Source organism: Pseudomonas zeae (genome assembly GCF_014268485.2).
GTDB lineage: Bacteria > Pseudomonadota > Gammaproteobacteria > Pseudomonadales > Pseudomonadaceae > Aquipseudomonas > Aquipseudomonas neuropathica.
The window spans coordinates 2672220-2726618 of the sequence record NZ_CP077090.1; the positions used below are offsets into that span (position 1 = coordinate 2672220).

61 protein-coding genes and 1 pseudogene (2 of these 62 running past the window's edge) are annotated in these 54399 nt (G+C 60.2%); 32 read left to right on the plus strand and 30 right to left on the minus strand.

The genetic code is table 11. The annotated features are described in order from the left end of the window. Positions 1 to 560, minus strand: the 5' portion of a protein-coding gene (locus HU754_RS11740) for a DMT family transporter (protein WP_186625254.1). 334 nt of this gene lie to the left of the window's left edge; 560 of the gene's 894 nt are visible here — the first part of the coding sequence; it begins with the start codon at positions 558 to 560; its stop codon lies off the left edge, out of view. 89 nt (positions 561 to 649) lie between these two features. Between HU754_RS11740 and HU754_RS11745 the strand changes: the two genes are divergently transcribed. The 3 genes from HU754_RS11745 (at position 650) to HU754_RS11755 (ending at position 2794) form a co-directional block, all read left to right on the plus strand. After that, positions 650 to 1981 carry an aminotransferase-like domain-containing protein gene (locus HU754_RS11745; RefSeq protein WP_186625325.1) on the plus strand — a complete coding sequence of 444 codons (1332 nt, stop codon included), beginning with the start codon at positions 650 to 652 and terminating at the stop codon, positions 1979 to 1981. Positions 1982 to 2033: 52 nt separating this feature from the next. Next, positions 2034 to 2420 carry a c-type cytochrome gene (locus HU754_RS11750; RefSeq protein ID WP_186625256.1) on the plus strand — a complete coding sequence of 129 codons (387 nt, stop codon included), beginning with the start codon at positions 2034 to 2036 and terminating at the stop codon, positions 2418 to 2420. A 146-nt stretch (positions 2421 to 2566) separates the two neighbouring features. Next, a complete protein-coding gene (locus HU754_RS11755) occupies positions 2567 to 2794 on the plus strand; it encodes a hypothetical protein (RefSeq protein ID WP_225919975.1) in 228 nt (75 codons plus the stop codon). Here the strand turns inward: HU754_RS11755 and HU754_RS11760 are convergent, their stop codons facing one another. The 3 genes from HU754_RS11760 to HU754_RS11770 all read right to left on the minus strand — a co-directional run bounded on the left by HU754_RS11760 (position 2795) and on the right by HU754_RS11770 (position 5751). Beyond that, the gene (locus HU754_RS11760) at positions 2795 to 4435 is read right to left on the minus strand and encodes a sensor domain-containing diguanylate cyclase (protein ID WP_186625264.1); all 1641 of its coding nucleotides are present in this window, start codon (positions 4433 to 4435) and stop codon (positions 2795 to 2797) included. It abuts the gene before it with no gap. 146 nt (positions 4436 to 4581) lie between these two features. Next, positions 4582 to 5022 (minus strand): phage infection protein, encoded by a 441-nt coding sequence (locus HU754_RS11765; protein ID WP_186625266.1) that lies wholly within the window; start codon positions 5020 to 5022, stop codon positions 4582 to 4584. Between the two features lie 165 nt (positions 5023 to 5187). Continuing rightward, a complete protein-coding gene (locus tag HU754_RS11770) occupies positions 5188 to 5751 on the minus strand; it encodes a chorismate mutase (protein ID WP_186625268.1) in 564 nt (187 codons plus the stop codon). Positions 5752 to 5950: 199 nt separating this feature from the next. On the opposite strand from HU754_RS11770, the gene HU754_RS11775 reads away from it, so the two are divergent. Together HU754_RS11775 and HU754_RS11780 are read left to right on the plus strand one after the other, a co-directional pair. Next, a complete protein-coding gene (locus tag HU754_RS11775; protein WP_099756614.1) occupies positions 5951 to 7306 on the plus strand; it encodes an MATE family efflux transporter in 1356 nt (451 codons plus the stop codon). 74 nt (positions 7307 to 7380) lie between these two features. Then, the gene (locus tag HU754_RS11780) at positions 7381 to 7938 is read left to right on the plus strand and encodes a YceI family protein (RefSeq protein ID WP_186625270.1); all 558 of its coding nucleotides are present in this window, start codon (positions 7381 to 7383) and stop codon (positions 7936 to 7938) included. Positions 7939 to 7953: 15 nt separating this feature from the next. Here HU754_RS11780 and HU754_RS11785 read toward each other — a convergent pair whose 3' ends face one another. The 3 genes from HU754_RS11785 to HU754_RS11795 form a co-directional block, all read right to left on the minus strand. Then, positions 7954 to 8166 carry a YXWGXW repeat-containing protein gene (locus HU754_RS11785; RefSeq protein ID WP_186625272.1) on the minus strand — a complete coding sequence of 71 codons (213 nt, stop codon included), beginning with the start codon at positions 8164 to 8166 and terminating at the stop codon, positions 7954 to 7956. A gap of 42 nt (positions 8167 to 8208) precedes the next feature. Continuing rightward, positions 8209 to 8532, minus strand: a complete 324-nt coding sequence (locus HU754_RS11790; protein ID WP_116254993.1) for a YXWGXW repeat-containing protein — start codon at positions 8530 to 8532, stop codon at positions 8209 to 8211. Between the two features lie 181 nt (positions 8533 to 8713). Then, a complete protein-coding gene (locus HU754_RS11795) occupies positions 8714 to 9199 on the minus strand; it encodes a DUF3592 domain-containing protein (RefSeq protein ID WP_186625274.1) in 486 nt (161 codons plus the stop codon). Positions 9200 to 9350: 151 nt separating this feature from the next. On the opposite strand from HU754_RS11795, the gene HU754_RS11800 reads away from it, so the two are divergent. After that, positions 9351 to 10037, plus strand: a complete 687-nt coding sequence (locus HU754_RS11800; RefSeq protein WP_186625276.1) for a GNAT family N-acetyltransferase — start codon at positions 9351 to 9353, stop codon at positions 10035 to 10037. A gap of 64 nt (positions 10038 to 10101) precedes the next feature. Here the strand turns inward: HU754_RS11800 and HU754_RS11805 are convergent, their stop codons facing one another. Next, complete coding sequence (locus HU754_RS11805; protein ID WP_099756611.1) at positions 10102 to 10542, minus strand: hotdog fold domain-containing protein; 441 nt, start codon at positions 10540 to 10542, stop codon at positions 10102 to 10104. A 163-nt stretch (positions 10543 to 10705) separates the two neighbouring features. On the opposite strand from HU754_RS11805, the gene HU754_RS11810 reads away from it, so the two are divergent. Next, on the plus strand, positions 10706 to 11338 hold the full coding sequence (locus HU754_RS11810) for a TetR/AcrR family transcriptional regulator (protein ID WP_099756610.1): 633 nt from the start codon (positions 10706 to 10708) through the stop codon (positions 11336 to 11338). 346 nt (positions 11339 to 11684) lie between these two features. Here the strand turns inward: HU754_RS11810 and HU754_RS11815 are convergent, their stop codons facing one another. Together HU754_RS11815 and HU754_RS11820 are read right to left on the minus strand one after the other, a co-directional pair. Beyond that, on the minus strand, positions 11685 to 12803 hold the full coding sequence (locus HU754_RS11815) for a DmpA family aminopeptidase (RefSeq protein ID WP_186625277.1): 1119 nt from the start codon (positions 12801 to 12803) through the stop codon (positions 11685 to 11687). Between the two features lie 160 nt (positions 12804 to 12963). Beyond that, positions 12964 to 14079 (minus strand): extracellular solute-binding protein, encoded by a 1116-nt coding sequence (locus HU754_RS11820; protein ID WP_186625279.1) that lies wholly within the window; start codon positions 14077 to 14079, stop codon positions 12964 to 12966. Positions 14080 to 14189: 110 nt separating this feature from the next. On the opposite strand from HU754_RS11820, the gene HU754_RS11825 reads away from it, so the two are divergent. Next, on the plus strand, positions 14190 to 14969 hold the full coding sequence (locus HU754_RS11825) for a helix-turn-helix transcriptional regulator (protein WP_186625281.1): 780 nt from the start codon (positions 14190 to 14192) through the stop codon (positions 14967 to 14969). A 139-nt stretch (positions 14970 to 15108) separates the two neighbouring features. Here the strand turns inward: HU754_RS11825 and HU754_RS11830 are convergent, their stop codons facing one another. Beyond that, positions 15109 to 16050 carry a class I SAM-dependent methyltransferase gene (locus tag HU754_RS11830; RefSeq protein WP_186625283.1) on the minus strand — a complete coding sequence of 314 codons (942 nt, stop codon included), beginning with the start codon at positions 16048 to 16050 and terminating at the stop codon, positions 15109 to 15111. Positions 16051 to 16249: 199 nt separating this feature from the next. On the opposite strand from HU754_RS11830, the gene HU754_RS11835 reads away from it, so the two are divergent. Together HU754_RS11835 and HU754_RS11840 are read left to right on the plus strand one after the other, a co-directional pair. Then, on the plus strand, positions 16250 to 16663 hold the full coding sequence (locus HU754_RS11835) for a response regulator (protein WP_093441112.1): 414 nt from the start codon (positions 16250 to 16252) through the stop codon (positions 16661 to 16663). A 78-nt stretch (positions 16664 to 16741) separates the two neighbouring features. After that, a complete protein-coding gene (locus HU754_RS11840) occupies positions 16742 to 17407 on the plus strand; it encodes an HAD family hydrolase (RefSeq protein ID WP_186625285.1) in 666 nt (221 codons plus the stop codon). Between the two features lie 121 nt (positions 17408 to 17528). Here the strand turns inward: HU754_RS11840 and HU754_RS11845 are convergent, their stop codons facing one another. Both HU754_RS11845 and HU754_RS11850 read right to left on the minus strand, forming a co-directional pair. Beyond that, complete coding sequence (locus tag HU754_RS11845) at positions 17529 to 18188, minus strand: methyltransferase family protein (protein ID WP_186625287.1); 660 nt, start codon at positions 18186 to 18188, stop codon at positions 17529 to 17531. A 218-nt stretch (positions 18189 to 18406) separates the two neighbouring features. Then, positions 18407 to 19303 (minus strand): LysR substrate-binding domain-containing protein, encoded by an 897-nt coding sequence (locus tag HU754_RS11850; protein WP_186625289.1) that lies wholly within the window; start codon positions 19301 to 19303, stop codon positions 18407 to 18409. A gap of 112 nt (positions 19304 to 19415) precedes the next feature. On the opposite strand from HU754_RS11850, the gene HU754_RS11855 reads away from it, so the two are divergent. The 3 genes from HU754_RS11855 to HU754_RS11865 are packed head-to-tail and all read left to right on the plus strand — an operon-like array spanning position 19416 to position 21664. Continuing rightward, the gene (locus HU754_RS11855) at positions 19416 to 20438 is read left to right on the plus strand and encodes an aldo/keto reductase (protein ID WP_186625291.1); all 1023 of its coding nucleotides are present in this window, start codon (positions 19416 to 19418) and stop codon (positions 20436 to 20438) included. Further along, entirely contained in the window at positions 20435 to 21232 is a 798-nt protein-coding gene (locus HU754_RS11860; protein ID WP_186625293.1) for an SDR family NAD(P)-dependent oxidoreductase, read from the plus strand. Before HU754_RS11855 ends, HU754_RS11860 begins: the two co-directional genes overlap by 4 nt. Positions 21233 to 21253: 21 nt before the next feature. Continuing rightward, positions 21254 to 21664, plus strand: a complete 411-nt coding sequence (locus HU754_RS11865) for an SRPBCC family protein (protein ID WP_116254985.1) — start codon at positions 21254 to 21256, stop codon at positions 21662 to 21664. A gap of 131 nt (positions 21665 to 21795) precedes the next feature. On the opposite strand, the gene HU754_RS11870 is transcribed toward HU754_RS11865, so the two are convergent. Together HU754_RS11870 and HU754_RS11875 are read right to left on the minus strand one after the other, a co-directional pair. Continuing rightward, the gene (locus HU754_RS11870) at positions 21796 to 23190 is read right to left on the minus strand and encodes a sensor histidine kinase (RefSeq protein ID WP_186625295.1); all 1395 of its coding nucleotides are present in this window, start codon (positions 23188 to 23190) and stop codon (positions 21796 to 21798) included. Beyond that, positions 23168 to 23851 (minus strand): response regulator transcription factor, encoded by a 684-nt coding sequence (locus tag HU754_RS11875; protein ID WP_007914996.1) that lies wholly within the window; start codon positions 23849 to 23851, stop codon positions 23168 to 23170. Before HU754_RS11875 ends, HU754_RS11870 begins: the two co-directional genes overlap by 23 nt. A 307-nt stretch (positions 23852 to 24158) precedes the next feature. Here HU754_RS11875 and HU754_RS11880 point away from each other — a divergent pair, with 307 nt between their 5' ends. The 5 genes from HU754_RS11880 (at position 24159) to hcnC (ending at position 29071) form a co-directional block, all read left to right on the plus strand. Beyond that, the gene (locus HU754_RS11880; protein WP_093441079.1) at positions 24159 to 25088 is read left to right on the plus strand and encodes a hypothetical protein; all 930 of its coding nucleotides are present in this window, start codon (positions 24159 to 24161) and stop codon (positions 25086 to 25088) included. A gap of 226 nt (positions 25089 to 25314) precedes the next feature. Next, positions 25315 to 25854 carry a hypothetical protein gene (locus HU754_RS11885; protein WP_186625297.1) on the plus strand — a complete coding sequence of 180 codons (540 nt, stop codon included), beginning with the start codon at positions 25315 to 25317 and terminating at the stop codon, positions 25852 to 25854. Between the two features lie 241 nt (positions 25855 to 26095). Beyond that, positions 26096 to 26413 (plus strand): cyanide-forming glycine dehydrogenase subunit HcnA, encoded by a 318-nt coding sequence (gene hcnA / locus HU754_RS11890; protein WP_116254981.1) that lies wholly within the window; start codon positions 26096 to 26098, stop codon positions 26411 to 26413. Next, positions 26410 to 27819 (plus strand): cyanide-forming glycine dehydrogenase subunit HcnB, encoded by a 1410-nt coding sequence (hcnB, locus tag HU754_RS11895; RefSeq protein WP_186625299.1) that lies wholly within the window; start codon positions 26410 to 26412, stop codon positions 27817 to 27819. Before hcnA ends, hcnB begins: the two co-directional genes overlap by 4 nt. After that, the gene (gene hcnC / locus HU754_RS11900; RefSeq protein WP_186625308.1) at positions 27812 to 29071 is read left to right on the plus strand and encodes a cyanide-forming glycine dehydrogenase subunit HcnC; all 1260 of its coding nucleotides are present in this window, start codon (positions 27812 to 27814) and stop codon (positions 29069 to 29071) included. Before hcnB ends, hcnC begins: the two co-directional genes overlap by 8 nt. 118 nt (positions 29072 to 29189) lie before the next feature. Here the strand turns inward: hcnC and HU754_RS11905 are convergent, their stop codons facing one another. After that, positions 29190 to 30998: a monovalent cation:proton antiporter-2 (CPA2) family protein gene (locus tag HU754_RS11905; RefSeq protein WP_186625316.1), complete on the minus strand. Its 1809-nt coding sequence runs from the start codon at positions 30996 to 30998 to the stop codon at positions 29190 to 29192. Between the two features lie 251 nt (positions 30999 to 31249). Here HU754_RS11905 and HU754_RS11910 point away from each other — a divergent pair, with 251 nt between their 5' ends. Next, positions 31250 to 32164: a LysR family transcriptional regulator gene (locus tag HU754_RS11910; RefSeq protein ID WP_150693967.1), complete on the plus strand. Its 915-nt coding sequence runs from the start codon at positions 31250 to 31252 to the stop codon at positions 32162 to 32164. Here HU754_RS11910 and HU754_RS11915 read toward each other — a convergent pair. Both HU754_RS11915 and HU754_RS11920 read right to left on the minus strand, forming a co-directional pair. Next, a complete protein-coding gene (locus tag HU754_RS11915) occupies positions 32154 to 32924 on the minus strand; it encodes a substrate-binding domain-containing protein (RefSeq protein WP_099756596.1) in 771 nt (256 codons plus the stop codon). The genes HU754_RS11910 and HU754_RS11915 overlap by 11 nt on opposite strands. A 12-nt stretch (positions 32925 to 32936) precedes the next feature. Beyond that, a complete protein-coding gene (locus tag HU754_RS11920) occupies positions 32937 to 34229 on the minus strand; it encodes an MFS transporter (protein ID WP_095048013.1) in 1293 nt (430 codons plus the stop codon). 648 nt (positions 34230 to 34877) lie between these two features. Between HU754_RS11920 and HU754_RS11925 the strand changes: the two genes are divergently transcribed. Then, positions 34878 to 35183: an RcnB family protein gene (locus HU754_RS11925; protein ID WP_186624558.1), complete on the plus strand. Its 306-nt coding sequence runs from the start codon at positions 34878 to 34880 to the stop codon at positions 35181 to 35183. A gap of 101 nt (positions 35184 to 35284) precedes the next feature. Continuing rightward, on the plus strand, positions 35285 to 35749 hold the full coding sequence (locus HU754_RS11930) for a hypothetical protein (RefSeq protein WP_093441034.1): 465 nt from the start codon (positions 35285 to 35287) through the stop codon (positions 35747 to 35749). Between the two features lie 5 nt (positions 35750 to 35754). On the opposite strand, the gene HU754_RS11935 is transcribed toward HU754_RS11930, so the two are convergent. After that, positions 35755 to 36831 (minus strand): sensor domain-containing diguanylate cyclase, encoded by a 1077-nt coding sequence (locus tag HU754_RS11935; protein WP_186624559.1) that lies wholly within the window; start codon positions 36829 to 36831, stop codon positions 35755 to 35757. A 163-nt stretch (positions 36832 to 36994) separates the two neighbouring features. Between HU754_RS11935 and HU754_RS11940 the strand changes: the two genes are divergently transcribed. Further along, positions 36995 to 37333 (plus strand): FKBP-type peptidyl-prolyl cis-trans isomerase, encoded by a 339-nt coding sequence (locus HU754_RS11940; RefSeq protein WP_053121462.1) that lies wholly within the window; start codon positions 36995 to 36997, stop codon positions 37331 to 37333. A 57-nt stretch (positions 37334 to 37390) separates the two neighbouring features. Here the strand turns inward: HU754_RS11940 and HU754_RS11945 are convergent, their stop codons facing one another. The 8 genes and pseudogenes from HU754_RS11945 to ftrA all read right to left on the minus strand — a co-directional run bounded on the left by HU754_RS11945 (position 37391) and on the right by ftrA (position 42589). Then, entirely contained in the window at positions 37391 to 37642 is a 252-nt protein-coding gene (locus HU754_RS11945) for a bacteriocin immunity protein (protein ID WP_186624560.1), read from the minus strand. Positions 37643 to 37775: 133 nt separating this feature from the next. Then, complete coding sequence (locus tag HU754_RS11950; protein WP_123450654.1) at positions 37776 to 38024, minus strand: bacteriocin immunity protein; 249 nt, start codon at positions 38022 to 38024, stop codon at positions 37776 to 37778. Next, a pseudogene (locus HU754_RS11955) lies at positions 38021 to 39363 on the minus strand (pyocin-S2/colicin E7-DNase domain-containing protein). Before HU754_RS11955 ends, HU754_RS11950 begins: the two are co-directional and overlap by 4 nt. A 233-nt stretch (positions 39364 to 39596) precedes the next feature. Further along, positions 39597 to 39932: a hypothetical protein gene (locus HU754_RS11960; protein WP_186624561.1), complete on the minus strand. Its 336-nt coding sequence runs from the start codon at positions 39930 to 39932 to the stop codon at positions 39597 to 39599. A gap of 8 nt (positions 39933 to 39940) precedes the next feature. Then, complete coding sequence (locus HU754_RS29690; protein ID WP_367617451.1) at positions 39941 to 40357, minus strand: pyocin S6 family toxin immunity protein; 417 nt, start codon at positions 40355 to 40357, stop codon at positions 39941 to 39943. Positions 40358 to 40523: 166 nt separating this feature from the next. Next, positions 40524 to 40793, minus strand: coding sequence for a hypothetical protein (locus HU754_RS11975; protein WP_186624562.1), 270 nt, complete (start codon positions 40791 to 40793; stop codon positions 40524 to 40526). Positions 40794 to 40795: 2 nt separating this feature from the next. Next, positions 40796 to 41176 (minus strand): DUF6124 family protein, encoded by a 381-nt coding sequence (locus HU754_RS11980; protein ID WP_186624563.1) that lies wholly within the window; start codon positions 41174 to 41176, stop codon positions 40796 to 40798. Between the two features lie 438 nt (positions 41177 to 41614). Further along, complete coding sequence (ftrA, locus tag HU754_RS11985) at positions 41615 to 42589, minus strand: transcriptional regulator FtrA (RefSeq protein WP_186624564.1); 975 nt, start codon at positions 42587 to 42589, stop codon at positions 41615 to 41617. A 101-nt stretch (positions 42590 to 42690) separates the two neighbouring features. On the opposite strand from ftrA, the gene HU754_RS11990 reads away from it, so the two are divergent. The 4 genes from HU754_RS11990 to HU754_RS12005 all read left to right on the plus strand — a co-directional run bounded on the left by HU754_RS11990 (position 42691) and on the right by HU754_RS12005 (position 46357). After that, positions 42691 to 43119 carry a rhodanese-like domain-containing protein gene (locus tag HU754_RS11990; protein ID WP_116030086.1) on the plus strand — a complete coding sequence of 143 codons (429 nt, stop codon included), beginning with the start codon at positions 42691 to 42693 and terminating at the stop codon, positions 43117 to 43119. A gap of 247 nt (positions 43120 to 43366) precedes the next feature. After that, positions 43367 to 44146 carry an ABC transporter substrate-binding protein gene (locus tag HU754_RS11995; RefSeq protein WP_016984244.1) on the plus strand — a complete coding sequence of 260 codons (780 nt, stop codon included), beginning with the start codon at positions 43367 to 43369 and terminating at the stop codon, positions 44144 to 44146. Positions 44147 to 44346: 200 nt separating this feature from the next. Next, positions 44347 to 45459: a M14 family metallopeptidase gene (locus tag HU754_RS12000; protein WP_099756589.1), complete on the plus strand. Its 1113-nt coding sequence runs from the start codon at positions 44347 to 44349 to the stop codon at positions 45457 to 45459. A gap of 181 nt (positions 45460 to 45640) precedes the next feature. Further along, on the plus strand, positions 45641 to 46357 hold the full coding sequence (locus HU754_RS12005) for an alpha/beta hydrolase (protein WP_186624565.1): 717 nt from the start codon (positions 45641 to 45643) through the stop codon (positions 46355 to 46357). Here HU754_RS12005 and HU754_RS12010 read toward each other — a convergent pair. Beyond that, a complete protein-coding gene (locus tag HU754_RS12010) occupies positions 46347 to 46904 on the minus strand; it encodes a DcrB/PsbP domain-containing protein (protein ID WP_186624566.1) in 558 nt (185 codons plus the stop codon). The two genes, HU754_RS12005 and HU754_RS12010, sit on opposite strands and share 11 nt — an antisense overlap. Before the next feature lie 84 nt (positions 46905 to 46988). Further along, entirely contained in the window at positions 46989 to 47762 is a 774-nt protein-coding gene (locus HU754_RS12015; protein ID WP_186624567.1) for a hypothetical protein, read from the minus strand. Positions 47763 to 47909: 147 nt separating this feature from the next. On the opposite strand from HU754_RS12015, the gene HU754_RS12020 reads away from it, so the two are divergent. From HU754_RS12020 to dmeF, 4 genes are all read left to right on the plus strand, one after another. Then, positions 47910 to 48446, plus strand: coding sequence for a chalcone isomerase family protein (locus HU754_RS12020; RefSeq protein WP_099756586.1), 537 nt, complete (start codon positions 47910 to 47912; stop codon positions 48444 to 48446). Between the two features lie 72 nt (positions 48447 to 48518). After that, the gene (locus tag HU754_RS12025; RefSeq protein ID WP_093441251.1) at positions 48519 to 49838 is read left to right on the plus strand and encodes an Nramp family divalent metal transporter; all 1320 of its coding nucleotides are present in this window, start codon (positions 48519 to 48521) and stop codon (positions 49836 to 49838) included. Positions 49839 to 49994: 156 nt separating this feature from the next. Next, positions 49995 to 50270 carry a metal/formaldehyde-sensitive transcriptional repressor gene (locus tag HU754_RS12030; RefSeq protein WP_186624568.1) on the plus strand — a complete coding sequence of 92 codons (276 nt, stop codon included), beginning with the start codon at positions 49995 to 49997 and terminating at the stop codon, positions 50268 to 50270. An 11-nt stretch (positions 50271 to 50281) separates the two neighbouring features. Continuing rightward, positions 50282 to 51211 carry a CDF family Co(II)/Ni(II) efflux transporter DmeF gene (gene dmeF / locus HU754_RS12035; RefSeq protein ID WP_186624569.1) on the plus strand — a complete coding sequence of 310 codons (930 nt, stop codon included), beginning with the start codon at positions 50282 to 50284 and terminating at the stop codon, positions 51209 to 51211. On the opposite strand, the gene HU754_RS12040 is transcribed toward dmeF, so the two are convergent. Further along, complete coding sequence (locus HU754_RS12040; RefSeq protein ID WP_186624570.1) at positions 51208 to 52311, minus strand: cytochrome P450; 1104 nt, start codon at positions 52309 to 52311, stop codon at positions 51208 to 51210. The genes dmeF and HU754_RS12040 overlap by 4 nt on opposite strands. Before the next feature lie 79 nt (positions 52312 to 52390). On the opposite strand from HU754_RS12040, the gene HU754_RS12045 reads away from it, so the two are divergent. Both HU754_RS12045 and HU754_RS12050 read left to right on the plus strand, forming a co-directional pair. Then, a complete protein-coding gene (locus HU754_RS12045) occupies positions 52391 to 53188 on the plus strand; it encodes an ArsR/SmtB family transcription factor (RefSeq protein ID WP_225919976.1) in 798 nt (265 codons plus the stop codon). Positions 53189 to 53282: 94 nt separating this feature from the next. Continuing rightward, on the plus strand, positions 53283 to 54399 hold the 5' portion of the coding sequence (locus tag HU754_RS12050) for a putative DNA modification/repair radical SAM protein (protein ID WP_160040869.1). It continues 104 nt past the right edge of the window; 1117 of the gene's 1221 nt are visible here — the first part of the coding sequence; it begins with the start codon at positions 53283 to 53285; its stop codon lies beyond the right edge, outside the window.

The following is a 54399-nucleotide window of genomic DNA, read 5'->3' on the forward strand; positions in this document are numbered from 1 at the left end:
CAGCCGCCGAGAGTGCGCGACAACTTCGCGCCTTCGGCATAACCGAGACCACAGGCCAGAATCGCCGCGAGCATCAGCAGATCGCCAGTGGGCGAGGCGGTCAGACCTTGTGCCAGCGCGAAGCCGACCACCAGCGCGCTGCCGAGCATCGAGAAAATCCAGAACACCGGTCGCGGCCGCTCACCGCCGCGCAGCACAGCAAAAATCGCTGTGGCCAGTGGCAGCAAGCCGACAAACACAATCGAATGCGCCGACGTCACGTGTTGCAACGCCAGTGCGGTCAACAGTGGAAAGCCAAGCACCACGCCCAGCGCGACAATCAACAGCGACAACCACTGATTGCGCGCCGGGCGCCGCTCGCGAAACAGCCACAACAGCGCCACCGCCAACACCCCGGCGATGGCGGCGCGAACCACCGTGAGAAACACCGGATCGAACTCCAGCACCGCCAGACGCGTGGCCGGCAGCGAACCGCTGAAGATCACCACGCCGATAAAACCGTTGATCCAGCCACTGGTTTTTTCCAGTGCCGGGGTCGTCAGATTCGAAGTCCTTTCCATCACCGTTCACGCTCGGAAGTGGGTTGCATTGCGATCATGCTAGAGCTGAGAATCAGCACAATCAAAGAATTGTCATGGATACATCCGGCATGCCACGTTCGCGCTACAAGACACTGGTTGACGCCTACGCGGCGGACATTCGCTCGGGGATGTTGCCGCCAGGTACACGGTTGCCGACCCATCGGCAATTGGCGGCTCAGGAAGGGTTGGCGCTGGTCACGGCTTCGCGGGTGTACGCGGAGCTGGAGGCCATGGGCCTGATCAGCGGCGAGACCGGGCGCGGCACGTTTGTCCGCGAAACGTCGTTGTCGCCGGGGCAGGGCATCGATCAGAAAGACGTGGCGGTCGGCATGATCGACCTCAATTTCAATTACCCGTCATTGCCCGGTCAGGCGGATTTGTTGCGCACAGCGCTGCGCCAATTGGCGTTGTCCGGCGATCTGGAGGCGTTGCTGCGTTATCAACCGCATGCCGGGCGCGGCCACGAGCGTGCATCGGTCGCGCGGCACCTGCTGACGCGCGGGGTGAAGGTCGAGGCCGAGCAAGTGCTGATCGTCAACGGTGCCCAGCAAGGCCTGGCCGTCACGCTGATGGCGCTGCTCAAACCCGGCGATGTGATCGCCGCCGACGCGCTGACCTATTCCGGGTTCAAGGTGCTGGCCGAAGCGCTGCATTTGGAAGTCGTAGCCATTCCGCTCGGTGATCAAGGGCCGGATCTCGACGCGCTGGAGAAACTCTGTCGCAGCCGCTCGGTGCGCGCCGTGTACAGCATGCCGACGTTGCACAACCCGTTGGGTTGGGTGATGCCGCTGGCGCAGCGCGAGCAGTTGGTGGCGATTGCCCGGCGTCATGATCTGACAATAATCGAAGACGCGGCCTACGCCTTTTTGGTTGAAAACCCGCCGCGTACGCTGATCGATCTGGCGCCGGAGCGCACGGTTTACGTCTCGGGCCTGTCGAAAAACATCGCCACAGGCCTGCGTGTCGGTTTCATCGCCGCCCCGACCGACGTGGTGCCAGCACTGGAACGCATCATCCGCGCCACGACTTGGAACACCCCGGGCGTCATGACTGCCATCGCCTGTGGCTGGCTCGACGACGGCACGGTGGCGGTGCTTGAGGAACAGAAGCGCAACGACGCCAAGGCGCGGCAGGCACTGGCGACCGAAGTGTTGAAAGGCCTGCCGAGCATTGGTCATCCGGCGTCGTATTTCCTGTGGCTACCGCTGCCGGAAGACGTGCGCGCCGATCAGATTGTCGTCGAGCTGATGCACGAGCAGATTTCCGTCACCACGGCTGAACCGTTTTCGGTGGCGGGTCATGTGCCACATGCGATTCGCTTGGCGTTGGGCTCGGTAGAGATGGACGTGTTGCGTCAGGCGTTGAGCAAAGTCAGAAAGATCATTGGCGCTTACCTGTAAAAACATAATGCTACCCTTGCGTCGCCTGATGCAGACCGATCCGGAACTCTCGATGAAAAACACCGCTGCACTGTCACTCGCCCTGATGCTCGCCACTGGCCTGTCCAGTACGTTCACCCTCGCCGCAGGCGACCCCGAAGCCGGCGCGAAAATTTTTCCGCGTCTGTGCGGCGGCTGCCATCAGGTCGGCGAATCGGCCCGCCCCGGATTCGGTCCGCAACTCAATGGCATCATCGGTCGGCCCGCCGGTACGTCAGCGAATTACGTGTATTCCGATGCGATGAAGAACTCGGGGGTGACTTGGGATCGTGAAACGCTGATCGCCTATCTGAAGGATCCGAAAGGTGTGGTGCCTGGTACGCGGATGATTTTCTGGGGGCTGAGTGACGAAGAAAAACTCGATAATCTGTTGGCTTATCTTCAGACCTTCTCGCAATAACGGCAGGAGCTGCCGAAGTCCCTGATTAAAAATGACATGAAAAAGCTCTTCGGCGTTGTTGCTGCTTTCAAGGAACCCACCATGAAATTTTTGCTATTGGTAACACCGCTGTGCTTGCCACAGGACTGGCCCACGCGGGCATCCCCATGCTCAACGCGACGTGCCCGGGCAAGATCGAAGTGCACGCCGATGAAGGCGGGCCGATCTACATCAATGGCAAGGAAGGCCAGTTGAAGAAATTCAATGAGAACTACTTCGAAACCAAAGGCGCGGGCGTGACCATTTCCCTGAGCATCAATCCCGACGGTTCGCCTGCGGTGTCGTACACCGGGAAGAACCGGGCCAACGGGATTTGCGAAGTGAAGAAGGGCTGATCACGCCACCTGATTACGACCTGCCGCCTTGGCCTGATACAACTGCTGATCGGCGCGTTTGATCAGTGCGTTGTGGTTGTTATCGGCCGGGTCCGCCAGGCCGATGCCGATGCTGACCGTCACTTGCCCGATCACCGGGAAGTGAGCTTCGGCGACCGCCACGCGGATCTTCTCGGCGACGACTTCCGGAGTGTCGGGTTTGGCGATTTCCGGCAACAGCACAGCGAACTCTTCGCCGCCGTAACGGGCGACGAAGTCCGTGGTGCGCAAACTGCTCTGAATCAACTGCGCCAATTGTTGCAGCACATCATCACCCACTGCGTGGCCGTGGGAATCATTGATGCGCTTGAAGTGATCGGCATCGATCAGCAGCAGGGAGAACGGACGTCCGGTGCGGCGGAACAGCAGTGTGTATTCGGTGAGTTTCTCGTCGAAACGGCGACGGTTGTAAACGCCGGTCAAACTGTCGTGGGTCGCCAGGCTGAGCAATTCGGCATTGGCCTGCGTCAGCGCAGCGGTGCGTTGCGCGACGGTTGCTTCCAGCGAGGCATTGGCCTCTTGCAACTCGCGCTCTTTGCCGAGCAGCGATTGCGTCATGGCATCAATGGACTGGCCGAGCTGGGCAATTTCCAGCACCGGGTGCTGCAGCGGGAATTGCGCACCGGGCAGTTGGTTTTGCACCTGCCGCGCCGAGCGCGCGAGCTGTTCGATCGGTCGGCTCAGGTACAGCGCCAGGTAGTAAGCCACCAAGCCGAACAGCACCGCCGCGACCACACCCAGAATCAGCAATTTGTACATCAGCAGGCGCGCCGGTTGCAGTGCGGTTTCCAATGGCTGGCGCACGGCAATCGACCATGACAGCATCGTACTCGATGGCGTCGGTACGGTGACCACGCTGGTGAGGAATCCGTTGCCCGCCGTCCAGCCTTGCCTTTTGGTGTCAATTGCCAGTTGCTGACCCATCAGCGCTTCCGGGTAGAGCACTTTGCCATCGTGATCGATGATCAACGCTTCGATATCCGGCGTTGAGTTTTTATGCGAAAGCGCCGCCGACTCAACAATGCGCGTCACCCAGCTCCAGTGTGCGTGGGCGCCAAGAACACCAATCACCTGGCCGTCTGCGTTGCGGATCGGTGCGGCGAAATCGATGAAGCGCAGCGGTTCACCGTTCGGCAGGGCCGGCAGCATTTTCGCCAGCAACACCGCCTCATGAGGATCGCCGGTGTACTCGCCGCGCAACCCGGCCTGGAACCAGGGCCGTTGCTGCACCGATTGGCCGACCAGCAAGTCGTTCACCGCCTGATGCACCTTGCCCTCGGCATCGGTGACGCCCATCCACGCATACTCGGTGCGGGCCTGGGTGCGCAGTTGCATCGATTTCAGAATCGCCGGGTTATCCAGATCACCACGCTCCAGATGCGGCGCACGGCTGAGCAGATACACCTCCAACTGGCGTTCGCCCAGTCGTTCACCCAACAACGATGCAGCCGAGCGCGCGGTGTTGAGCAACGCATTGCCGCTGGCCTGCTTCATTTGTTCCGTGGCGATATGGCCGACATAGAAGCCCACGCTCAGCAGCGTCAGCAGGGATAAACCGGCAAACCAAAGGGTGAGGTGGCTACGCAGACTGGCTTTGAGCATGGGCAGTCGAGGTCTTTTTGGAGTTGTGGCCGCATGGTATGCGCAATGGGCGGTGGGTGGCCAGTCGGGGAATGGATGGCGCCGGACGTGAAAAAGCCCGGCTGATCAGGCCGGGCTTTCATTGTGATTGCGATGAAGCCGCAGAGTTATGCGACGCGGCGTTCGATCAGGCGATCCGAGCCACCTTCGGCAACACGGCGTTCGATCAGACGATCCGAGCCACCTTCGGCAACACGGCGTTCGATCAGGCGATCCGAGCCACCTTCAGCAACACGGCGTTCGATCAGACGATCCGAGTCACCTTCAGCAACACGGCGTTCGATCAGGCGATCCGAGCCACCTTCAGCAACACGACGTTCGATCAGGCGATCCGAGCCACCTTCAGCAACACGGCGTTCGATCAGACGATCGGAGCCACCTTCAGCAACGCGGCGTTCGATCAGACGATCAGAACCGCCCTCAGCAACACGGCTTTCAATCAACTTGTCCGAGCCGCCTTCTGCGACTTGGGTGTGTGCCGGGGTGGCGGCAAAAGCGTTAATGGCGAAAACCGAGAAAGCGATGCTGAGAAGGGTCTGGCGTTTCATGATCGTGTGCTCCAAGGGGTAGTTGTTTGTCTGGAGCCGATGTTACGCCGTGGATTTTTTATGAGAACTTCATTGCCGTGATGGTGAACATCGACCGCAATGATGGTTCACCAATCCCCCTTGTAGGAGCTACCGCAGGCTGCGATCTTTTGATCTGGCCGTTTCTCAGCGCGAGTTCGCCGCCCGCACACACAACTCACCGGTCGCCCGTGTCAGGGCCAGTTCATGCAGCGCGTCGTGGGTCAGGCCGCTGCGCGCCTTGGCCAGCCACGCCGGGCAATTGGCATCATGGCGATACGGCGCGAAATCGGCGTATTGCTGCAGCAGGCGGGTTTGCAGCTCATCCAGACGCGGGCGAATCTGTTTAGCCAGGTCGGGGCGCGGGGTGTCCGGCGCAGCGCCGGACGCTTGCCATTGTGCGAGCAAGCCGTACTGCACCAGTTTATTCGCCTCCATTTGCGCGGCGATCAGTTGCGCCACGTCTTCCGCGTCGAGCTGGCGCTCGGTGGCCAGGTTGCGGGCATTGGCGATAACCTGCGCTTCACGCGGGCTGTCCTGAATCGGCTTGCCGCTGTCCCATTTGGTCAGCGCGACGAGGTCGCCGATGTTCAGGCGTTCGTTGAGTGTTTCCAGCAACGGCTTCAACGTTTCGCCAGGCGCGGCGGCGTGAGCGCTGGTGGTGAGCACGGCGAGGAGGGTGGCGGTCAGCAGATGGGCAAAGCGCGGCATGAACAGAGCCTCAATGAGAGAAGTGAAAGTGGGCAGTTGTTTACCACAGCTCTGAACTTGCACCTACAGAAGCGTGTCCGTTACACAGGCGCGGCCACCGGTCATAAACACCGATTTGAAATGTTAATTGCGCCCCGCGTGCAACTCACCGAAGCTATCCTCCATCAGCCCTCCCGCCGTCGAGATGGACCTCTATTCAATGCAAGCCGTCGCCCAACGCCCACTCTGGCACACCTACCTGCTGTTCCTTGCGCCGATGGTGCTGTCGAACTTTCTGCAATCGATGTCGGGCACGGTAAACAGCATCTACATCGGCCAGATGCTCGGCACCCAGGCGTTGGCGGCGGTATCGGGGATGTTTCCCATCGTGTTCTTCTTTATCGCACTGGTGATCGGCCTCGGCGCAGGCGCCGGAGTGTTGATCGGTCAGGCGTGGGGCGCGCGTGAGCCGCACATGGTCAAGGCGATTGCCGGGGCAACGCTGTTGCTCGGGGTGTTGATCGGTCTGGTGGCGGCGGTGTTGGGCAGCGTGTTCGCGCGGCAGGCGCTGGCGGGGCTGGGGACGCCGGCGGATGTGCTTGACGATGCGGTGGCGTATGCCCATGTGATGATGTGGATCTTGCCGTCGCTGCTGGTGTTTGTGTTGTTCACCCAGCTGTTGCGCGGGGTCAGCGATACGCTGTCGCCATTGCTGGCGCTGATGGTCTCGACCTGCGTCGGGCTGGCCCTGACCCCGGCGCTGATTCGCGGCTGGTTCGGCTTGCCGCAATTGGGTATTCAAAGTGCGGCGTACGCCGGGCTGGCCGGTAACCTGGCGGCGATGGCATGGCTGGCGTGGCGCCTGATTCGCAAAGGGCACCCGTTGGCGCCGGATCGGGAGTTCTTCGCCGCGCTGCGCCTTGACGGGGCGATTCTCGGCAAGGTCTTGCGCATCGGCCTGCCGACCGGCGTGCAGATGATTGTGCTGTCGCTGTCGGAGCTGGTGATCCTGGCGCTGGTCAACCAGCACGGCTCGCAAGCGACCGCCGCGTATGGCGCGGTGACGCAGATCGTCAACTATGTGCAGTTCCCGGCGTTGTCGATTGCGATCACCGCGTCGATTCTCGGTGCGCAGGCCATCGGCGCCGGGCGGCTGGAGCGCATGGGGCCGATTCTGCGCACCGGGCTGTTGATCAACGTGTGCCTGACCGGCGGTTTGATTGTGCTCGGCTACCTGTTGTCGCACTGGCTGCTGGGGCTGTTCCTGACCGAGGACTCGACCCGGGCGATGGCTGAGCATCTGCTGCACATCATGTTGTGGAGCCTGTTGGTGTTCGGCTTCCAGGCAATCATCGGCGGGATCATGCGCGCGAGCGGCACGGTGTTGGTGCCGGTGGCGATTGCGATCATTTGCGTGGTTGGCGTGCAACTGCCAGCGGCGTACTGGCTGGACGGGCAGTACGGTTTGCAGGGTGTGTGGATGGCGTTTCCGGTGGCCTATCTGGGCATGCTGGTGTTGCAGACCTTGTATTACAAACTGGTCTGGCAGCATCAGAAAATCGAGCGTCTGGTGTAGGCGCTGGCGTAACAGTCGGATGTTTGCTTAATTCAATCGAGGCCCTCAACGGCTAGCCCCGCCCGGAGAATCCCATGTCGATCCGATTGCTGCTGGTTGCCGCGTGTTCGCTGTGCGTCATCTGTACCGCGCAGGCTGTCGAATACACGCGGGTCAACACCACCGCCAGCCAGATCAGTTTTACCTACAACCAGATGGGCTCGCCGATGTACGGCACCTTTGGAAAGTTTGAGGCGACGCTGGACTTCGATACCAACAACCTCGCCAACGCCCGTACCACCTTGCACATCGACCTCAACAGCATCGATGCCGGCAGCGAAGACGCCAACACCGAACTGGTGAAACCGGCGTGGTTCGACACTGAAAAATTCCCGGTCGCGGTTTTCGAGTCCAGCCACTTCACCCAAGTGGCCGAGCACCACTACCTGGTTGCCGGCCAGCTCACCCTAAAAGGCATTACCCGTGAAGTGCAGGTGCCGGTGGAATTGAAACCGGACAGTGCCATCGGCATTTTCGACGGTGAACTGGTGCTCAAGCGTGACGAGTTCGGCCTCGGCGCGGGCGAGTGGGCGGACACCGTGGTGTCCAAGGACATCGCCATCAAATTCAAAGTGGTGGCGCCACAGCAGTGACGCCCGCCTTTGCAATCAATAGGCCCGCCAGTGCCCCGGCACCCAGCGCCATTGGTTGCCGCCCCAGCGATAGTGCCCGGCAACCCAGTGATAACCCGGCGCCGGCATCACCGGAACGACCTCGACCAGCGGCGGAGGCCGATGCGGACGGGCCGGTTCGACGACGCAACCGGACAACGTAACGGCCACCAGCGTGGCGGCCAGCAGTGCTTTAAAGGTCTTCGACATGGTGGTGTTCTCGCAAGAAGTGATGGTCAGGCTGTCGCGTATTCATCGCACCCAATGCCCCTCGACCCAGAACCAGTTTGGTCCGCGTGCCTGCCAGTGCCCGGGTTTCCAGCGCGCGCCGTACCTCACCGGTTGCCAATGGCCGGGTATCCACACGTAACCACGTCCTTGCCAGCGCCAATGACCTTGATCCCAGACATAACCGGGACGTGCGCCGGGCATCACTTCCATGCGCATCGGCGGTGGAGCTTGCTGAACGATCACCACCGGTTGCGCAAACACCGGGGCGCTGCTCAGCGCCGCCAGCGTCAACGGCACCAGCAGCAGGGATTTTCGCCATTTGGACAGGGAACGCAAAACGCTCATGACAACTCCTCAAGGCCTGCGTTGAAAAGTGAACGCAGCTGCAGAATTGGATGCCTGATTTGCGAAAGATCCCGTCTGAGGCGGATGAAATTTTTTTCAGGGAGGGCGGTGCGAGAACGTCAGGATGGCGCCGCAGCAAGACGCCCGGCGCGCGTGAAGGTTGCTGCCTGTGAGGCTGGACTCAATAAAACCGGTCTTGTTCTTTCATTGCCTGAATCTGCCAGAACGTCCTGCCCGAGATCAGCAGAAACAGCAGTGCGAGCAACACACCGCCGGTCATGATGTAGAAGCTCGTACGGTAACTCTGCAACTGGCTGGCGATACAGCTTTTATCCGGCATCCACGGCGACACCAGCAGGGTGATGGGGCCGTCGACTTCATATTGGGTATGCTCGACGTAGCGTTCGTCGGCGTGTTGCCCTTCATGGGGCTGGCCTTGGGCATCGGTGTATTGATAGTGAATGACCTTGCCATTGGCGTTCATTGGAATCTTTTCCAGTGCCGTGACGCTGCCGCGGGTTTCCACACCGTTGAAACTCAGCGCCCCATAAAGCATGCCCGACTTGTGCGCCATTGCAGCGAGCAGCAAAACCACGCAGCAAGCAACGGTCAGCATGACGATACGGTTGTAAAGGTGATCCTTGGCAGCTTCGCGCGGGTAGTACATGGCCGATCCCTGGTGGTGACATTTGTAGGAGACCGTTACATCGGCGCTCGAAACAGGAACTTTAGACGTCGAGCGCGTGCGTCACGGTATGATGTCGCGGCTCGTCGACCGCTGCGGCGGTCGGCAACGCTTTTTACCGTCGGAGTTCGTCATGCCACGCATCACCCACTACAAATCCCCATGCCCCGAGGCCGTCAACAGCCAGATCCTGCAGATGGTCGTCGACTACCTGACCGACATCAGCGCGGTCGGCCTCGGCCCGAGCAACCTGCTGTACAACGTCTATCAGTACGCGGTCGGTTATGAGGTGCATCTGTATCTGGAAGCGTTGAATGGCGAGAAGGGTATCGACGTGGAGTTGCTGGTGGCCACCGACGAGGATGATCCGGAGCAAGTGATCGGTTTTCTGTTGTACCTGCCGGTGCAGGGCGACTGGGAAGCCTGCAGCGTGGCCTACATGGCGGTGCGCGAAGGGCATCGGCGCCAGGGCGTGGCGCGGGCGATGATCGGTGAGATGGTCGGGCGTTATCCCCATGCGGAGCTGGCCTGCACGATCGGCAAAGTCCCGTACTTCGAAGCGTTGGGCTTTGAGGTGATTGGCCAGCGTGAAACCCAGGTGTTGATGAGCACCCGGCATTACCGCAGCAACGGCCTGCGCGGATTTATCGACACCACACCGATCTACCGGTCGCTGGAAGTGCAGCAGATTCACACCTACCTGCTGCAGAAAAATGGCAAACGGGCGATGCTCGACGCCGAGAAACAACGCGACCGACACCTCGATCAGACCACTCGCCATGTCGAGGAGTTTGTCCGCCAGCGCCTGACCGTGCACTGACCTCACATCGCTGAAAAAGCCCTTGCTGTGAATGCCGCAGCAAGGGCTTTTTTGTGCGCGTCATTCAGCCGAGTTTGACGTTCATGGTGATCCGCGCCGTGAACACTTTTTTGCCCTCGGTATCGTGAATGTCCACGGTGACGATCTTGTCGCCTTCGCTCTGCCAATCCACGCCTTCACCACTGGCCACCGCCGTCACATCGGTTTTTGCCTTGGTCAGATATTCCACGGTCATGCCTTTGGGGATCCAGCGTGCGCCGGCCGGGATCGACACATCGGTCATCATCCCGGCGGCGAGTTCTGCGGCGTTGCACATGGCAATCGCATGCACGGTGCCGAGGTGGTTGGTGATCTCACGGCGAAACGGCACTTGTACCGTCGCCGAGTTCGCACGCAACTCGGTCACCAGCGGGTTGATGCTGCTGAAGTACGGCGCGACCTGGCAGGCCATCTGGCTGAACGCTTGCGGGCCTGCGCTGTTGAACATGTTGAGAAACTGACTCATGGAAACGCCTCGCGGAAAGTGATTTTGCAGAATAATGTTCCGTTACAGAATAATATTCTGTAACGGAACGGTATTCGGTCTGCGGGAAATCTGTCAACCTGTGCGTGTTTTTTCATGGGCACGACGTGTGCCTTTCAATCCCGATTTTCAGGCAGTGAGCCGCATGGACACCGCAGATCTACTGGAACGCAGCTACCCCGGCCGCCGCGCCGAACTCAAGCGCGATATCTTTCGCAAGGCGCTAAGCCTGTTCAACGAGCAGGGGATCGAGGCCACCACCATCGACATGATTCGCGCCGAGTGCGATACCAGCGTCGGGGCGATCTATCACCATTTCGGCAACAAGGAGGGCTTGGTCGCCGCGTTGTTCTTCACCGCGCTGGAGGATCAGGCGCGTCTGCGCGATGCCTATCTGGATGCAGCGCAAACCACCGAGGAAGGTGTGCAGGCGCTGGTGTTCAGCTACGTCGATTGGGTCGAACGTCAACCGGAGTGGGCGCGCTTCCAGTACCACGCGCGGTTTGCCGTGACCAAAGGGCCGTTCAAAGACGAACTGGCCGAGCGCAACAAAACCCGCAATCTGCGTCTGCGCGACTGGCTGGCCGAATCGGGGCGCGCTGCCGAACTCAAGGCCTTGCCCGCCGAGCTGTTGCCGTCGTTGATCATTGGTCAGGCCGACAGTTACTGCCGTGCCTGGCTGGCGGGGCGGGTGAAGGGCAGTCCGGCGGGTTATCGCGAGTTGCTGGCGCAGGCGGCCTGGCGCTCGATTCGCGTCGATGCGCTGCCGGACTGCTGATTTACGCAGACAAAAAAAGAGCCTCAAAGCTCTTTGATGGGGAGGAAGTAGAGCCCTCGAGGCTCAAGATGCGCATGAAGCAAGGCACGGGCTTGATTGGGGTTCAGAGCACCCGTGCCTACGCAGTGCTCGAAGAACGGAGCTACTGCGTGATTCCATCGTAGGAGTGTGCAAGTGGCGGCTCAAGTACCGCCAGTCGCCCGGGCAACTAGACGCTGGCCTCTTTCATGAATGCTCACAGACTCCCTGTAGGAGCTGCCGAAGGCTGCGATCTTTTGATCTTGTCTTTTAAAAGCAAAATCAAAAGATCGCAGCCTCCGGCAGCTCCTACAGTGTTTTTGCGCTGTCAGCGGGCGCCAGGCCAGCCTGATTTTTCGAGGGCAGCGAGCAGGGTTTCGGCATCCAGTCCCGGCACCGAGTGACCGTTGCCTTCGCTGCTGTCACTGGCCAGCAAGGCATTGATGATCGCTTCTTCAACCGCCTCGGTCGCGGCCAGAAACAGCTCGCTGATATGGTCATTGTTGACCATGCGCAAGGCGTCGCAGGTCGGCGCGCCTTTGCCTTCGTAGGCAGCGGGCGGCACGTGAGCGTTGCCGGTGGCGAAGGCGATGAAGATGTCGCCGCTATGATCCTCGTTGCCGCCGCCGGTGCGCGCCAGGCCGAGGCTCGCGCGTTGCGCCAGACGTGTGCATTGATGCGGCAACAGCGGCGCATCGGTCGCCAGGCAGACGACGATAGAACCCATGCCCGGATGCGGCAATGAGGCGCGCAGGAACGGCGAATCTTTTTGTTCCATATAGCGCCCGACCGGGTAGCCATCGACCCGTAACTCACTGCGAATGCCGTGGTTGGCCTGCACGATCGCACCAACGGTCCAGCCACCCTGAGCACTGCTCAATCGCCGAGACGAAGTGCCGATGCCACCCTTGAATTCATGGCAGATCATGCCGCTGCCACCGCCGACCGCGCCTTCCACCACCGGGCCGTCGACCGCGTTTTTCAGGGCTTCAGCCACATGCGCGGGCTGCACGTGAAAACCGTTGATATCGTTGAGCAGGCCGTCAAAGGTCTCCAGCACCACTGGCATGTTCCAGTAAAGACGGCCGTCGTCGGGTTGCTGCTGGCGATCCAGTGCAACCAAGGCATCGCGCACCACACCGAGGCTGTGGGTGTTGGTGAAGGCAATCGGGCTGGTCAGCAGACCCGCCTCGCGAATCCATTCAAGCCCGGTGGCGTCACCATTGCCGTTGAGCACATGCACGCCGGCGAAATACGGTTGCTGATTGGTCGAACCCGGACGCGGTTCGATCATCGTCACGCCGGTGCAGATGTCCCGTCCGGCGCTGCTGCGGCCGCGCACATTGCTGTGGCCGACGCGTACGCCGGGTACATCAGTGATGGCGTTGAGCGGGCCAGGATGCAGTTGACCGATGCGGATGTTGAGGTCGCGGGCACGAGGTTTCATTGATTTCTGTCTCTCTAAAAAATGCGGGGTTGTTCGCCGGCCCCTGTGGGAGCGAGCTTGCTCGCGAAGGCAATCCGACACTCAACATTGATGTCGACTGACCCACCGCATTCGCGAGCAAGCTCGCTCCCACAGGGTTTGGTGAAATGTTCAAAAGGGGTTACTGGCCGTTCTTGACCTTGCTCCACACCCGCGTGCGCACCCGTTCGGTGGCTTTGGGCAGGGGTTCAAGGGTGTACAGCGTGGCCATCGCCGTGGCCGATGGATAAACCGCCGGGTTGTCCCGCGTGGCGGCGGCCACCAGCGCTGTCGCCGCTCGGTTGCCATTGGGATACGACAGATGATCACTGACCGGCGCAATCACTTCGGGGCGCAGCAGATAGTCGATAAACGCCAGCCCTTGGGGCCGATTCGGCGCGTCCTTGAGCAGCACCAACGTGTCGAACCACACCGGCGCGCCTTCCTTGGGCAGGCTATAGGCGATCTTCACGCCGTTGTTGGCCTGCTCGGCATTGGTCTTGGCTTCCAGCATCGCCCCCGACCAACCGACTGCCACGCAAATGTTGCCGTTGGACAGGTCGCTGATGAATTTCGACGAGTTGAAATAGGCGATGTGCGGGCGCAGTTTCAGCAGTAGCGCTTCGGCTTTTTTATAGTCTTCGGGATCGGTGCTGTTGGGTGGCAAGCCGAGATAGTGCAGGGCGACCGGCAGCATCTCCGACGGCGAATCGAGCATCGCCACGCCGCACTGGCCGAGTTTGGCGAGGTTGGCTTCGTTGAACACCAGATCCCACGAATCCACCGGCGCCTTGTCGCCTAGCGCTGCGCGCACTTTGTCGACGTTGTAGCCGATGCCGTTGGTGCCCCACAGATACGGCATGGCGTATTGATTGCCGGGATCGTTGTTGGCCAGTTTTGCCAACAAATCGGCATCAAGATTCTTCCAGCCCGGCAGTTGCTCGCGTGGCAGCGGGGCCAGGGCGCCGGCCTTGATCAGCGTCGGCAGGCTGAAGTTGCTTGCCACCACCACGTCGTAGCCGCTGCGACTGGTCATCAATTTGCCTTCGAGGACTTCGGCACTGTCGAAGGTGTCGTAGACCGGCTGGATACCGCTGTCGCGCTGGAAGTCGTGGAGGGTGTTCGGGCCGATGTAGTCGTACCAGTTGTAGACGTGCACGCTCGGCGCGTCAGCGGCCAGGGCGATCGAGCTGGCGCCAATACCGGCCAGCAGGCCCAGTTGAATGCTGAGGTTGATACAGCCACGGTGACCACGCATGATGCGGCACTCCTGGCCTGTGCAGGCCGGTGATGAACAGGAGTGGTCAGCCTATCGGGCCGGTCACGCCTGACCCATTCCCATCATGGGTTACTCAAAAGGGGTAGTGCTTGGACGCGTTGCTGCAGGAACTGCCAGTGCATCAGAGCCTGGCGCGGGTATTTGCCAGTGTCGGTCAGGACGGTTTCTGGCGTGCGCTGGTGGACACGTTGCGGCTGCTGGTGCCGCTGGACAACGCGCTGGTGGCGCTGATGAAAGCCGGGCAGGCGCCGCAATTGCTGATCGACTTCGACAGCAAGGGCCGCCCCGACGAGCAGGAAGAACTGGCCGGTTACAGTGCCGGGATGTACCTGCTCGATCCGTTTTACCAGAGCGCCTCGACCGGCATTGCTGATGGTTTGCACAGCCTCGCCTCGGTGGCGCCGGACCAGTTTCTGCACAGCGAGTACTACCAGAGTTACTTTCGTTCGGTGGTGGGCGAGGACGAGTTGCAGTTCATGATCAACGTCGAGGGCGGCGTGCTCGGTTTGTCATTGGGCCGTTCGACGCCGTTCGACATGGCCGAGCAGGGCCGGTTGTTGTGCGTGCGCGATTGGGTGTTGGCGGCAATGCGTCGGCATGTGCAGTTGCTGCCGCCGCAGGGCGCGGTGGCGGAAACGGTGGTTGGGGATCTGGCGACGTTGCTCGACCGCTTCGACGCGCGGCTGACGGTGCGCGAGGTCGATACGGCGCGGCTGATTTTGCAGGGCTTTTCCAGCAAGGCGATGGCCCAGCAGATGGGCATTTCGCCGGAGACGGTCAAAGTGCATCGACGCAATCTGTATCACAAGCTCAATGTCACCGGGCATGGAGAGTTGTTTGCGCTGGTGCTGCGCCCACCGGTTACCTGAAGCACACCGATAACCTTGTGGGAGCGAGCCTGCTCGCGAATGCGGTAGATCAGTCAACATTACGGGTGACTGGCAAACCGCTTTCGCGAGCAGGCTCGCTCCCACAGGGGATAGGGGCGTTCAGGGGATCTTCGGGGTGTCAGGAGGTGCGCTGGAAGACTAAAGCCTTGAGGCCGCTCTGCGGGTCGATGTCCGGAAACTCCGGCGGATTCTCCAGCCGCTCTACAAAACGCAGACTCGGCGCTTCCTGCGTCACGCCCTCAATCAGAAAATCCGAACCAAACGCCGGATCATTCATGCACGCCAGCACGGTGCCGTTGGCGGTGAGCAATTCCGGCAAGCGGCGCAGCACGCGCTGGTAATCCTTGGTCAGCAGGAAACTGCCTTTCTGGAACGACGGCGGATCGATGATCACCAGATCATACGGGCCGCTGTTGATCACCTTGCCCCATGACTTGAACAGGTCGTGGCCGAGGAAACTGACTTTGCTCAGGTCATGGCCGTTCAAGCGATGGTTGTCGCGGCCCCGGCTCAGCGCCGCGCGGGACATGTCCAGATTGACCACATGACTGGCGCCGCCCTCGATGGCGGCCACGGAAAAACCGCAGGTGTAGGCAAACAGATTCAATACGCGTTTACCGTTGGCCTGTTCGCGCACCCAATTGCGCCCGTAGCGCATGTCGAGAAACAGCCCGGCGTTCTGCTTGCGGCCCAGATCGACGCGGTACTGCAAGCCGCCCTCGACGATGCTCATTTCGTCGATCTCTTCACCCAGCAGCCATTCGGCGGTGCTCTGCGGCAAATAGCGATGCTGGATCAGCAACGTGTGGGCGCCGGACTGTTTCCATTCGGCGGAACCGGTGAGTTTCATCAGCAACGCCTTGAGATCGTCCAGTTGCTCAGGTGCCGGCTCCTTGAACAGCGACACCAGCACCACGCCTTGCAGCCAGTCCACCGTCAACTGTTCCAGCCCGGCCCAGCAGCGTCCGCGCCCGTGGAACAGGCGACGGGTTTCGCTAGGTGCAGCCGCGAGGGCCGGCAGCAGATGGGCATGGAGGGTAGCGAGGGCTTCAGGGTTCATCGGTCAGGATCGGCAAGCAAAAGGGCCGGCATTTTAACCACAAATACGCCGTCACGAACGATTGCCGGCGACGGGCAAAAACGGCCTTTCGCAAAAGACCTGTATCAAAAATGAATTTCTGCAGAGCCCGCTGCTCATACCAGTTAAGCAGCGGATTCAAGCCGCTAAATCGTTAATGCAATTCAGGGAGTGCAGTTCCATGTGCCCAACACCTACGGCGAGCGCGCACCTTCCTGACGGATTGATTCTGGTGGTTGAGGATGATCCGTTGATTCTGGAGTTTCTCTGCGAAATTCTTCAGGAGGAAGGTTTCAAAGTCGAGCCACGTACCAGCGCGGACGACGCCAAGCTGTATCTGGAAGAGCACGCGCCGGAAGTGGCCTTGCTGCTGACCGACATCACCATGCCCGGCGAAATCAATGGCGCCGGGTTGGCCAATCTGGTCGGCGAACGCTGGCCGGACAAGCCGGTCATGGTCATGTCCGGCTATGAAACCCCGGAGACATCGGGGGTCAAGCACCCGGTGGCGTTCATCAAGAAGCCGTGGGCCATCGGCCAGTTACTCGACTGCGTGGATAGCGCGTTCAAGTCCAAGGCTCCGCGCCTGCACTGAGATGCCGGGACGAATCGCCGGGCAAAAATGCTACATTGCCCGGCCAATCCGCCCAGTCTTGTCAAAGGATGCGATCTTTTGTCTGCTCACGATAACGTCTTCGATCGCGCGTTCGGCGCGTTTCTGTTCGACATGGACGGCACCGTCCTCAACTCCATTGCCGCCGCCGAGCGGATCTGGGCAGCCTGGGCCGTGCGCCATGGCGTCGATGTGGAAACGTTTTTGCCGACCATTCATGGTGTGCGCGCGATCGACACCATCACTCGGCTCAACCTGCCGGGGGTGGATGCCGAGGCGCAAGCGGCGTTCATCACCGAGGCGGAAATCGAAGACGTTGAAGGCATTGTCGAGATACCCGGCGCGGCGAAATTTCTCAATAGCCTGCCCAAAGATCGCTGGGCGATGGTGACGTCGGCGCCACGGGATCTGGCGTTGCGGCGCATGGCGGCGGCGGGAATACCAGAGCCTGCGGTGATGATCACCGCGGAAGATGTGAAGGCTGGCAAACCTGATCCGGCCGGTTATTTACTGGCGGCCCAACGTCTTGGCTTGGACGCGCGTGATTGCCTGATTTTCGAAGACGCCACGGTCGGTATTCAGGCTGCTGAAGCCGCCGGTGCGCCGCTGATGATCATCACCACGACGCATCAGCATCCGCTGGAAACCACCCATGCGACGTTGGCCAGTTATGCTGACATCCGCGTCGCAGCCGACAGCAATGGCCTGCACCTGCAACGCAACTGACACCCCCCAATCCCTTGTAGGAGTGAGCCTGCTCGCGATAGCGGTGTGTCAGATAACACTTATTTGACTGGAAGACCGCTATCGCGAGCAGGCTCACTCCTACAGGGACGGTGTTTGGAGGTCAATAAACCCCCGGCACCAACCGCCAACTCCGCGCACAGTAAGCGTCATACTCCGCCCCAAACTGCGCCCGCAGCAGGGCTTCTTCCGAGTGAATCCGGGCAATCAGCGGAATCAGCGTCAGCGCCGCCAGCATCAACCCGACCACCGAACGAAACGCCAATGCCCAGCCCACGGCATTGATCACCAACCCCAGATAACTCGGATTGCGCAGCCGTTGGTAAATGCCATCGGTCACCAATCGGTGCCCCGGTTGAATCGCCACCAATCCACTGAACCGCCGTCCCAGCACAAACACCGGCCACAACCGCAGCACGCCGCCGACGATAAACAGCAATGCGCCGAGCCAACGCACGCCTTCACCGCCCAGCGTCCAGAAATTCACCCGGTCGCAATAGGCCGGCAGAAAACCACTGACCAGACCAATTACGCCAAACGCCGGAATCACCCAGCGATTGGCGCGGTCTTCACGCTCGCCGGAACTGAGGTTGACCTCGCTGAATAGCGAAGCAATCACCATGGCCACCGTCGCCAGTGCGACGATCACCAGCGAACCGTGGGAAAAGAACATCGCCACGCCGCCAATGCCCCACACCGCCAGGCCGAGGTAGGCGAGGGTGGCGAGTACTGCGACGACGGTCATTTGTGCGGACATTCTCATGGCGATCTCACGGCTGGATGCTGATCTGATGAGTGTAGATCCACCGCAAAACCTGTGGGAGCGAGCCTGCTCGCGAAAGCGTTGGGTCAGTCACATTCGATGTTGGATGTGCCGGCCCCTTCGCGAGCAGGCTCGCTCCCACAGGTTATGGGGTAGATTTCAATTCTGTGAACGACACGAATTCCTGTGGGAGCGAGCTTGCTCGTGAAGAGGCCCTGTCAGTCAGCGGCTATCTCACCGTCAGTCAGGACTTTGCGGAAGGTCTCGACCAATGGCCGCAAATTGATCCGGTGCCACGCCGCCCACAACGGCGTGGTCAACGTCAGCCACGGCAGCTCCCGCAGCACTACGCCCGGCGGTGCGTTATGGCTCAGGCCTTTCTGGATCATCGCAATCCCCAGCCCCGACGCCACCAGACCCAGCGCAGTAAACGGTTCGGTCGCCTGCATGCGCACATCCGGGGTGAATCCCGCGCGGATGCAGGCACTGACGAACTCATCGTTGGCGTCCTGACGTGGCTGCACGCCGATCCATTCCTGATTGGCCAGATCCTCCGGGTTCAACGCAGCTCGCTGCGCCAGCGGATGCTGTTCCGGCAACGCCAGCAGCATCGGGTCATCGAGCACCTGGAAACCCAGCAGATCCGGATCGTCATCGGTCGGCGGCTCACTCACCAACGCGATATCGAGACTACGCTGTCGCAAGCCCTCCAATTGCTCGGCGGAGCTGAGGTTGTACAACGCGACATGCACATTCGGCCGGTCCACGCGTAACACGCGCAAGGCATTGGGCAAGACGCCGGCGTGCATGGCATTTTCGATATAGCCGATGCACAAACCGCCTTCTTCGCCACGGCCAAGGCGTTTGCCGAGGGATTCCAGGCGATTGGCGTGGGTGAGCAGGGCGCGGGTTTCAGCGAGGAAGGTCTGGCCATCACGGGTCAGGCGAATGCGTTGCTGGCTGCGCTCGAACAGCGTCAGGCCCAGGCGTTCTTCGAGCTGGGCGATCTGCCGGCTCAGCGGCGACTGGGAAATATGCAGCCGTTCGGCGGCGCGGCCGACGTGTTCTTCCTCGGCGACTACAACGAAGTAGCGCAATTGGCGGATGTCGATCATGTCAGACCTATAGGGACTCAAGTACTGCAGATTATGTCTTGGACGGTCTCGGTGTCGCAATCTAGGATCTGCTCAACGGTCACTCCGACCAAGAATGTATGAGGACAATCCGATGAGCTTGAAAGACAAACTGCCCGGGCAACTGGGCTTCGGCACCGCGCCGCTGGGCAACATGTTTCGCGCCATCCCCGAAGAAGAAGCGCAGGCCACCGTGCATGCTGCCTGGGATGCCGGTGTGCGCTACTTCGACACTGCGCCGTTTTACGGCTCCGGTCTGTCGGAGATCCGCCTCGGTGAAGCACTGAAGCAATACAAACGCGACGATTACGTGCTGAGCAGCAAGGTCGGCCGGGTGATTCTCGATGAAATCGAAGACGCCGCCGCCCGCGATCTCGGCGAGAAGAGCGGGGTGTTCGAACACGGTCGGCCGAACAAGATCGTCAACGACTACAGCGCCGACGCGACTATGCGTTCGATCGAAGACAGCCTCAAACGCCTGCAAACCGATCGCCTCGACATCGTCTGGGTGCACGACATCGCTCAAGACTTCTACGGCGATCAATGGCTGGAGTACTTCAACCAGGCCCGCACCGGCTCGTTCAGAGTCCTCACCCGCTTGCGCGAAGAAGGCGTGATCAAGGCCTGGGGCCTGGGCGTGAACAAAGTCGAGCCGTGCGAACTGACCCTCGACCTCAGCGAAGCGCAGCCGGATGGTTTCCTGTTGGCTGGCCGCTACACGCTGCTCGACCACGAACGTCCGTTGCAACGCCTGATGGATTCGGCCCTAGCGCAAAACGTTGAAATCGTCGTCGGTGGCCCTTATAGCTCAGGAATTCTCGCCGGCGGCTCGCACTTCGAATACCAGCAGGCCAGCCCTGAAGTCATCGCCAAGGTCGAGCAGATCAAACGCATCGCCGCCGCTTACAACGTTGATATCAAAGCCGCTGCGCTACAGTTCTCGCTGGCCAATCCCGCTGTTGCGGCGGTGATTCCCGGCGCAAGCAAACCGCAACGCATCGCCGAAGATGTCGCGGCATTGTCGGCCAGTATTCCTGCCGGTTTCTGGCAGGCGATGCGCGACGCCCAACTGGTTTCTGAACGTGCACCATTGCCAATCGATGAGGTGAAAGCATGAAGATTGATCTGAGTGGAAAACTGGCCATTGTCAGCGGCAGCACTGCTGGTATCGGCTTGGGCATCAGCCAGTCGCTGGCCGAAGCTGGCGCCACGGTGGTGGTGATCGGCCGCGACACGGGCAAAGTTGAACAGGCGTTGGCGAGTATTCGCGAGAAAGTCCCGGGTGCGCAGTTGCGTGGTCTGGCTGCCGATCTGGGTACCGCGGAGGGCGCGCAGAAGCTGTTCGCCGCTGAGCCGCGTGCGGACATTCTGGTGAACAATCTCGGCATCTTCGACGCCGTGGATTTCTTCGAAACGCCGGACAGCGAGTGGACGCGTTTCTATGAGGTCAACGTGATTTCCGGCGTGCGCCTGGCGCGGCACTACGTGCCGGCGATGGTCGAGCAGGGCTGGGGCCGGGTGATCTTCCTGTCCTCGGAATCCGGCGTAGCCACGCCAGCGGACATGATCAACTACGGCGTGACCAAAAGCGCCAATCTGGCGGTGTCCCACGGTCTGGCCAAACGTCTGGCTGGCACCGGGGTGACGGTCAATGCGATCCTGCCGGGGCCGACCTTCACCGATGGCCTGCAAGACATGCTCAAGGATGCTGCCGCCGAATCCGGGCGCAACCTGCGCGATGAGGCCGATGCCTTTGTGCTCAAGGCCCGCCCGACCTCGATTATCCAGCGCGTGGCGGATGTCGAAGAAGTCGCGCACCTGGTGACCTACATTGCTTCGCCGCTGTCCTCGGCCACCACCGGCGCCGCGTTGCGCGTCGATGGCGGCGTGGTCGACAGCCTGACGATCTGAATTCTGGAGAGACGTTTATTTATGCCAACAGCATCCGCAACCATCGACATTCCGGCCTCGGCCGATCAGGTCTGGCAATTGATCGGCGGCTTCAACACGCTGCCCGATTGGCTGCCCTTTATTCCCAAGAGTGGGCTGAGCGACGGTGGCCGTGTGCGCACCCTGCAAACCGCTGACGGCGCTGTGGTGGTCGAGCGCCTGCAAGCGTTCGATAACGCCGCGAAGACTTACAGCTATTCGATCGAACAGGCACCGTTCCCGGCGACTGATTACCTGGCGACGATCAAGGTTGAGGCCCAAGGGCAGGGCGCCCGCGTGACGTGGTCGGGGCGTTTCAACGCCAAAGGCGTGAGTGATGAGGAAGTGGTGGCGCTGTTCAGTGGCATCTATCAGGGTGGCCTCGAGGCACTGCGAGCCAATTACCCAACCTGATCATTGAGCACAAAACCCTGTGGGAGCGAGCCTGCTCGCGAAGAGGGACTGTCAGGCAACATCTTTGTTGAATGACACACCGCTTTCGCGAGCAGGCTCGCTCCCACATTGATTGCATTCCAAGGTGGGAATCAGGAGTTTTCGATCAGGCTCTGCCGGCAATCGAGCACCAGTTTCGCCCCGCCCAGATCACTGCTGCCGACTTCAAGACTGAAGCCATGCAAGCTGACAATCGCCGCGACAATCGACAATCCGAGGCCAAAGCCACCCTGCGGCTGCCCACCCTCGGCGCGATAGAAGCGCTGGAACACCGCCTCGCGCTCAGCCTCGGGAATCCCCGGCCCTGAGTCGTGCACCTCAATCCGCGTCTGCCCACCCGCGTTCACCCCACGCAGCATCACCGTGCCGCCCGGTGGTGTGAACTTGATCGAGTTACTCAGCAGATTGGCCAAGGCTTCGAACAGCAATGCCCGATCACCATTGAGCGGCGGCAGCGTCTCCGGCATGTTCAGCTCGAAACGCAACTCGCCTTCCTCGGCCAGCGGCAGGTAAAACTCGTGCAGTTCTTCCAGCAATTGCACTGGATCGAGCTCGACAAAACCTGAACGGCGCTGGCGATCCTCAAGCTCGGAAATCCGCAACAACCCGCGAAACCGCGCCATCAGCGTGTCCGCTTCGGCGAGCACCAGATCCAGTTGCGCCGCTTCCTGCGAACCTTCGCCAGCCTGCTGCTGCATGCGATACAACTGCGCGCGCAGGCGCGTCAGTGGCGTGCGCAGATCATGGGCGATGTTGTCGCAGACGCCTTTGACTTCATTCATCAAGCGCTCGATGCGCTCCAGCATCGCGTTGACGATGGCCGCGAGCATGTCCAGTTCATCGCGGCGATTGGACAGCGGCAGGCGCCGGGTCAGGTCGCCGGCAACAATCGCCTGAGCGCTGGCCTGAATCGCCCGGATGCGCCGCAACGGCCGACGCCGCAGTAAATGCCAACCGGCAATGCCCGGCAGAATCGTCAGCGACACGCCCCAGAACAACGCATGCAAAATGATCCGCGTGACGGCGAACAGCGAGCCGTTATCGCGCAGCAATACCAGCCAGCGCCCATCGCGGGTTTGCGTGGCCACCGCGTCGCAGCTGTCATTGGGCAGGGTCGGGTCATCGGAATCGGCGCAGTCGGCGAGCATGTGGATCTTGCCGTCCAGCGGCAGACCTTCGGGGATCTGCTGCAACGCGCCACTGAGGTAAACGCCGTTGGCGTCGAACAGGCCATAGGCGTCGATGCCGCGAATGTCGAAGGTCATGCTGGCGGCGAGGGCGTCTTCCAGTTGTTCGCCGCGAAAGTGCGAAAACAGGTGCTGACGTTGCATCAACGAGTGTTTGGCGAGGTTGTCGAGGTAGCCGGAGACCTCGTAATACATGACCCCCATGAGGATCGCGCTCCAGGCCACGAACAGCGAACTGTAGAGCGCCAGCAATCGGCTGCTGGAGGAGCGCCAGCCGTCAGACGGGTTCGGCAATGACATAACCCGAGCCCCGTACCGTGCGGATCAGCGGCACATGGCCGGCGGCGTCGATCTTCTTGCGCAGACGGCCGATGTGCACGTCGATCAGGTTGGTCCCGGGGTCGAAGTGATAGCCCCAGACCTCTTCGAAAATCATCATCCGCGAAAGGATCTGGCCGCTGTTGCGCATAAGGAACTCGAGCAGCTTGTACTCAGTCGGCAACAGCGTCAGCACCTGTTCGGCGCGGCGCGCTTCATGGCTGATCAAGTCCAGTTCGAGGTCGGCCACTTGCAGCGTCGTTGCCTGAGTAGCGCCGCTGTTCTGCCGACGCAGCAACACTTCGACCCGTGCGGCCATCTCGTCGGTGGCAAACGGTTTGGTCAGGTAATCATCGCCGCCGGCGCGCAAGCCGCGTACGCGTTCGTCGACATCGGAGAGGGCGCTGATCATCAGGATCGGCGTGGCCACGCCCATGGTACGCAGCGTGGTGACGATGGCCAGGCCATCGAGTTCGGGCAGCATGCGGTCGAGGGTGATCAGGTCGTAGTTGCCGCTCACGGCGCGGTCGAGGCCTTCACGGCCATTGTCGACCCAGTCGACTTCCAGCCCGTGGCTGCTCAGTTCGGCGACGATTTCCCGAGCGGTCACGGCGTCGTCTTCGATGGTCAAGATACGAGTCATAGGCAGGCCTGCTGATCGGTTCAAACGGAATGGCAGCATTTTGCCAAGAAATTGCGCTGGCGCTTTAAATTAACTTTCATGTTGACCTGTCACAAACGCAGATTTGGAGCGCTATTGATACTTGAGGCCAATGCATAAAACCCGCTGTTATCCGGCAATTATTGCAATTTGCAAGGTTTGCGTAAGTTCACTCTTTCTAACTGATTGAAATTAATAGATTTATCTAATTTCCGCGACTGGCACGGTCACTGCAATTCCTCTGCTGACGAGTTGTAACACCATTTTTCATGCCTGGAGCAGAACAACAATGAATAGATCTTCTGATGGGTTTTATCCTGCCGTTGAAGAGTCGAGCAGCGTTTCGGGCGTGTCCTGGGGCGCGATCTTCGCCGGTGCCGCGGCTGCCGCTGCACTGTCGATGATTTTGGTGTTGCTCGGTTTCGGTTTGGGTTTCTCTGCCGTTTCACCGTGGGCCGGAGAGGGCGTCAGCGCCAAGGGCCTGGGCATTTCCACGATAGTCTGGCTGGCGGCGACGCAAATCATCGCTTCCGGCATGGGTGGCTACATCGCCGGTCGCCTGCGGGTGAAGTGGGCGAACATGCACGGTGACGAAGTGTATTTCCGCGACACCGCGCACGGCTTCCTGGCCTGGTGCGTGGCTACATTGGTCACTGCAGTGCTGGTGGTCGGTTCGGTCAGCAGCGTGATCAGTGGTGGTGTGCAGGCCGGTGCCAGTGTGGCTGGCGGTGCTGCCAGCGCCATGACTCAAGCAGCCGGTTCTGCGGCGGCCAACACCGACAGCAACCAGTACGGCTACTACATCGACAGCCTGTTCCGCGATGACCGTCCGGCCTCTGTCAGCGATGACGCCGCTCATGGCGCTGTGGCCCGCATCTTTGCGCAAAGCCTGGCCAACGGTCAGCTGAGTGCTGAAGACCGTACTTACCTCGCACAACTGGTCGCGCAACGTACCAACCTGACTCAGGCCGATGCCGAACGTCGCGTTGACGAGATTTATGCGCGCACTCAGAAAGCCCTCGCCGACGCCAAAGTCAAAGCTCAACAAGCCGCCGACACCGCTGCGAAAGTCGCTGCCTGGACCTCGCTGTGGATGTTCATTTCGCTGTTGGCCGGTGCGTTCTTCGCCAGCCTCGCGGCTACTTACGGCGGTCGTCGTCGTGATGCCGTCGAGTACGTAGAAGTCGACACCTACACCACGACCACTCCAGTCCGTTAAACAAGGAGCATCACCATGCGCTCATTACTGCTGTTTTTCCTCGGCGTGCCAATCCCGATCATCATCCTGATCGCCCTGTTCGTGCACTGATTGCTTGATTGAGGCGTATGCCTCGGCCGCTTCCACCTTCGGGTGGAAGCGGCTTTTTGCTTTCTGCGGGGGCAACGGCGAGAATCGCCGCCGGAAGTGGATTGGCCGCTTTTACCTCTCTTTAAGGATGAACACGTTGGACAAGAAGGAAATCAAACGCCAGTTGGTGGAAATGCTCGAAGCCGGGCGCTCGAAAACCGAAACGTTCAAAGCGTTGTCGGGCGGTGCGGTCAAAGATCGCGTGTTGGCGGCCTGGATCGGGGGGCGTCCGGATCCGGCCCTCAGAGCAAAACATTCACTCAAAGTCACCCTGCTGATCGTGTTGACCTGCATCCAGGCATTGATCGGCTCAGTCGTAGGCTTCTTCCTGTTCTATGACGCCAGCGCCGGTCTGGCACTGACCATGCTGCTGATCGCGGGCGGCATTCCGTTGTTGTTTGCATGGGGCTTCTACAAGAACGTGGCGGCGGCTTACACCGTTTACGTCATCCTGACCGTCAGTCAGGTTTCACGCATGTTCAAGGGTTATGAGGAAGATCCGCTGTCGACCGTGATTGCCGTCGGCATCACTCTGGCCATTGTGTTCTACGCCGCCTGGATCAAAACCCTGCTGTTCCCGGACCTGGGTTTCATTGGCGCGAAGAAGATCAAAGGGCAGTTCGTCTTCTCCAACTGATCGTTGGACAATCCAATCGTTTTCACTGGCCTGGATCAATATTTACTACGGCGAGATCGCCTAACTTAAATGATCCCGGCCTTTGCTGAGGTATGAACTACAGTGCTTCACGCGCACCTTGTTGCGCTGACGGAGTACCCGCGTCGACGCCCCCTCACAGCCACAATAAATGCGTCGACCCGGTGTAGTGCAGCAAGGAGCTGACACCACCTCAACCGAACTCTCACGGATGAACATAGCAATGCACTGCCAAGAAAGAACCTTCGATATTCAGCCGTTGGCGCAGGCGGATATGACCGTCCACATCAACGGTCAAGCGGTCACCGCCGCCATCGGCGAAACCGTCCTCAGCGTTATTCAATCACTCGGCGTTCGCCAGATTGCCCGCAACGATCACGACCAGATCACCGGCGCCTATTGCGGTATGGGCGTGTGCCAGTGCTGCCTGGTGAAAATCAATGGCCGGCACAAACGCCGTGCCTGTCAGACCGTGGTGCGTGACGGCATGCAGATCGAAACCCAGGTCAACCGCATCATCACGCAAGAGGTGATCGTATGAGCCAGCAACCGGTCATCGTCGGCGGCGGCCCGGCGGGGATGGCGGCGGCCATCGAACTGGCGCGCCACGGGGTGCGCTGCACCTTGCTCGAAGAAGCTTCGCGCCTCGGCGGTGTGGTCTATCGCGGGCCGTTGCGTGATGGCGTGCAACTCGATTATCTCGGCCCGCGCTACTCTGAAGCACTGGGCAAACTGCACGGTGATTTTCAGGAACAGGCCGGGCTGATCGACGTGCGCCTCAACCATCGCGTAGTCGGCGCCGAAGGCACTCGTGCACTGGTGGTACTCGATGGCGACGAGCAACTGCACGAGATCGAGTATCCGCAATTGCTCCTGGCTGCCGGTTGCCACGAACGCAGCGTGCCGTTTCCGGGCTGGACGTTGCCGGGGGTGATCATGCTCGGCGGTCTGCAACTGCAAATCAAAAGTGGCGTGGTCAAGCCGCAAGGGCCGGTGATCATCGCCGGCACCGGGCCGTTGCTGCCGCTGGTGGCGACGCAGTTGCATGCGTCGGGCGTCAGCGTCGCGGGCGTGTATGAGGCTTGCGCGTTCGGCAAGATTGCCCGCGAAAGTCTGGCGCTGCTGAACAAACCGCAATTGTTCCTCGATGGTTTGAGCATGCTCGCCTACCTGAAACTGCACGGTATCTCGATGAACTACGGCTGGGGCGTGGTCGAGGCGCATGGCGAGGGCGAGCTGAAAAGCGTCAGCGTCGCGCCGTACTCGGCCACGTGGGAACCGGACATGAGCCGTGTCGAGCGTTTCGAAGCCAAGACCCTCGCGGTCGGTTACGGTTTCATTCCGCGCACCCAACTGAGCCAGCAGATGGGCCTGGATCACGGCTTCAGCGACGACGGTTACCTGCGCGCCAACGCCAACGTCTGGCAGCAAAGCAACGAACCGCACGTGCATCTGGCCGGCGACATGGGCGGGATTCGCGGCGGTGAAGCAGCGATGCTCGCCGGCAAGATCGCCGCAACCTCGATTCTCCTGCAACGCGGCGTGCTCGAGGAGGAATTGGCGCGTGTGCGTCGCGACCGCTACTTGAGCAAACTCAAAGCCATCGTGCGCTTTCGCGCCGCCGTCGATCGTTACACCGAACGCGGCGTCGGCCAGACCGCATTGCCTGCCGCTGACACGGTGATCTGCCGTTGCGAGCACGCCACCCGCGCCGACATCGACCTGGCGCTGGAGCAAGGCGTGCAAGACATCGCCAGCCTGAAAATGCGCACCCGCGTGAGCATGGGCGATTGCCAGGGCCGGATGTGCGTCGGCTACTGCAGCGATCGCTTGCGTCAGGCTACCGGGCGCAAGGACGTCGGTTGGTTGCGTCCGCGTTTTCCGATTGATCCGATTCCTTTTTCCGCGTTCCAGTCCGTTGGCACGGAGGCCGCTGCCCATGAGTAAGTTCTACGACGTGATCATTGCCGGCGGCGGCGTGATCGGGGCGTCCTGCGCCTATCAATTGTCCAAGCGCAAAAACCTCAAAGTGGCGCTGATCGATGCCAAGCGCCCGGGCAACGCCACCCGTGCGTCGGCCGGCGGTTTGTGGGCGATCGGTGAGTCGGTCGGTCTCGGTTGCGGGGTGATTTTCTTCCGCATGATGTCGGCCAACCGTAAACGCGAAACCCAGGGCGCGGCGGTGGCCGTGGACGCGAGCACGCCGCACATTCTGCCGGCGTCGTTCTTCGATTTTGCCTTGCAGTCCAACGCGCTGTACCCGGCGCTGCACCGTGAGCTGAAAGACAACCACGGGATGGATTTCAAGTTCGAAAAGACCGGGTTGAAGTTCGTTATTTACGACGATGAAGACCGGCTCTACGCCGAGCATATCGTCGGCTGCATTCCGCACCTCGCTGATCAGGTGCGCTGGCTCGACCAGGCGGCCCTGCGCGAATCAGAGCCGAGTGTCAGCCACGAAGCACGCGGGGCACTGGAGTTTCTCTGCGACCACCAGGTCAGCCCGTTCCGCCTCGCCGACGCCTACATGGAAGGCGCGCGGCAGAACGGCGTCGACATCTTCGTCAACACCAACGTCACCGGTGTGTTGCATCACGGCAGTCGCGTCACCGGTGTGCAGACGGCCGAGGAGGGCGTGTTCCACTGCAAGACGCTGATCAACGCCGGCGGCGCCTGGGCGGCGGACTTGAGTGAATGGGCGACGGGTATTCGCATCCCGGTGAAACCGGTGAAGGGCCAGATTCTGCTCACCGAGCGCATGCCGAAGATTCTCAACGGCTGCCTGACCACCAGCGACTGCTACGTGGCGCAGAAGGACAACGGCGAGATCCTGATTGGCAGCACCACCGAAGACAAAGGCTTCGACGTCACCACCACCTACCCGGAAATCGCCGGGCTGGTGCAGGGCGCAGTGCGCTGCCTGCCGGAACTCAAGGACGTCAATCTGAAACGCACCTGGGCGGGTTTGCGTCCGGGTTCGCCGGATGAGTTGCCGATTCTTGGGCCGATGCGCGGGGTGGAAGGGTATTTGAATGCCTGCGGACACTTCCGCACCGGCATTCTGACCTCGGCGATTACCGGTGTGTTGCTGGACAAACTGGTCAACGATGAGCCGCTGCCGCTGGATATCACACCGTTTCTGGCGGATCGCTTTGCAGTGGCGCCGGTCAAGCAGGAGCGCACGCTAGAGCCGGCGTGACACATATCCCCTGTGGGAGCGAGCCTGCTCGCGAAGGCAATCTGTCAGTAACGAATAGGTTGACTGACACACCGCTTTCGCGAGCAGGCTCGCTCCCACAAGGGGTTTTGTGTGTGGCTCAGGTGTTGCGGGATTCTTCTTCCAGTTGATCCGATTCAAACAACCGCGCCAGTTCCGCCCGGGCTTCCTGGGCGGTTTGCAGGACTTTGGCGGCGTCGTCGTAGACCGCGTGTTGCGCCTCCAGCACCTGTTCGTCGTGATGCTTGAAGCGCTTGATCCGCGCATCGGCCTGGGCTTGGGTCAAACCAAGTCCCACCAAGGTGCGCCGGCTCATTTCCAGACTCGAATAATAAGTCTCACGAATCGCTTCCGCGCCAACATCCACCAAGCGGTGTACGTGCTGACGGTTACGCGCCCGAGCGATGATCTTCATGTGCGGATACAGCTTGCGCACCACCTCGGCGGTCTTGATGTTGGTCTCCGGATCGTCCGTGGCAATCACGAAATATTCCGCCTCGCCGACCTTGGCTGCATTGAGGATTTCCGGCCGCATCGGGTCGCCGTAGAACACCGGCACACCGCCAAAACTGCGCGACAGTTCAATGGTTTCCACCGAGGTGTCCAGCGCGACGAACTTGATGTTCTGCGCACGCAGAATCCGCGCGACGATCTGGCCCATCCGGCCCATGCCGGCGATCACCACACGCGGAGTGTCGGTGTCGATCTCGCGGTATTTTTCCGGCACTTCCACCGGCTGCACTTTCGGGCTGACCAGCCGCGCGCAGATCAGCAGCAACAACGGCGTGACCGCCATCGACAGGGTGATGGTCAGCACCAGCAGGTCATACAGGCGCGGTTCGAACAGACCCTGATCGCGACCGATCTTGAACACCACAAAGGCGAATTCACCACCGGCCGCCAGCACGATGCCAAGGCGAATCGCACTGACCTTGTTCAAGCCACCGGCCAGGCGTCCGACGACGAACAGCAGCGGCAATTTCAGCCCGATCAACAGCAGCGTCAGCCCCAACACGGTGATTGGCGCGCTGAGCAGCAAGCTGAGGTTGGCGCCCATGCCGACGCTGATGAAAAACAGCCCGAGCAGCAGACCTTTGAACGGCTCGATCTGCGCTTCCAGCTCATGGCGATATTCCGAATCCGCCAACAGCAAACCGGCGAGAAACGCGCCCAGCGCCATCGACACACCGACCAGATCCATCAACCACGCCGTGCCGATCACCACCAGCAACGCCGTGGCCGTCGACACTTCCGGCAGACCGGTTTTCGCCACCACGCGGAACACCGGACGCAACAGATAACGCCCACCGACCACGACCACCGCGATACCGCCGAGCACCTGCAACGCATGGTTCAGGCTTTCCGCGTTACTGGTGTCGTGAGCACCACCCGCCAGCATCGGCACCAGTGCGATCAACGGGATCGCGGCGATGTCCTGGAACAACAGAATCGCAAACGCCAGTCGCCCATGGGGGCTGGTCAGCTCCTTGCGCTCAGCCAGACTTTGCAGACCGAATGCCGTCGAGGACAGCGCCAGACCAAGGCCGAGCACAATCGCACTGTTCAGCGGTTGGCCAAACACCGACAGCGCCAGCACGCCGATCACCGAAGCCGTCAGCAGCACCTGCGCCAGACCAACGCCGAACACCGATTTACGCATCACCCACAAACGTCGCGGCGACAGCTCAAGGCCGATGATGAACAACAGCAACACCACGCCCAGTTCGGAAATATGCGCGACGCTTTGCGGGTTGCCGATCAGACCCAAAACCGACGGGCCGATGATCACCCCGGCAAACAGATAACCGAGCACGGCGCCCAGTTGCAGACGTTTGGCCAAAGGCACGGTGAGCACGGCCGCGAACAGAAAGACGACAGCGGCTTGCAACAGATTGCCTTCATGGGGCATGGGGGGTTACTCCTGACAACGGTACGGCGGGGGTGACAAGGATAAGGGCTACAGCGATTCCATATCCACAGAAGATCCCCTGTAGGAGTGAGCCTGCTCGCGATATCGGTGTGTCAGCCACACATAAGTCGACTGATTCACCGCTATCGCGAGCAGGCTCACTCCTACAGGAGATTTTCATCGTTTCTGTAATATCTGGCATCAATTGGTTACATTCATAACCTCTGCAAATCAATCTCCCGAGTCCCGTCATGGCCATCAACTTCGACCTCAACGACCTGCAAGCCTTTCGCGCCGTGGTCGAGCAGGGCAGTTTTCGCAAGGCCGCCGACACCGTGCGCCTGTCGCAACCGGCGCTAAGCCGGCGCATCGAAAAGCTCGAAGACGCCCTCGGCGTGAAACTCTTCGAACGCACCACACGCAAGGTCAGCCTGACCCAGGCCGGGCGCGGATTCATGCCTAGTGTCGAGCGTTTGCTGGATGATCTCGACGTGGCTTTATTGGGCATCAGCGAAGTCGCATCGACCCGTTTGGGCCATGTCACCGTCGCCTGCGTGCCTTCGGCGGCGTACTACTTCATGCCCCGCGTGGTTGCGCGCTATCACCAGCAATTCCCACGGATCAAAGTCAAAGTGCTCGACTCCAGTGCGCACGATGTCTTGAGTGCGGTGGTCAACGGCGAGGCGGATTTCGGCTTGAGTTTCCTCGGCACGCAGGATGCCAAAGTCGAGTTCGAACCGCTTGTGCAGGAGTGCTACGTCGTCGCTTGTCGCCGCGATCACCCGCTGGCTGGGCGCAGCAGTGTGAGCTGGGACGAGTTCTATCAGCAGGATTACATCTCGCTCGACAAGACCTCCGGCAACCGCTTTCTGCTCGATCAGGCGTTGAGCAGCGTAGTGCCGCAGCGTTCGAGCATCTGCGAAACCCGTCATGTGACAACGATGATCGGTCTGGTGGAGGCGGGGTTGGGGGTGGCGGCGGTGCCGCTGATGGCGATGCCGGGGCCGGATCATCCGATCCTGACGCGGGTGCCGTTGACCGACCCGCAAGTGATGCGCAGTGTCGGCATCATCAAGCGCCGGGGTCGTACGTTGACCCCGGCGGCATTGGAACTGGAGCGGCTGGTGGTGGAAATGAAAGTCCAGCCGCCAATTGTCAGCGCTTGACCGAATCCAGTCCGGTGGCTTGCACGTCAGCTTGTGCGGCCGGCGCGGCGAGGTAGGCGAGCAGGGCTTTGGCTTCTTCAGGATGCTGTGCGCCGACCGGAATCCCGGCGGCAAAACGCGTCACCGACTGTACCGATTCCGGAATCTTCGCCACGAAACTCACGCCCGGCACCGGCAGCAATTCGCTGACCTGCTGGAAGCCCAGTTGATAGTCGCCAGTGGCAACCACCGAGCCGACCGGGATTTTCGGGATCATTTTTGCCTTCGGCTTCAGCTGATCTTCGATCCCCAGTTTCTTGAACAACTGCTGCTCGATGTAGACGCCGCTGGCGCTGTCGGAGTAGGCCACTGACTGCGCGTCGAGCAGGGTTTTCTTCAGGCCGTCGACACTGCTGATGTCCGGTTTCGGCGCGCCTTCGCGCACCACCAGGCCGATCCGCGAATCGGCCAGCTCAACGCGCGAGGCCGGGTCGACTTTGCCTTGCTTGATCAGGTCATCGAGGGCATAGCCGACCATGATCACCACGTCGGCGTGTTCACCGCGCGCGAGGCGATTGGGGATCGCTTCGGGGGCTTTGCCCATCGACGGGCCGAGGCTGGTGGTCAGGGTGTTGCCGCTGGCGGCAGCGAATTTCGGCCCGAGAATCTTGTAGGCAGCAGTGAAGCCCCCGGAGGTCATCACGCTCAATTCTTCGGCCTGGGCCGCGAGGTTGAACGCGAGACCGGCGAGCAGGGCGGTGACAGTAAACAGTTTTTTCATGGCGAGTTTTCCTCAGGCCGCGACAGGTTGCAGACGACCACCGGCACGGCGGTACAGATAAAGAGTGGCGCACAAGGCACATAGCGCACCGATGCTCATCCAGTAACCCGGCGCGGCTTTGTCGCCGGTGTACTGAATCAGGAAGGTCGACATCGCCGGGGTGAAACCGCCGAAAATGGCGGTGGCCAGGCTGTAGGCGAGAGAGAAACCGGCAACGCGCACCTCAACTGGCATGATCTCGGTCAGCGCCGGAATCATCGCGCCGTTGTACAAGCCGTAGATAAACGACAGCCACAACAGCGACAGCAACATGTGGCTGAAGCTCGGCGCCTGCACCAGGTACGACAGCGCCGGATAGGTCGTGGCCAGGGCCAGCAGCGACATGGCGATCAGCACCGGACGACGGCCGATACGGTCGGACAACAGGCCGCCAATCGGCAACCAGAAGAAGTTCGACACACCGACCAGCAGCGTCACCAACAGTGCATCGGAGGTGCTCAGGTGCAGCACGGTTTTGCCGAAGGTCGGCGCGTACACGGTGATCAGGTAAAACGCGGTGGTGGTCAGCGCGACCATCAACATGCCGCCGAGTACCACGCCCCAGTTCTGGCCGAGGGTGCGGAACACTTCGCCCATGCTCGGGCGGTGTTTGCGTGCGGCGAACTCTTCGGTTTCCGCCAGGTTACGGCGCAGGAAAAAGATAAACGGCACGATCATGCAGCCGACGAAAAACGGAATCCGCCAGCCCCAATCGGCCACCACATCCGGCGCCATCCACGCGTTCAGCGCATAGCCCAAAGCGGCGGCGACGATGATCGCCACTTGCTGACTGGCCGACTGCCAAGCGGTGAAGAAACCTTTGCGGCCCGGCGTGGCGATCTCGGCGAGATACACCGACACACCGCCCAATTCCGCACCGGCCGAGAAGCCTTGCAGCAAGCGCCCGATCAACACCAGCGCCGGCGCGAACAGGCCGATGCTTTCGTAACCGGGCACCAGCACAATCAAGATCGTGCCGCTGGCCATGATCGACAGGGTGACGATCAAACCTTTACGCCGACCGACATCATCGATGTACGCACCGAGCACGATGGCGCCCAGCGGACGCATCAAAAAGCCTGCGCCGAACACCGCAAAGGTCATCATCAGGGAGGCGAACTCACTGCTCGCCGGAAAGAACACCGCCGCGATCTGCGTGGCGTAGAAGCCGAAGAGGAAGAAGTCGAATTGTTCGAGGAAGTTGCCCGAGGTCACCCGGAAAATGGCACCGGCCCGCGAGCCGTTGTGAGGGATTGAGGCTGTCATAGAAAAGTACTCCACCGCTTTTATGACGTGCGCGACGGGAGGGCGGCGCACGGTTTTTATTGAGGTGGATGGTGGCGCAGGTGTAACAGGATGTTAATTGCATTATTGGCATGGATTGATGTTCAGGGCGGATCAATGGTTTTTTGGGTACAAATCCATTGCAGCGGTAACGGCTGCTTATGGCCGTCGCCTGACGGCGACTCACTTTTTTACAAACGCCTAAAAATAGTAAGCAAAAAATTGCGTGCTCCTACGTACGGCCCTAACAGGCTCGACGTCGCCGGTGAGAAAAGATCAAGAGCACTCGAGCTGGCGCTCATTGAGTGGTTAAAAGCGGGCGCATGGCTTTGGTTTGGTGGTGTGGCTACCCCTCACCCCAGCCCTCTCCCGAGGGAGAGGGAGCCGATTTCGGTTGGTTTTGAAACTTTCTTTCGGCTCGGTATCGCACGTCGGCGCACTTCTGCCAAACACCTCGGTAAGTCCCCTCTCCCTCCGGGAGAGGGCTAGGGTGAGGGGCTCTTGATTTTGCTTTTGTTTACAGGACACCCAAATTCCAATGACCTCTAGCGCCCATCCCGGCAAAAAAAGGAATGATTCCCGAACCCGGCAGTCCGAGTTCAGGTAACACACATCTCTGGAGGTTCACCGATGAACAGCAAAACCCTAATCGCCAGCCTGGCCCTCGTCGCCGGCATTGCCGGGATCAGCCCACTTGTTCAAGCGGCGCAAACCTCAAATGAGCAAGCCGTTCAATCCCCGACCAGCGACCGCGAATTGAAGGTCAACGACCGCGCTCCGGATATTTATCAGCGCAGTGAAAAAGCCATCGACTGGAAAACCAGGGGCCTGAAAAAACCTGTTGAGCAGGCGCAGTGGGTACAGATCAATGATCAGTACGTCATGGTGATGATCACCAACGGCACCATTGTCGAGATGAAACCGGTCCCGCGTTAAACCTCCGGCAACAATCAGCCATGGACGGTTGATTGCAATCGAGCGCCGTTCGGGTAAAACCCGTGGGGCGTTTCGAGTGAAGGGAAGTCAGGAGCAACAGGTTGGAAAAAAAACCGCTGTATCGCAAAGAAAACACCACCGCCCACAATGTCTGGCGCAACAACCCAGGCGGGCACTACCGCGACCAACGAAACACCAAAGCGCAAAGCCGCAGCGAGGCCACGCGCGGCTCTATGCATGGCATCAAACACCACGGCTACGACTACACGCCGTTGTTTCGTTTTCTGTTATCCCGCGTCGGCGGTCATTGGGATGAGATTTTCAGCGAAGCGGTATCTCGCCTTGATCGGCCAGAACCGGTGTTCTGGATGGTTGCCATCCACGAAGACGATCGCAAGGACATTGTGCGACTGGGCGAGTCGGCCTACTTCAACGGCCTGTTCGTCGATGAGCAAAAGCAGCTGCAAATCGTCAATCCGCAGCTGAGTGTCGAAGAGATGAAGCCTCATTGCCGTTGCTGCACGCATACCTTCAATGGCGTTCCGTTTGGCCTGCCTGCGGACTGATCGAGCTACTCGACCCGAACCTGATTCATCACCTGCCCACCCCCCAACCGATACTGATTATTGCCACTGCGCTTGGCCTCATACATCGCCAGATCGGCAATGTGCAGCAAGCGATCCATCGCCGTCGCATGATCCGGAAACACTGCCACGCCAAGGCTGGTGCCGATGTGGCGCTGGTCGTTGCCGATGCTGATCGGGGGCGACAGTTCGATGAAGATTTTCTGGCAGATGCTGCGGGCTTCGTCCGGCAAACTCAGGTTCGGCGCCAGGCCTTGCAGGATCACCACAAACTCATCACCGCCAATGCGCGCGACGGTGTCGGTGGCGCGCAGAATGCGTTTCAGCCGCGTGGCCGTGGTGATCAGCACGCGGTCGCCGGCAGCATGGCCGTAGCGGTCGTTGATGGTTTTGAAACCGTTGAGGTCGATGAATACCAGTGCGACGCGGGTCTCGGTCTGCCGCGCGTGATCCAGCGCTTCCGACAAGCGTTGCTCCAGCACCAGGCGATTGGGCAGGCCGGTCAGCGGATCGAAGTGGGCGAGGTGTTGCAGGTAGCTGGCCGAGGCTTTTTCTTCGGTGATGTCGCGCACCACGCCCATCATTTTCACCACCGCATCGTGGTCGTTGTGCACCACGTTGCCGGTTTCCCGCAGCCAGCGAATCGTGCCGTCGGGCCAGACCACGCGGTATTCCTCATCATGGTTTTCGCCGGTTTCAAGACAGCGCAACTCACCTTCGCGCACTTTGGTGCGATCGTCCGGATGGACGCAGGAACAGAACAGCGCATAGGACGGCGTGATTTCGCCAATCTTGAACCCGAACATGCCGTAAATCGCATCCGACCAGTACAGCCGATCCGTGTCGACTTCCCAGTCCCAAGTGCCGATGCGCGCAAAGTACTGGCTGCGTTTGAAACGCTCGACGTCGCCGTCCTGCTGAATGCGTTGGCCATCGGCGGCCCGCGTCAGCAAATCCCGGTACTGCGCAAGCTGCCGGCGCAAATCGCGTTCGCGCCACAGCAGCAGGGCGATGATGGCCAGCATGATCGCGCCCACGGCAAGGCTGATCCAGAACAGAGTCATTCGGGCGCTGCCAGCATGGCGGGTCGATCCGTAGAGTAGTGGCGGTTGGCTATGTTAATGCTTCATTACTCGGTTCGGATACCATGTTGATCTGCGCTGCCAGGTTGCCAATCCCCGGCATTTCTGGGAAAACGGCGGCCGGCTGAACAATAGAGTGAATGTTATGAATGATGAACTGCAGGTAATCGATCTTCAGGTCGGCGAAGGCAAAGCCGCTGTCAAAGGCGCGCTGATCACCACCCAATACACCGGATGGCTGGAAGACGGCAGCGAGTTCGATTCCTCCTACAGCCGTGGCAAACCTTTTCAGTGCGTGATTGGCACCGGGCGGGTGATCAAGGGGTGGGATCAGGGTTTGATGGGGATGCAGGTGGGGGGCAAACGTAAATTGCTGGTGCCGGCGCATCTGGGGTATGGCGAGCGGACGATGGGCAAGATCCCGCCGAATTCGAATCTGGTGTTTGAGATTGAATTGTTGGAAGTGTTGACGCGGGAGGATTGAGGTAACGGGAATGTAGCCCGCGAAGAAAGATGCCTGCGCGGGCTTTTCTTTTGTTACTCAGGTCTTGAAGCCCGGCAGTCCATTTGCATGACAATATTCACCTACAGTACGTGTTACGCCATCTGCTGAATCATCCTCCTCAGCCTCTGGATAGAACAGTAAGTCGCTACCAGATGGATGGGGGACAATCTTGTTGAAGTGATCGACAAGTTCACCTCGTTCATTCTCGGTTTTTGCTTCTTCAATCGCCTGAATCAAAGCCTTGAACTCTTGTTCGGTGTAGTCAGCCAGATTGTTTTTCAATTCCATTACTGAACTCCCGTGTGAATGTGGATCCCCGCCATCACACAGCCTCCCAGAGATGGGCCTGACAGATCCGTCGATCAACGAGTAGCTTGTGCAGTGAGCCAAAGTCCGCCATGAGCGGGCTTTTCTGTTTTTGTCAGACCTTGAAGCCCTGTAGGCCTTTAGCAGCACGCCATTCCTTCACCGTTTGCGTGATGCCAGCCGCTGAGTCATCCGCGCCGTCTTCTGGGTAGAAGATCAAGTCGGAACCAGCAGGGTGCTCGCTCACCTCCTCAAAGTGGAATACCAATTCATCTACTTCGGGTTCTGTACCATCGTGGTCAATGATGCGCTGTAGTAGGGCTACGAACTCGCTTTCGGTGTATTCACTGAATGTGGTTTTCATGATTTTTGCCGGTCTTCCCTATGGATTTCAACGTGACGTTTTGGCGTGGCTACGGAGAGGTTATCAACATCGTAGACAGCGCCGCCGTGTTGAATGTGTTCTATATGGTGAATCTCGTAGCGAGCATTCTTGCCGTTGCGTTCTGCTTTTGGAACGAACGGAGAATTACCCTTGGATAGCCAGCCTTGGTTGGTTGGTTTGAACTGAGCATAAAGTTCTGGATCGTTGGCTACGGCAGTCCAGAGTGCAGCCCTGAAATCATCGAAGCTCTTAAATTTCTGGCCCCGCAACTGGTCAGCAATTTTTGTAGGTATGGGCGCTCCGAGTCCTGTGCCAGCTCCAGCAAGCCAGATGCCCGATACATCCTGTCCTTTGCCTGTCACAACACCAGGTGAGTAGCGAGCACTGATAACGATGTACAGCGGCTGAATGCCAGAGTCAGCCGGGAATACCAGAATGAAGTCTTTGTACTCGGGGGGGTAGATCGGGTTGACGATGATGCTATCCGCTTTTTCGGACGGCGGATAAATCCAGATCTGCGGGGCTTGAGGTGCAGCCTCTAACGGTGGGATTTCTGAAGTGCTGGACGGGTCAACGGCTGGCGTCCAGATCAGCGTTACACCATCGCCAAAGTCTGCCACCTGCTGAGAGCCTTGCTCAACGAATTGCACAACGGGGATCATCTCCCAGTCGGTGTGTTTCTGAGTGTTATACCCGTATCCCTTTAAGGTGCCTCGGCCCGCTGTTCGACATGCAATCGCACACGGGTGCGACCTTGTTTGAGGGATTGAAGCTGTTCTTCTGTGTACAGGCTGCTATCGCCCAGACTGGAAGGCCACAGCAATGCGACAAAGCCAGCTAACGCACCAGCAGCTACACCAGTAGTGATAACTCCACCTGTGGTTCCGGTAGTACCTACACCCGTTGCAGCACTACCACCAGCAACAGCGGCACTCGCAGTGCACAGGCCACCACATGACGCGCCAGCAGTTGCGGCCGCCCCACCTAGCAGGAGAGTTCCAAGCGTTGCCGGTATTGCACCGCTTACCTTCTTGAGGGGGATGTTTCCCTGTGCGTCCGTCTCACGGCCACCCAGAATGACAAACTCGCCATAGTTAGCGACCTTCTCGACAGGGATAAATCCGGCTGGCTTCTTGTGATCAATCACGCCGTCCGGAAGGTCACAACTCTTGGCAAACACACAGCCGAATGTGTTGGGCTTGGTGTCCTTTTTGGAAGGGAGGTCTTTGTATTCAGCCCAGCGTTGTGCATGGGTATCAACAGGTTCTACGCCACTATAGCGGTAGTTCTTTGGCGGGTTGGGTACGTAACCGCTCATGAATCATCCTTGTTCATTCTTTGGGAGTTCCAGTCTCTAACTGGGCAGTAACTTTCCGGGAGCTAAGGTCCCAAAAACTGTGCCGAAAACTCCCCGTATTCCATGTCGTTTTCTAACGGGGGCGAAGGATAAACGGATCTGGAGGGGCTTTGAATGGTGGCTCCGGGCTACCTTTATCCTTGTGAGTCAATGGTTTTTTGAATTTTGTAGATAACTGGAGCTTCCTTGGGAGATCAGGTGAATACGTCTATATCGTCGAGGGTGTCCTCGATGATCCCTTGCAGTGAAGGGTGCGTTTGCTTGGCTGATTCGAGTGCCGCAAAAACTGTTTCAGTATCCACCTCGCCATGTCGGCGAGCGATGTGCCCGAGCGCAGTAGCCGCAGCGGCCACAATTGCTTCGGTTTTGCTGGTGAGGTGTTTCAGGCAGATGTCCTGAGCCCAATTTCTATCGGTTTCATTCAGGCCAATGGATACGAGTGCGGCGATTACGTTTGCATCCGTGTCACTGGCAAGTAGGCGAATGGCCTCGTCATGGCTAATAGATGGATCTTGATAGATGAGGCTCATTGGCGAAGTTAACCCCTGATGCCGATAAAAAAATCGAGTTCCGATGGCAGTTGTTCGTTAACCGCCGTGCCGATTTTTTGAGCTTGATCCAAGGTCAGCAGCCATTCGCCATCGGGACTTTTATCAAGGCTTTTCCATCCCATTGCAGCCAAGACTGCCGGTTCAAATTTCGGCCCAACTGCAAGTTCGTATTTTAAGGTGTCGTCTTCGTCGTCACCTTTTACGAAACCGCTAATCCATAAAAACATCTGTAGCTTCCTGTCTGCCTCACCCATTGGAGTGGCTGGTCTGATGGGGGAGTTCTCTCGTGAAAGCGTTCGCCTCAACTTGGCCAGCAGGCGCATATTGGCGGCGTCCTGCGGTGTGTCTTCCAGTGCATCCCAGACACAAGAGAAGCTTTGGAAGCGGGGATGATGTTCCTTCATGGTTTGAGCCTTCCTGGGTTTTGGCTTTCAGATACTCGTCAGCAGAAAGAACGCTTTCGCGAGCAGGCTCGCTCCCACATTGGGTCGGCGGTGTACTCGAATGCCGCGAGTCACCGCGAACAACTGTGGGAGCGAGCCTGCTCGCGAAGAACGATCACGCGGTCAATCAGGCTGCGTGTGCCATTTCGGCCAGTGTGTCGGCCACGGTTTTTTGCAGTGAGGGGAACCGGCGGGTTACGCGGCGCAGTGCGGGTAGCACGGCGTCGATTTCCAGTTCATCGAGTTGGGGAAGCACGGTGACGGCGGAGGCGACGATGGCTTCGCGTTCGCTTTCGAACAGCACCAGGCAGGCGTTCTGCGCCCAGCGTCCGTCCCGCTCGTTGAAACCCATCGCCACCAGTGCCGCGACGACTTGTGCATCGGTTTTGTTGGACATGTTTATTGCCTCAGGGCGGGTTCGATTTTGTCGAGGGCGCGGTTGACCGCGAGTTCGCCGAGCATGACCACTTGCTGGATGCCGAGCACGGTGTTGCGGTAGGGCGAGTCGAGCAGGGCGGCGAAGTCGCTGAGCATGACGCTGGCCGAAGCCATGGATTCGCAGGCGTGGGCCATGAGGTCTTCGGCGCCGGTGTTCGGGTCGACGAGGAACATGGTGCTGGGTCTGCGCGGTGGTGAAGGCGGTGTGGGTTTCAGGTAGTGGTCGAGGGCGCGTTCGGCGGCTTCGTGGAGTTTTCTGGAGCCCGGTTCGGAGTAGGGGGACGTTGGATTTGGATCGATTTCCGCGTCTGTTTCGGGCGGATTCGGCGTTATTTTGAACATTTCTTAGAACCTTTTAATGAGGCCGACACGTTCATTGCGACTAAACAAATGGGTGGCAGCTATGCGCAGGTTAGTCGACCGGTGGTTCTAAGCAGTCCCGGCGCACCCGAAGGCGCCCTGCGCACAGCTACCATTAAGCTCAGGCGCGAGAATGCCTGACTGAACGGACTGTATGCTGCCAAAAAACCACCGAGCGACTAAACCCGATCACTGAACATTCAGTGACGCGAACCAAGTTACCGGTGACCTCCAAGCCGCACAAGCCGGCGGATTCTGGCGTAGTTGTAGGCAAAGGCGCAAGGCGCTGTAGCCTTGTGGCTGATGTCTAAATGATGCTGCGTTTGACTGGGCGCCTTCGCGAGCAGGCTCGCTCCCACCTTTGAAATACGTACCCCCTGTGGGAGCGAGCCTGCTCGCGAAGGCGCCGTCAAAATCACCTCAGGATTCAACCCTCACACCCCGCCCAAACCGCTCCCGATACACCGACGGCGGCACACCCACCACCCCACGAAACGCCACACGAAAACTTTCCACCGACCGATAACCACAACGCTCGGCAATCTGCTCGGTATTGTCCGGCGTGCTCTCCAACAACTCCCGCGCCCGCGCCAGCCGTTCGTGCTGCAACCACGCCTTGGGCGACTGCCCACTGGCCTTGGTAAACCGCCGCAGAAACGTGCGCTCACTCATCGCCGCTTCACTGGCCAGATCACGCACCTCCAGCGGTTCATGCAAGCGCTCGCGCGCCCATTGCATCACCCGCGACAGATCATTGCGCGGTGTAGGGCTGACCGGTGTCGGAATGAACTGCGCCTGGCCGCCAGTACGCTGTGGCGACATCACCAGTCGCCGCGCCACCGAGTTGGCGACTTGCGTGCCGAAGTCCCGCGCCACCAGATGCAGGCAGGCATCGATCCCGGCAGCGCTGCCGGCCGAGGTGATCAACTGCCCGGAGTCGACGTAAAGCACATCGGCATCGACAGCAATCGCCGGGAAGCGCTGCGCCAGTTCCGCCGTGTAACGCCAATGGGTGGTGGCGCCGTGGCCGTCGAGCAAACCGGTGGCCGCCAGCACAAATACACCGGAGCAGATCGATAGCAACCGCGCGCCCCGGGCATGGGCCTGACGCAACGCGTCGATCAATGCTGGAGGCACCGCCGCGTTACGGTCGCGCCAGCCGGGAATGATGATGGTGCGCGCCTCGGCCAACAATTCCAGACCGCCATCGGCCAGCACCTGAATGCCGCCCAAGGCGCGCATCGGGCCTTGATCGACCGCCGCAATGGCGTGGGTGTACCACGGGAAATCGAACTCCGGCCGGGTCAGGCCGAAGACCTCCACGGCGATGCCAAACTCGAATGTGCAGAGGCCGTCGTAGGCCAGAATCGCAACCAGACCTGGTGATGTCGGCATTTGGCGGAAAATTCCCGGTGAGTGTCTTGTGCGCCACTGTAGCCGCAAGCGACCGCTCGATAAAGTCTGTTCACACCCGTTCAGATAAAGGAGCAACACCCATGGTCAGCCTGGTTCGCGACATTCCTGCGGCGCCGTCGGCGATCGCCCTGATGCACTTCAGTAATCGTCTGACCTTCGAAACCGATTGTTCCGACGTATTCAGTAGCCAAGAGGCCGGCGAGATTGATTTTGTCCTGGTCGATGTACGCGGGCCGCTGGCCTATGAGCGCGGGCATGTGCCGGGCGCGATCAATATCCCGAACCGGTTACTGACGGCGGCGGAGCTGGCGATCTACCCGAAAACCACGCTGTTTGTGGTCTATTGCGCCGGCCCGCACTGCAACGGCGCGAACAAGGCGGCGGTGAAACTGGCAGCGCTGGGGTATCCGGTCAAGGAGATGATCGGCGGGGTTACCGGATGGCTGGATGAAGGCTTTCAACTCAGCGTTGAGCAAGTCGGCAAAACCGCCATCGGCTGCGAATGCTGACGTTCTTTTAAGAGAAATCCTGAGCAAAAAAAGCGCTTGTCCTACAGCTCCTGCACCACGACGGCGCACCCGTTGACCCCGGTCAATCGGTGCGCCGATCTTTCATAAGTATTTGTCGCTTAAACACAATTTACCCTGTGCGCGCCGCCATAGACTGCCGGCCACTTCGGTGTTTGTAGCCAATTGGCCATGACCGAACGCTGAATCGAAAGCTGCCAATAAAAGCCTCCGCACACAGGAGTTATAAATGAAGAAGCTAGTGATGTTCGGTGCCCTGGCACTGTCGATGTTGTCCCTGACCGCCGTGGCCGAAGACGCCAAGCCGATCCGCATCGGTATTGAAGCCGGTTACCCGCCATTCTCGATGAAAACCCCTGACGGCAAACTCGCCGGTTTCGACGTCGATATCGGCGATGCGCTGTGCGCGCAGATGAAAGTCAAATGCACCTGGGTCGAGCAGGAATTCGATGGCCTGATCCCGGCGCTGAAAGTGAAGAAGATCGACGCGATTCTGTCGTCGATGACCATCACCGACGACCGCAAGAAGAACGTCGATTTCACCATCAAGTACTACCACACCCCGGCGCGCTTCGTGATGAAGGAAGGCTCCGGTGTCAAAGACCCGCTGACCGAGCTCAAGGGCAAGAAAGTCGGCGTGCTGCGTGCCAGCACCCACGACCGTTACGCCACCGAAGTGCTGGTGCCGGCCGGGATCGACCTGGTGCGTTACGGCTCGCAGCAGGAAGCCAACCTCGACATGGTTTCCGGGCGTATCGACGCGATGCTGGCTGACTCGGTCAACCTGAGCGACGGTTTCCTGAAAACCGACGCGGGTAAAGGTTTTGAATTCGTTGGCCCGACCTACGAAGACGCCAAGTACTTCGGCGGCGGTGCCGGCATTGCAGTGCGCAAGGGCGATACCGCGCTGGCCGAGCAATTCAACAAAGCCATCACCGAAATCCGCGCCAATGGCGAGTACAAGAAAGTCCAGGACAAGTACTTCGACTTTGACGTGTACGGCCATTAATACGCCGTAGAAAAAAGTGGCCCCGTTTGCGCGGTGGCCACTTTTTTTGCGCTCTAATTGTGATGAGACCTTTGTAGGAGTGAGCCTGCTCGCGATAGCGGTGTGTCATTCAATGAATGTGTTGGCTGACCCACCGCTATCGCGAGCAGGCTCACTCCTACAGGGGATCTTTGTGATCCGGAAATTGAGGAGATTTTCCCATGCAACGCATCGACCATGTTCTGCCCTGGAGCCACTTGGGCAGCGAACGCTCGCTCAGTGTGTTCCGCTATGGCGCCGGCACCCGCAAGGTCTACATCCAGTCCAGCCTGCACGCCGATGAACTGCCGGGCATGCGCACCGCGTGGGAACTCAAGCAGCGCCTCAATGAACTGGAACAGCAAGGCCGTTTGCAGGGCGTGATCGAACTGGTGCCGGTAGCCAACCCGATCGGCCTCAATCAACACGTGCAAGGTGCGCACATGGGCCGCTTCGAACTGGGCAGCGGCAAGAATTTCAACCGCGCCTTCGTCGAACTCAGTGCCCCGGTCGGGGCGTTGATCGGTGAGCGTCTGGGCACTGATGCCGAGGCCAACGTTGCACTGATCCGCCAAACCATGGGCCAGGTATTCGATGAACTGCCGGCGCCGGCCTCGCAACTGGAAGCCTTGCATCGCCTGTTGCTGCGCCATGCCTGCGATGCCGACATCACCCTCGATTTGCATTGCGATTTCGACGCGGCGATTCACTTGTACGCGCTGCCGCAGCACTGGCCACAGTGGCAATCGCTGGCGGCGCGCTTGAAGGCCGGCGTGGCGCTGCTGTGTGAAGATTCCGGTGGCAGCTCGTTCGATGAATCCTGCTCGACGCCGTGGTTGCGTCTGGCGCGGGCATTTCCCAATGCTGCAATTCCGGCGGCGAATCTGGCGACCACGCTGGAACTGGGCAGCATGGGCGACACCCGGGTCGATCAGGCGCAGGCCAATTGTGAGGCGATCCTCGGCTTCCTCGCCGAGCAAGGTTTCATCAGCGGCGAATGGCCGCCGGCGCCAAGCGAGTGCTGCGAAGGTCTGCCATTCGAGGGCACCGAATACCTGTTTGCGCCGCACCATGGCGTGGTGAGTTTCCTGCGCAATGCCGGCGAGTGGGTGGAGCAGGGCGATGCGTTGTTCGAGGTGGTCGATCCGTTGCAGGATCGCGTCACCACCGTGCGCGCCGGCACCAGCGGGGTGCTGTTTGCGCTGGATCGTGGGCGTTATACCGAGCCGGGGATCTGGCAGGCGAAAGTGGCGGGGCGGGTGGCGTTTCGGACGGGCAAATTGACCAACGACTGACGGGATCTCCGTTGGGGCTAATGGCCTCATTGCGAGCAGGCTCACTCCTACAGGGGGAACGCATTCCAAATGTAGGAGTGAGCCTGCTCGCGATGGCGGCATCAGCAACACCACCGAATTTGGATCCTCGCCGCAGGATGTTAGGCTCCCCCGAACCCGACTCTCCGTGAAGGAAGGCTCTATGTTGAAGGTCTTTGCTCTCTTGACCCTGCTGGCGTCCACCGCTGTGCAGGCGCAGACCATGCTGCAATCCGATCTGCCACTCAAGTACATCGAGCAGGTGCACGCCGACGCCGAGGCGCGGCCGCTGGTGATTTTTCTGCACGGCTACGGCAGTAACGAAGCCGATCTGATCGGCATGAAATTCCAGCTCCCGGCGCAATACAACTACCTGTCGGTGCAGGCGCCGTTGTCGTTGGGTGAAGGACGTTTCCAGTGGTTTCGCAAGAAAGGCGAAGGCGCCTACAACGGCGAGACCGATGATCTGAAGGTCAGTGGGCAGAAGCTGCGCGACTTTATCGCGCACGCGGCGCAGAAATATCACACCACCCCGAGCAAGGTGTATCTGATCGGCTTCAGCCAGGGCGCGATGATGACCTACGAGGTGGGGCTGCGGCCGCCAGTCGCTGTCGGCGGGATCGCTGCGTTGAGCGGGCGTTTATTGCCAGTGTTGAAAGCTGAACTCAAAGGCCAGCAGCAGCCGTTGCCGCTGAGTATCTTTATCGGCCACGGCACCGCCGATGATCGCGTGCCCTACCACGACGGCACCGAGGCCAATGCGCAGCTACAGAAGCTGGGCTACAAACCGCAGTTTCATGCCTATCCCGGCGTCGGCCACAGTATCAGTGCGGCCGAGCTGCGCGACTTGAATGGCTGGCTTCAGCAGCTCAATCCTTGAGGATGGTTTTCACCAGGGCATCGTGACCTTTCTTGTCGCTGGCGCGGGAGATCACCTGCACCAGCGCCATCTTGGTGCCGGAGCCGGCCATCAGCGTGGTGTTGAGGGTCTGGCCACCGCCCTGGGTCGCGGTGCTGTCGACCTGACGCAGGCCAAGGCCGGTGCCTTTCTGGGTCAGGCTTTTTTCGCTGAGTTTGTTGAAGTCCGGCAGGGCCTTGCGCTGGTCGTCGATGAAACTCGAGACGGTGCTGTCGAGGAACTGCCCGTCGTTATCCTTGACGTGCTGGCCTTCGGGAATCTGGTTTTCAGCGGTAATGACCACGGTCTTCGTCGCTTCATTGGTGTACATCGTGCCCTTGGTTCCGCTCGGGCTGGCCGGCAGCGGGTCGGCGATGAAACCTTTAGGCAGCACAAAAGTGAATTTGCCATCGAGCATCGAGACTTTCTCGGCGCTGGCTTTTTCCTTCGCTGCTTGCGCGTGGAGGGCGCCGAAACCGGCGAGGGCCGCCACCAGCAGGACGACGGCTTTTTTGCTCAACAATGACATGTGAATCTCCGGTGGATGGTCGCGCGAGGCGGGCGATCATCCCACGGAGGGGGGCGGGCGTTCCAGCGCGAATCGTCTGACCGGTTACTGCGCCTGCGCTTTCGCCAGCGGACGGGCCAACAGGCGTTTGGTCACGCCGAGCATCGCCACCGACACCGCGACACCGACGGCGAATCCACTCAGTCCCATGCTCGGCAAGGTCAGTGCCGAGACCAGACAAAACGCGGAGAACGAATACATGCCGGTGGCCGTCGCCCTTAACAATGCGGCGGTAAATGCCGGGCCGCGCGTCTGTTGCGAGAACACCGCCATTACACTGCCAAGCACCGGGAACACCGCGAGCAAACCGCTCCAGCGCTCGCCGACGGTGCTGGCCAGCATCGTCACCAGCAGCGTCAACGCGGCACCGGCGATCATTCGCCAGATCAGTTTGTCCGACTTCGGCGCCGGGCCGTTGAGCACCGGTTGCACCGCAGGAAACAGATACGGCGATGCCAACAACGCAACCGCCGCTGCTGCCACCGAAAACGGCAGCGACGCCGGGATCAGCGACAACACTCCCGCGATGACGGCCCACACCGACAGCGACGCCGTCAGCGCCAACGGCCAGTTCGCCCGTTGCGCGACCTGCGCATAGGTGATGCAGAACGCAATCATCGCGAACATCGCCGATAACGCCGCCACCGCTGACTGTGCGGCAAACGCCGGACCCTGCTCGATGGCGAGGAAAAACAGAATCGGCCCGACCACCACCGGCAATCCCGACAGCCACCCGGCCACGCTCGGCCCCCAGCGTTTGCCCGCCAGGGATATCAGCAGCAGAAAACCGGGAATCAGCAGCAGTTTGAGGATCAGCACGCAGGTGTCTCCGTCCGTTGAGGGTAGGCCACGGTAGCATTGTCGATCGGCGATTGCTGCCTATGTGCGCAGTTTTTGTATACAAAGTAACGGGGGCGATACCCGGCTATGCTGTGTGTATCAGGGTTTACCGGAGTCGATGCCGCGATGAGAAGAACACCGAAGCTGGTGCGAGGATGCTGCGGCATCGGCTTGTGGGCGTTGTTGCTGACGCCGACCTGGGCCAATTGGCAGGACGCCGTGCCCGGCGCGCAGATCATTGGCACCGGCGATTACAGCGTGTTCGGTTTCGATGTCTACAACGCGCGATTGTGGAGTGCCGCGCGGCCCTTGGTCGACGGCCAGCCATTTGCGCTGGAGTTGATCTACCGCCGTAACATCTCCCGCGATGATCTGGTCAAGGCCAGCGTCGACGAAATCAAACGGCTGGCCGGTGCCCGCGTCAGCCCGGCGCAATTGGCCGGGTGGCAGGTACAGATGCAGCAATCGTTTGTCGATGTGCAGGCTGGCACGCGGATTACCGGGGTGTATCTGCCGGGGCAGGGCGCGCGGTTTTTTGTCGGTCAGCAGTTGCAGCATGAGATCGATGATCCGCTGTTTGCCCGCGCATTTTTTGATATCTGGCTGGATCCGCGCACGCGCAGTCCGGAGTTACGCGAACAGTTGTTGGGGGTGAGTCGATAGATTTTTTTGCGCTTCAAGGCTCCGGCTGAAACCTCTAAGCTGCGTCTTTTCGACTTGTTTCTGGATGTGTGCGTGAAATTCAGTTTGCCCAAAATCGCTACCGCGCCGTTTTGCCCGCCGGAAGTGGCCGGCAGTGTTGCGGTGGATCCCAGCGCCTCGTTCTTCAAGCGCGTGCTGCGTTTTGCCGGCCCCGGCTTGCTGGTGTCGATCGGCTACATGGACCCGGGCAACTGGGCCACGGCGATCGAGGCCGGTTCACGCTTTGGCTACAGTCTGTTGTTTGTGGTGTTGCTGGCGAGTCTGGCCGGCATGGTCGTGCAGTGCCTGTGCTCGCGGTTGGGCATTGCCACCGGGCGCGATCTGGCGCAATTGTCCCGCGAGCGCTACAGCACACCGACCGCACGGCTGCAGTGGGTGTTGGCGGAAATCTCGATCATCGCCACCGATCTGGCTGAAGTGCTGGGTTGTGCGCTGGCGTTTCACTTGCTGCTTGGCTGTTCGCTGACCTTCGGCATTGCCCTGACGGCGTTCGATACTTTGCTGGTGCTGGCCCTGCAGAATCGCGGTTTCCGCAGACTGGAAGCGATCATGTTGGTGCTGGTCGCGACCATCGGCGTGTGTTTCTTCGTTGAACTGCTGCTGATCAAACCCTACTGGCCGGACGTCGCCCAAGGTTTCAAACCATCGCTGGCGGCGATTGGCGAAGCGGCGCCGTTGTACCTGGCCATCGGTATTCTCGGTGCGACAGTGATGCCGCATAACCTCTACCTGCACACCTCGATCGTGCAGACGCGGATGATCGGCAAGGACCTCGCCAGCAAGCAGGACGCGGTGAAACTGGCGCGCATCGACACCATCGGTTCGCTGGCCCTGGCGTTGCTGGTCAACGCGGCGATTCTGATTCTCGCGGCGGCGGCTTTTCACCAGTCCGGGCACACCGACGTGGTGGACATTCAGGACGCTTACCACTTGCTCGATCCGCTTGTCGGTGGTGCATTGGCCAGCGTGTTGTTCGGCGTCGCGTTGCTGGCGTCGGGGCAGAGTTCGACCTTCACCGGCACCATCGCCGGGCAGGTGATCATGGAGGGTTATCTGAACCTGCGGATCCCGTGCTGGCAGCGGCGCTTGATTACTCGCGGACTGGCGTTGATTCCGGCATTCGTCGGCGTGTGGCTGATGGGCGATAACGCGATCGGCAAATTGCTGGTGTTGAGTCAGGTGGTGCTGAGTCTGCAGTTGCCGTTTGCCTTGTACCCACTCATTCGAATGACTAACGACAAACAACTGATGGGGCCGTTTGTGAACCGCTGGCCAACCAGGGTACTGGCCTGGGGGTTGTTTGTGGTGATCAGCGGCGCTAACAGCTGGCTGATTTTGCAGTGGGCGGCTTGAGCCACTGACAGCCTGATCTCTCTTGAAGGGGCGGCGCGAGCAATCATTGCCGCAACGCCCTGTCACTCGCCTTTTGTCTCTTTTCTGTCCGCCAACCTTGTTCGCTCCTGGGTGATCTGCGACCATGCGCGCCATATAGGGGTAGGGGGTATAGGTATGTCGCACATTCATGAACACAAAGACGAGTTGCTCAACCGCGTTCGGCGCATTGCCGGGCAGGTGCAAGCGGTGGAAAAAGCCTTGGAAAGCGATGCCGATTGCGCCAAGACCCTGCACCTCGTTGCGGCGATTCGCGGGGCGGTCAATGGCTTGATGGAGCAGTTCATCGAAGCCCACACGCGCGAACACGTGGCGCACCCTGATCTCAGTGACGAAGCGCGCGCTCAGGGTGCCGAAGATTTGCTGCAAGCCATCCGCCGTTATTCCAAATGAGTGAAAGCATCATGTCCCTGACGCCCAAGGCTGAGCACCTGCGCCACGACCACCAGTTTCTCGGTGCTTCCCATAACGAAAACGCACGCCGCACCTTGTGGGTGGTGGCGCTGACCTTCGTGATGATGATCGGCGAGATCGTGGCCGGTTACATGACCGGTTCCATGGCATTGCTGGCGGACGGCTTTCACATGGCAACCCATGCCGGCGCATTGGGGATTGCCGCGGCGGCCTACAGTTTCGCCCGGCGCCATGCGCACAATAGCCGTTACAGTTTCGGCACCGGCAAGGTCGGTGATCTGGCCGGGTTCGCTTCGGCCATGTTGCTCGGACTGGTGTCGCTGGGAATTGCCGGCGAATCGATCCTGCGCCTGTTCCAGCCAACCACGGTGGCGTTCGGTGAGGCCACGGTGATTGCCATCGTCGGGCTGGCGGTGAACCTGGTCAGCGCCTTTCTGCTGATGGGGCATCACGGCCATGACCATGGTCATCATCATGATCACTCGCACGATCATCACCACCATCACGACAACAACCTGCGTTCGGCCTATGTCCACGTGCTGGCCGATGCCTTGACGTCGGTGCTGGCGATTGCCGCTTTGCTGGCCGGCCGCTATCTGGGTTGGGTCTGGCTGGACCCGGTGATGGGGATTGTCGGCGCGGTGGTCATTGCCAAGTGGGCCTATAACCTGATGCGTGACAGCGCGGCGGTATTGCTCGACGCCACCGACGAACCCGTGGCCGCTGAAATCCGCGAGTTGCTGGAAACCTCGGACGATGTGCGCATCAGTGATTTGCACGTCTGGCAGGTCGGCCCGCAGTCGCGGGCAGCGATTGTCAGCGTCGTGGCCGCAGCGGGCGTCACCGCCGAGGTTGTCCGTGAACGGCTGGCGCCGGTGCATGAACTGTCACACCTGACCGTCGAGTTGCACAGTGCTTAGGGTTGAGCATCGCTGAACAGCGGAATGCGCCCGTTGAGCGAAGGCTTGTAGTGCCAGTTCAGACGATTCAGGTCGATGTCATGCCTGATTATTTCCCTCACCGTTGCGCTGGCAATACTCATCGCCAGCGCTTGCCCCGGACACTCGTGCCGACCACTGCCAAAACTGAAACTGCGGCGGTTGGCGCGCTGTGGCAGAAACTGCTCCGGCTGTTCGTTGAGCGCCGGATCTCGATTGGCCGAGGCCAGCAGCACTAGAATCACATCGCCCGTTTCGACACGTACTCCAGCAATCTCACAGGACGCGGCGACAAAGCGCCGGGTGTTCTGCACGGGCGGGTCGAAGCGCTGGACTTCGTTGAGCAGTGCTTCGATGGATTCGCCGCGCAACGCTGGCTGCCGACGTAGCGCCAGCAGCGTATTGCCGATCAGGCCGGCGCAGGCTTCGAACGTCTGTGAACAGAGGCCGATCAGGTTGGCGATCAAGGTTTCCTCATCGCCGGTGAAGCGCTGCTGGATTGCACTGAGCAACGGGCTGGCCGGCTCGGCGAGCAATTCGATGAAGTCACCGCGCAGTTGTTCAGCCGCCGCCTCTGCTGCGGCCAGTTGCAGGTCATTGCTCAACGGCGACAGGCAGGCAACGAAATCCGCCGTCAATTCACTGATCGCCCGCGCTTGCGCCGGGGTGAACCCCAGCAGCGCCGCGACCACGCACACCGGGCCACGAAGCATTGCCTTGTACACCCCGTCGGCGTCCGCTGTGATCAGCCGCGCGGCGACCAGTCTGTCGACGGCCTCAAGGTCGAGCGAGGCCAACTCAGGCTCAATGGCAGCGCGCGGGCAGCGCTGGCGTTCACCGTCATTCATCCGCATCAGTTGGCCGAAGACTTTGCCGGCCATGCCTTTTGCAATCGCTTTGGGCACTGGCTCCTGCGCCGGACGCACCCGGCAATCGGCGTGGGCCAACACCGCACACACCGCCCGGGCGCTGCTGGCGACCCACAGTTTCAGCTCTGGATGAAACATCAGTCCACCTGCTGCGCGCAGTTCGGCGTAATAGGGATAAGGATCGGCGTGCGTTGCGGCGCTGATCGGGTTCATGGTTTGCATCCTTGTCGGCGGGGAAAGTGTTGCTACTATCTCCACTGCGCAACGACGATGATTCGTCCGGGAGCGAACTATGCACGCAGAACATCAAGACATCGGCGTTTCCCAAGTGGCCGCCGCCATCGCCGAGCCGGCGCGAACGAAAATCCTCTGTTCGCTGATGGACGGCCACGCCCGCACCAGCACTGAATTGGCGACGATCGCCGAAGTCAGCGCCTCGACCGCCAGTGTGCACTTGGCGAAACTCAAGGACCTGGCTCTGGTGCGCCTGCACGTGCAGGGCCGTCATCGCTATTACAGCCTCGCCGATCAGCGCGTGGCGCAGGCGCTGGAAGCGTTGATGGTGATTGGCCAGAACGCCGCGCCAACGTTCAAGGCGCACACCCCGGATCGCCTGCAATTTGCGCGCACCTGCTATGACCACATGGCCGGGACGCTGGCGGTGTTGCTGCACGACCGTTTGCTCGAGGGCGGTTGGTTGGTGGCAACCGACGAGCAGGCGTATCGCTTGAGTGAGACGGGCGAGGCGTCGTTTCTCGGGCTGGGTATCGAAGTACAGGATTTGACCACCCTGCGCCGCAAGTTTGCCTGTCCGTGCCTGGACTGGAGCATGCGCCGGCCACATCTCGGTGGTTCGCTGGGGGCGGCGCTGTTGCAGACCGCGTTGAAGCGCAAGTGGGTGACCCAGGATCTGGACAGTCGGGCGCTGGCGTTGACGGCGGCGGGGCGCAAGGAGATCGGTGCGCGGTTTGGCGTTGAGTGGCCGGAAGACGGGCAGATCAAAAGATCGCAGCCTGCCGTAAAGCGTGCCCACCCGATAAATTCCGACCGTACCGAATCCCTGGAGCTGCCGAAGGCTGCGATCTTTTGATTTTCAGCTTCTGACCGACGAGGGGCGCATCTGCCACCTTGTATCACCGCTGTCGACCCTATACTGTATATGCAAACAGTATAGAGCCCGCGCCATGCAAATCATCGACAAGCTGAGCATCCTCGCCGACGCCGCCAAGTACGACGCCTCCTGCGCGAGCAGCGGCGCGCCCAAGCGCAGCTCAGAGGGCAAGAGCGGCCTGGGCTCGACTGATGGCATGGGCATCTGCCATAGCTACACGCCGGACGGGCGCTGCGTGTCGTTGTTGAAGATTCTGCTGACCAACTTCTGCCTTTACGATTGCCAATATTGTGTCAATCGACGCTCCAGCGATGTTCCGCGCGCTCGTTTCACCCCCGAGGAAGTCGTGGCGCTGACCATGGATTTCTACCGGCGTAACTGCGTCAGCGGGCTGTTTCTCAGTTCCGGCATCATTCGCTCGGCGGACTACACCATGGAGCAACTGGTGCGGGTGGCGAAGCTGCTGCGTGAAGAGCATGAGTTTCGCGGGTACATCCATCTCAAGACCATTCCCGAAGCCGATCCGGCATTGATCGAAGAAGCAGGGCGCTACGCCGATCGCCTGAGCGTCAACATCGAGCTGCCGACCGATGCCAGCCTGCAAGTGCTGGCGCCGGAGAAGGACATCACTTCGATCAAGCAGGCGATGAACACCATCTACACCGGCGTGCAGACCGTGTTGAACGAACCGCGCTCGGCGAAATTCGCCCCGGCCGGGCAGAGCACGCAACTGATTGTCGGCGCCGATGACACCGATGACAGCACCATCCTCCACAGCGCCCAGGCCTTGTACGGCAATTTCCGTTTGCGCCGGGTCTACTATTCGGCCTTCAGCCCGATTCCCGACAGCCCGAAAAGCGTGCCACTGGCCGCGCCGCCGCTGATGCGCGAACACCGTTTATATCAGGCCGATTTTCTCCTGCGCAGCTACGGCTACAGTGCTGATGAATTGCTCAAGGGGCCGGGTAATCTTGCGCTGGACATCGACCCGAAACTGGCCTGGGCGTTGCAGAACCGCGAAGTGTTTCCGCTCGATCTGAACCGTGCCGAAGCGTCCCTGATTGCGCGTATTCCCGGTATCGGCTTGCGCACCACCGAACGACTGGTCGAGCTGCGCCGCCAGCGGCGCATCCGTTACGAAGACGTCGCGCGTATGCGCTGCGTGCTGGCCAAGGCCAAGCCGTTCATCA

Excerpts from the sequence above, each read along its gene's own strand:
- hcnC (WP_186625308.1), top strand. The coding sequence starts at position 27,812 with ATGAGTAAGTTCTACGACGTGATCATTGCCGGCGGCGGCGTGATCGGG.
- HU754_RS11760 (WP_186625264.1), bottom strand. The coding sequence starts at position 4,435 with ATGCTCAAAGCCAGTCTGCGTAGCCACCTCACCCTTTGGTTTGCCGGT.
- HU754_RS11800 (WP_186625276.1), top strand. The coding sequence starts at position 9,351 with ATGCCACGCATCACCCACTACAAATCCCCATGCCCCGAGGCCGTCAAC.
- HU754_RS12020 (WP_099756586.1), top strand. The coding sequence starts at position 47,910 with ATGAGAAGAACACCGAAGCTGGTGCGAGGATGCTGCGGCATCGGCTTG.
- HU754_RS11795 (WP_186625274.1), bottom strand. The coding sequence starts at position 9,199 with ATGTACTACCCGCGCGAAGCTGCCAAGGATCACCTTTACAACCGTATC.
- hcnB (WP_186625299.1), top strand. The coding sequence starts at position 26,410 with ATGAGCCAGCAACCGGTCATCGTCGGCGGCGGCCCGGCGGGGATGGCG.
- HU754_RS11905 (WP_186625316.1), bottom strand. The coding sequence starts at position 30,998 with ATGCCCCATGAAGGCAATCTGTTGCAAGCCGCTGTCGTCTTTCTGTTC.
- HU754_RS11870 (WP_186625295.1), bottom strand. The coding sequence starts at position 23,190 with ATGTCATTGCCGAACCCGTCTGACGGCTGGCGCTCCTCCAGCAGCCGA.
- HU754_RS11810 (WP_099756610.1), top strand. The coding sequence starts at position 10,706 with ATGGACACCGCAGATCTACTGGAACGCAGCTACCCCGGCCGCCGCGCC.
- HU754_RS11755 (WP_225919975.1), top strand. The coding sequence starts at position 2,567 with ATGCTCAACGCGACGTGCCCGGGCAAGATCGAAGTGCACGCCGATGAA.
- HU754_RS11915 (WP_099756596.1), bottom strand. The coding sequence starts at position 32,924 with ATGAAAAAACTGTTTACTGTCACCGCCCTGCTCGCCGGTCTCGCGTTC.
- HU754_RS11820 (WP_186625279.1), bottom strand. The coding sequence starts at position 14,079 with ATGCGTGGTCACCGTGGCTGTATCAACCTCAGCATTCAACTGGGCCTG.
- HU754_RS11850 (WP_186625289.1), bottom strand. The coding sequence starts at position 19,303 with ATGATCGACATCCGCCAATTGCGCTACTTCGTTGTAGTCGCCGAGGAA.
- HU754_RS11910 (WP_150693967.1), top strand. The coding sequence starts at position 31,250 with ATGGCCATCAACTTCGACCTCAACGACCTGCAAGCCTTTCGCGCCGTG.
- HU754_RS11880 (WP_093441079.1), top strand. The coding sequence starts at position 24,159 with ATGAATAGATCTTCTGATGGGTTTTATCCTGCCGTTGAAGAGTCGAGC.
- HU754_RS11750 (WP_186625256.1), top strand. The coding sequence starts at position 2,034 with ATGAAAAACACCGCTGCACTGTCACTCGCCCTGATGCTCGCCACTGGC.
- HU754_RS11935 (WP_186624559.1), bottom strand. The coding sequence starts at position 36,831 with ATGACTCTGTTCTGGATCAGCCTTGCCGTGGGCGCGATCATGCTGGCC.
- HU754_RS11780 (WP_186625270.1), top strand. The coding sequence starts at position 7,381 with ATGTCGATCCGATTGCTGCTGGTTGCCGCGTGTTCGCTGTGCGTCATC.
- HU754_RS11835 (WP_093441112.1), top strand. The coding sequence starts at position 16,250 with ATGTGCCCAACACCTACGGCGAGCGCGCACCTTCCTGACGGATTGATT.
- dmeF (WP_186624569.1), top strand. The coding sequence starts at position 50,282 with ATGTCCCTGACGCCCAAGGCTGAGCACCTGCGCCACGACCACCAGTTT.
- HU754_RS11950 (WP_123450654.1), bottom strand. The coding sequence starts at position 38,024 with ATGAAAACCACATTCAGTGAATACACCGAAAGCGAGTTCGTAGCCCTA.
- HU754_RS11785 (WP_186625272.1), bottom strand. The coding sequence starts at position 8,166 with ATGTCGAAGACCTTTAAAGCACTGCTGGCCGCCACGCTGGTGGCCGTT.
- HU754_RS11995 (WP_016984244.1), top strand. The coding sequence starts at position 43,367 with ATGAAGAAGCTAGTGATGTTCGGTGCCCTGGCACTGTCGATGTTGTCC.
- HU754_RS11865 (WP_116254985.1), top strand. The coding sequence starts at position 21,254 with ATGCCAACAGCATCCGCAACCATCGACATTCCGGCCTCGGCCGATCAG.
- HU754_RS11770 (WP_186625268.1), bottom strand. The coding sequence starts at position 5,751 with ATGCCGCGCTTTGCCCATCTGCTGACCGCCACCCTCCTCGCCGTGCTC.
- HU754_RS11830 (WP_186625283.1), bottom strand. The coding sequence starts at position 16,050 with ATGAACCCTGAAGCCCTCGCTACCCTCCATGCCCATCTGCTGCCGGCC.
- HU754_RS11875 (WP_007914996.1), bottom strand. The coding sequence starts at position 23,851 with ATGACTCGTATCTTGACCATCGAAGACGACGCCGTGACCGCTCGGGAA.
- HU754_RS11845 (WP_186625287.1), bottom strand. The coding sequence starts at position 18,188 with ATGAGAATGTCCGCACAAATGACCGTCGTCGCAGTACTCGCCACCCTC.
- HU754_RS12005 (WP_186624565.1), top strand. The coding sequence starts at position 45,641 with ATGTTGAAGGTCTTTGCTCTCTTGACCCTGCTGGCGTCCACCGCTGTG.
- HU754_RS11745 (WP_186625325.1), top strand. The coding sequence starts at position 650 with ATGCCACGTTCGCGCTACAAGACACTGGTTGACGCCTACGCGGCGGAC.
- HU754_RS11815 (WP_186625277.1), bottom strand. The coding sequence starts at position 12,803 with ATGAAACCTCGTGCCCGCGACCTCAACATCCGCATCGGTCAACTGCAT.
- hcnA (WP_116254981.1), top strand. The coding sequence starts at position 26,096 with ATGCACTGCCAAGAAAGAACCTTCGATATTCAGCCGTTGGCGCAGGCG.
- HU754_RS11860 (WP_186625293.1), top strand. The coding sequence starts at position 20,435 with ATGAAGATTGATCTGAGTGGAAAACTGGCCATTGTCAGCGGCAGCACT.
- HU754_RS11765 (WP_186625266.1), bottom strand. The coding sequence starts at position 5,022 with ATGAAACGCCAGACCCTTCTCAGCATCGCTTTCTCGGTTTTCGCCATT.
- HU754_RS11805 (WP_099756611.1), bottom strand. The coding sequence starts at position 10,542 with ATGAGTCAGTTTCTCAACATGTTCAACAGCGCAGGCCCGCAAGCGTTC.
- HU754_RS11855 (WP_186625291.1), top strand. The coding sequence starts at position 19,416 with ATGAGCTTGAAAGACAAACTGCCCGGGCAACTGGGCTTCGGCACCGCG.
- ftrA (WP_186624564.1), bottom strand. The coding sequence starts at position 42,589 with ATGCCGACATCACCAGGTCTGGTTGCGATTCTGGCCTACGACGGCCTC.
- HU754_RS11775 (WP_099756614.1), top strand. The coding sequence starts at position 5,951 with ATGCAAGCCGTCGCCCAACGCCCACTCTGGCACACCTACCTGCTGTTC.
- HU754_RS12040 (WP_186624570.1), bottom strand. The coding sequence starts at position 52,311 with ATGAACCCGATCAGCGCCGCAACGCACGCCGATCCTTATCCCTATTAC.
- HU754_RS11980 (WP_186624563.1), bottom strand. The coding sequence starts at position 41,176 with ATGTTCAAAATAACGCCGAATCCGCCCGAAACAGACGCGGAAATCGAT.
- HU754_RS11925 (WP_186624558.1), top strand. The coding sequence starts at position 34,878 with ATGAACAGCAAAACCCTAATCGCCAGCCTGGCCCTCGTCGCCGGCATT.
- HU754_RS11790 (WP_116254993.1), bottom strand. The coding sequence starts at position 8,532 with ATGAGCGTTTTGCGTTCCCTGTCCAAATGGCGAAAATCCCTGCTGCTG.
- HU754_RS12045 (WP_225919976.1), top strand. The coding sequence starts at position 52,391 with ATGCACGCAGAACATCAAGACATCGGCGTTTCCCAAGTGGCCGCCGCC.
- HU754_RS11990 (WP_116030086.1), top strand. The coding sequence starts at position 42,691 with ATGGTCAGCCTGGTTCGCGACATTCCTGCGGCGCCGTCGGCGATCGCC.
- HU754_RS11975 (WP_186624562.1), bottom strand. The coding sequence starts at position 40,793 with ATGTCCAACAAAACCGATGCACAAGTCGTCGCGGCACTGGTGGCGATG.
- HU754_RS11920 (WP_095048013.1), bottom strand. The coding sequence starts at position 34,229 with ATGACAGCCTCAATCCCTCACAACGGCTCGCGGGCCGGTGCCATTTTC.
- HU754_RS12000 (WP_099756589.1), top strand. The coding sequence starts at position 44,347 with ATGCAACGCATCGACCATGTTCTGCCCTGGAGCCACTTGGGCAGCGAA.
- HU754_RS11960 (WP_186624561.1), bottom strand. The coding sequence starts at position 39,932 with ATGAGCCTCATCTATCAAGATCCATCTATTAGCCATGACGAGGCCATT.
- HU754_RS11945 (WP_186624560.1), bottom strand. The coding sequence starts at position 37,642 with ATGGAATTGAAAAACAATCTGGCTGACTACACCGAACAAGAGTTCAAG.
- HU754_RS29690 (WP_367617451.1), bottom strand. The coding sequence starts at position 40,357 with ATGAAGGAACATCATCCCCGCTTCCAAAGCTTCTCTTGTGTCTGGGAT.
- HU754_RS12030 (WP_186624568.1), top strand. The coding sequence starts at position 49,995 with ATGTCGCACATTCATGAACACAAAGACGAGTTGCTCAACCGCGTTCGG.
- HU754_RS12010 (WP_186624566.1), bottom strand. The coding sequence starts at position 46,904 with ATGTCATTGTTGAGCAAAAAAGCCGTCGTCCTGCTGGTGGCGGCCCTC.
- HU754_RS11940 (WP_053121462.1), top strand. The coding sequence starts at position 36,995 with ATGAATGATGAACTGCAGGTAATCGATCTTCAGGTCGGCGAAGGCAAA.